The organism is Limisphaera ngatamarikiensis (assembly GCF_011044775.1).
Classification (GTDB): Bacteria; Verrucomicrobiota; Verrucomicrobiia; order Limisphaerales; family Limisphaeraceae; genus Limisphaera; species Limisphaera ngatamarikiensis.
The window spans coordinates 1-57,671 of the sequence record NZ_JAAKYA010000071.1 but is presented as its reverse complement, the minus strand read 5'-3'; the positions used below and the strand labels follow the sequence as shown (position 1 = coordinate 57,671).

Annotated in this window: 38 protein-coding genes (1 of these 38 running past the window's edge); 17 read left to right on the top strand and 21 right to left on the bottom strand. The window is 65.5% G+C overall.

Annotation, left to right across the window (positions count from 1 at the left end):
• On the bottom strand, window positions 1–1,750 hold the 5' portion of the coding sequence (gene glnD, locus G4L39_RS10240; RefSeq protein ID WP_165107992.1) for a [protein-PII] uridylyltransferase. It extends 1,025 nt beyond the left edge of the window; only the first 1,750 of its 2,775 coding nucleotides appear in the window; it begins with the start codon at window positions 1,748–1,750; its stop codon lies beyond the left edge, outside the window.
• 212 nt (window positions 1,751–1,962) lie between these two features.
• Between glnD and G4L39_RS10235 the strand changes: the two genes are divergently transcribed.
• Complete coding sequence (locus G4L39_RS10235) at window positions 1,963–3,198, top strand: TlpA family protein disulfide reductase (protein WP_165107991.1); 1,236 nt, start codon at window positions 1,963–1,965, stop codon at window positions 3,196–3,198.
• 145 nt (window positions 3,199–3,343) lie between these two features.
• Here G4L39_RS10235 and G4L39_RS10230 read toward each other — a convergent pair whose 3' ends face one another.
• Complete coding sequence (locus G4L39_RS10230; RefSeq protein WP_165107989.1) at window positions 3,344–5,143, bottom strand: SLC13 family permease; 1,800 nt, start codon at window positions 5,141–5,143, stop codon at window positions 3,344–3,346.
• A 393-nt stretch (window positions 5,144–5,536) separates the two neighbouring features.
• Between G4L39_RS10230 and G4L39_RS10225 the strand changes: the two genes are divergently transcribed.
• The 5 genes from G4L39_RS10225 to G4L39_RS10205 all read left to right on the top strand — a co-directional run bounded on the left by G4L39_RS10225 (window position 5,537) and on the right by G4L39_RS10205 (window position 12,917).
• Window positions 5,537–6,040: an RrF2 family transcriptional regulator gene (locus G4L39_RS10225; protein ID WP_165107988.1), complete on the top strand. Its 504-nt coding sequence runs from the start codon at window positions 5,537–5,539 to the stop codon at window positions 6,038–6,040.
• A gap of 65 nt (window positions 6,041–6,105) precedes the next feature.
• Window positions 6,106–7,440, top strand: coding sequence for a putative porin (locus G4L39_RS10220; protein ID WP_165107986.1), 1,335 nt, complete (start codon window positions 6,106–6,108; stop codon window positions 7,438–7,440).
• A 6-nt stretch (window positions 7,441–7,446) separates the two neighbouring features.
• Window positions 7,447–8,364 (top strand): 4Fe-4S dicluster domain-containing protein, encoded by a 918-nt coding sequence (locus tag G4L39_RS10215; RefSeq protein WP_165107985.1) that lies wholly within the window; start codon window positions 7,447–7,449, stop codon window positions 8,362–8,364.
• 11 nt (window positions 8,365–8,375) lie between these two features.
• Window positions 8,376–9,620 (top strand): NrfD/PsrC family molybdoenzyme membrane anchor subunit, encoded by a 1,245-nt coding sequence (gene nrfD, locus G4L39_RS10210; protein ID WP_165107983.1) that lies wholly within the window; start codon window positions 8,376–8,378, stop codon window positions 9,618–9,620.
• Between the two features lie 9 nt (window positions 9,621–9,629).
• On the top strand, window positions 9,630–12,917 hold the full coding sequence (locus G4L39_RS10205) for a molybdopterin-dependent oxidoreductase (RefSeq protein ID WP_165107982.1): 3,288 nt from the start codon (window positions 9,630–9,632) through the stop codon (window positions 12,915–12,917).
• Window positions 12,918–14,945: 2,028 nt separating this feature from the next.
• On the opposite strand, the gene G4L39_RS10200 is transcribed toward G4L39_RS10205, so the two are convergent.
• Window positions 14,946–16,691 carry a TIGR03790 family protein gene (locus G4L39_RS10200; protein WP_165107981.1) on the bottom strand — a complete coding sequence of 582 codons (1,746 nt, stop codon included), beginning with the start codon at window positions 16,689–16,691 and terminating at the stop codon, window positions 14,946–14,948.
• Window positions 16,672–17,511, bottom strand: coding sequence for an MBL fold metallo-hydrolase (locus G4L39_RS10195; protein WP_165107979.1), 840 nt, complete (start codon window positions 17,509–17,511; stop codon window positions 16,672–16,674). Before G4L39_RS10195 ends, G4L39_RS10200 begins: the two co-directional genes overlap by 20 nt.
• A gap of 104 nt (window positions 17,512–17,615) precedes the next feature.
• Here G4L39_RS10195 and recN point away from each other — a divergent pair, with 104 nt between their 5' ends.
• Window positions 17,616–19,343: a DNA repair protein RecN gene (gene recN / locus G4L39_RS10190; protein WP_165107977.1), complete on the top strand. Its 1,728-nt coding sequence runs from the start codon at window positions 17,616–17,618 to the stop codon at window positions 19,341–19,343.
• Window positions 19,344–19,351: 8 nt separating this feature from the next.
• Here the strand turns inward: recN and G4L39_RS10185 are convergent, their stop codons facing one another.
• The 9 genes from G4L39_RS10185 to G4L39_RS10145 all read right to left on the bottom strand — a co-directional run bounded on the left by G4L39_RS10185 (window position 19,352) and on the right by G4L39_RS10145 (window position 36,227).
• Entirely contained in the window at window positions 19,352–20,761 is a 1,410-nt protein-coding gene (locus G4L39_RS10185) for a mandelate racemase/muconate lactonizing enzyme family protein (protein WP_165107975.1), read from the bottom strand.
• Between the two features lie 75 nt (window positions 20,762–20,836).
• Entirely contained in the window at window positions 20,837–22,672 is a 1,836-nt protein-coding gene (locus G4L39_RS10180) for a c-type cytochrome domain-containing protein (RefSeq protein ID WP_165107973.1), read from the bottom strand.
• Window positions 22,673–22,682: 10 nt separating this feature from the next.
• Window positions 22,683–24,152: a DUF1501 domain-containing protein gene (locus tag G4L39_RS10175; protein WP_165107971.1), complete on the bottom strand. Its 1,470-nt coding sequence runs from the start codon at window positions 24,150–24,152 to the stop codon at window positions 22,683–22,685.
• 36 nt (window positions 24,153–24,188) lie between these two features.
• Entirely contained in the window at window positions 24,189–27,317 is a 3,129-nt protein-coding gene (locus tag G4L39_RS15140) for a DUF1553 domain-containing protein (protein ID WP_165107969.1), read from the bottom strand.
• Window positions 27,318–27,551: 234 nt separating this feature from the next.
• Window positions 27,552–29,039 (bottom strand): nucleoside hydrolase, encoded by a 1,488-nt coding sequence (locus G4L39_RS10165; protein ID WP_165107968.1) that lies wholly within the window; start codon window positions 29,037–29,039, stop codon window positions 27,552–27,554.
• A 131-nt stretch (window positions 29,040–29,170) separates the two neighbouring features.
• Window positions 29,171–29,869: a type II secretion system protein gene (locus tag G4L39_RS10160; RefSeq protein ID WP_165107966.1), complete on the bottom strand. Its 699-nt coding sequence runs from the start codon at window positions 29,867–29,869 to the stop codon at window positions 29,171–29,173.
• 52 nt (window positions 29,870–29,921) lie between these two features.
• Window positions 29,922–31,049: a hypothetical protein gene (locus tag G4L39_RS10155; protein ID WP_165107964.1), complete on the bottom strand. Its 1,128-nt coding sequence runs from the start codon at window positions 31,047–31,049 to the stop codon at window positions 29,922–29,924.
• 613 nt (window positions 31,050–31,662) lie between these two features.
• The gene (locus G4L39_RS10150; RefSeq protein ID WP_165107962.1) at window positions 31,663–33,423 is read right to left on the bottom strand and encodes a GmrSD restriction endonuclease domain-containing protein; all 1,761 of its coding nucleotides are present in this window, start codon (window positions 33,421–33,423) and stop codon (window positions 31,663–31,665) included.
• A gap of 1,706 nt (window positions 33,424–35,129) precedes the next feature.
• The gene (locus G4L39_RS10145; RefSeq protein WP_165107960.1) at window positions 35,130–36,227 is read right to left on the bottom strand and encodes an aminotransferase class I/II-fold pyridoxal phosphate-dependent enzyme; all 1,098 of its coding nucleotides are present in this window, start codon (window positions 36,225–36,227) and stop codon (window positions 35,130–35,132) included.
• 271 nt (window positions 36,228–36,498) lie between these two features.
• Here G4L39_RS10145 and G4L39_RS10140 point away from each other — a divergent pair, with 271 nt between their 5' ends.
• Both G4L39_RS10140 and G4L39_RS10135 read left to right on the top strand, forming a co-directional pair.
• The gene (locus G4L39_RS10140; RefSeq protein ID WP_165107958.1) at window positions 36,499–36,903 is read left to right on the top strand and encodes a YkvA family protein; all 405 of its coding nucleotides are present in this window, start codon (window positions 36,499–36,501) and stop codon (window positions 36,901–36,903) included.
• A gap of 112 nt (window positions 36,904–37,015) precedes the next feature.
• Window positions 37,016–37,450, top strand: a complete 435-nt coding sequence (locus G4L39_RS10135) for a DUF309 domain-containing protein (protein WP_165107956.1) — start codon at window positions 37,016–37,018, stop codon at window positions 37,448–37,450.
• Between the two features lie 54 nt (window positions 37,451–37,504).
• On the opposite strand, the gene G4L39_RS10130 is transcribed toward G4L39_RS10135, so the two are convergent.
• Complete coding sequence (locus G4L39_RS10130; RefSeq protein WP_165107954.1) at window positions 37,505–38,431, bottom strand: lysophospholipid acyltransferase family protein; 927 nt, start codon at window positions 38,429–38,431, stop codon at window positions 37,505–37,507.
• Entirely contained in the window at window positions 38,431–39,603 is a 1,173-nt protein-coding gene (lpxK, locus tag G4L39_RS10125) for a tetraacyldisaccharide 4'-kinase (protein WP_165107952.1), read from the bottom strand. Before lpxK ends, G4L39_RS10130 begins: the two co-directional genes overlap by 1 nt.
• 102 nt (window positions 39,604–39,705) lie before the next feature.
• On the opposite strand from lpxK, the gene G4L39_RS10120 reads away from it, so the two are divergent.
• Complete coding sequence (locus tag G4L39_RS10120) at window positions 39,706–40,677, top strand: peptidyl-prolyl cis-trans isomerase (RefSeq protein ID WP_165107950.1); 972 nt, start codon at window positions 39,706–39,708, stop codon at window positions 40,675–40,677.
• Window positions 40,677–41,741, top strand: a complete 1,065-nt coding sequence (gene pdxA, locus G4L39_RS10115) for a 4-hydroxythreonine-4-phosphate dehydrogenase PdxA (protein WP_165107948.1) — start codon at window positions 40,677–40,679, stop codon at window positions 41,739–41,741. The genes G4L39_RS10120 and pdxA overlap by 1 nt, the downstream gene beginning before the upstream one ends.
• 52 nt (window positions 41,742–41,793) lie before the next feature.
• Here the strand turns inward: pdxA and tadA are convergent, their stop codons facing one another.
• Together tadA and G4L39_RS10105 are read right to left on the bottom strand one after the other, a co-directional pair.
• Window positions 41,794–42,348, bottom strand: coding sequence for a tRNA adenosine(34) deaminase TadA (tadA, locus tag G4L39_RS10110; protein WP_165107946.1), 555 nt, complete (start codon window positions 42,346–42,348; stop codon window positions 41,794–41,796).
• Complete coding sequence (locus tag G4L39_RS10105; protein WP_165107944.1) at window positions 42,341–42,895, bottom strand: NUDIX hydrolase; 555 nt, start codon at window positions 42,893–42,895, stop codon at window positions 42,341–42,343. Before G4L39_RS10105 ends, tadA begins: the two co-directional genes overlap by 8 nt.
• 299 nt (window positions 42,896–43,194) lie before the next feature.
• Between G4L39_RS10105 and G4L39_RS10100 the strand changes: the two genes are divergently transcribed.
• The 4 genes from G4L39_RS10100 to G4L39_RS10085 all read left to right on the top strand — a co-directional run bounded on the left by G4L39_RS10100 (window position 43,195) and on the right by G4L39_RS10085 (window position 50,934).
• Window positions 43,195–45,873, top strand: a complete 2,679-nt coding sequence (locus G4L39_RS10100; protein ID WP_165107942.1) for a glycosyltransferase — start codon at window positions 43,195–43,197, stop codon at window positions 45,871–45,873.
• A 188-nt stretch (window positions 45,874–46,061) separates the two neighbouring features.
• Window positions 46,062–48,278 (top strand): SUMF1/EgtB/PvdO family nonheme iron enzyme, encoded by a 2,217-nt coding sequence (locus G4L39_RS14675; protein WP_205880937.1) that lies wholly within the window; start codon window positions 46,062–46,064, stop codon window positions 48,276–48,278.
• A 92-nt stretch (window positions 48,279–48,370) separates the two neighbouring features.
• Window positions 48,371–49,702: a Gfo/Idh/MocA family protein gene (locus G4L39_RS10090; protein ID WP_165107941.1), complete on the top strand. Its 1,332-nt coding sequence runs from the start codon at window positions 48,371–48,373 to the stop codon at window positions 49,700–49,702.
• Between the two features lie 971 nt (window positions 49,703–50,673).
• Complete coding sequence (locus G4L39_RS10085) at window positions 50,674–50,934, top strand: hypothetical protein (protein WP_165107940.1); 261 nt, start codon at window positions 50,674–50,676, stop codon at window positions 50,932–50,934.
• A gap of 236 nt (window positions 50,935–51,170) precedes the next feature.
• On the opposite strand, the gene G4L39_RS10080 is transcribed toward G4L39_RS10085, so the two are convergent.
• Genes G4L39_RS10080 through G4L39_RS10065 form a run of 4 tightly spaced genes read right to left on the bottom strand, consistent with a single transcriptional unit; the run spans window position 51,171 to window position 55,124 of the window.
• A complete protein-coding gene (locus G4L39_RS10080; RefSeq protein ID WP_165107939.1) occupies window positions 51,171–52,877 on the bottom strand; it encodes an RluA/RlmK domain-containing protein in 1,707 nt (568 codons plus the stop codon).
• A gap of 42 nt (window positions 52,878–52,919) precedes the next feature.
• Window positions 52,920–53,600, bottom strand: a complete 681-nt coding sequence (locus tag G4L39_RS10075; RefSeq protein WP_165107938.1) for a CAAX prenyl protease-related protein — start codon at window positions 53,598–53,600, stop codon at window positions 52,920–52,922.
• A gap of 28 nt (window positions 53,601–53,628) precedes the next feature.
• Window positions 53,629–54,306, bottom strand: coding sequence for a general secretion pathway protein GspB (locus G4L39_RS10070; RefSeq protein WP_165107937.1), 678 nt, complete (start codon window positions 54,304–54,306; stop codon window positions 53,629–53,631).
• Window positions 54,303–55,124, bottom strand: a complete 822-nt coding sequence (locus G4L39_RS10065; RefSeq protein WP_165107936.1) for an AAA family ATPase — start codon at window positions 55,122–55,124, stop codon at window positions 54,303–54,305. The genes G4L39_RS10070 and G4L39_RS10065 overlap by 4 nt, the downstream gene beginning before the upstream one ends.
• A 208-nt stretch (window positions 55,125–55,332) precedes the next feature.
• Between G4L39_RS10065 and G4L39_RS10060 the strand changes: the two genes are divergently transcribed.
• On the top strand, window positions 55,333–55,515 hold the full coding sequence (locus G4L39_RS10060) for a hypothetical protein (RefSeq protein WP_165107935.1): 183 nt from the start codon (window positions 55,333–55,335) through the stop codon (window positions 55,513–55,515).
• A 437-nt stretch (window positions 55,516–55,952) separates the two neighbouring features.
• Window positions 55,953–56,549 carry a CDP-diacylglycerol--glycerol-3-phosphate 3-phosphatidyltransferase gene (gene pgsA, locus G4L39_RS10055; protein ID WP_165107934.1) on the top strand — a complete coding sequence of 199 codons (597 nt, stop codon included), beginning with the start codon at window positions 55,953–55,955 and terminating at the stop codon, window positions 56,547–56,549.
• The last annotated feature ends 1,122 nt before the right edge of the window (window positions 56,550–57,671 follow it).

Below are 57,671 nucleotides of genomic sequence, written 5' to 3'. Positions count from 1 at the left end.
GGCGTTGGGAAAGGGTGGCCATCAGCAGGTGATGCTCGATCAGACGCTGCAGGGCCTCGGTGCTCGGCCGATCCAGCCCCAGCCGTCTTGCCACGCGACCCGCCAACTGCGCGCTGGCCACGGCATGCGGCCCCTGGCTGCCGTGGCGGCCCGTGTCGTGCAAGAGCAGCGCCAGGTACAACAACCAGGGTCGCTCCAGTTGCTGCAGGAGCGGGGCGTACTGCCGATACGGCGGTTCCGTGGCGTGCCAGACCCGGTCGAGTTGTTCGATGCACACCAGGGTGTGCTCGTCGGCGGTGTACTGGTGATAGAACTCATGCTGGACCAGGCACGTGAGACGCCCGAACTCCGGGATGTACTTGCCCAGCAATCCCACCTCGTGCATGGCGCGCAAGGTGGCGCCCACGTTCCCGCGCTGGTCGAGGATGGCCAGGAAGGTCTCGCTCACGTGGGCATCGTGCAGGAACGTCCGGTTCACATAACGCAGGTGCTGGCGGATGAGGCGGATCAGGTCCGGGTGCAGACGACATCCGCGTTGCTGCGCGTGAAGGAACACCCGCATCAGCCGGCGGGGCTGTTCCTGGAACACCCATTCGGAAGTGGCCCGCACGCGCCCGTCTTCGAAGAGGAAACCGTCCACGACACGTTCACGCGGTTCCCGGCGCAGCCAGCGGGTCCGCAACCGCCGCTGCCGCGGCCCCGGCGGTGGCACCAGAGCCCATTGCTCCTCCAACGTGCGGGTGATGAGGTGGATGTTCCGCGTGTGCGTGTAGAGTTCGCGCATGAACCGCTCGATGCGCCGGCTGGGGGACCGGTCCTCGTACCCCAGCGCCAGCGCCACGGCCGGTTGCAGGTTTTTGCCGAGCACGTCCCCGGCCCGATTCAGTTGGTAGTGCAGCTCGGTCCGTACCCGCAGCAGAAAATCATGGGCGCTCTCCAACGCCTTCCGTTCCCCGGGCGTCAGACGCCCCGTGGCCTCCAGTTCGCCCAGGGACCGGACGCCGAATTTGACCCGTGCCATCCAGAGCAGGTTTTGATAGTCGCGCAATCCGCCGCACCCGTTTTTCAGGTTGGGCTCCTGCATGCAGGGGGAGTTGCCGTACCGGGCCCGTCGCGCCGCCTGGTCCTCCAACCTGGCAGCGATGTACTCCCGCTCTTTTCCGCGGATTGCCCGGCTCTGGAGGGCTCGTTGGAAGCGATCAAACAGGCCCAGGTCCCCGACAATCCACCGCGCTTCCAACAGGGCGGTCTTGGATTGCATGTCACTGTTGGCCACCGCCACCGCCTCGTCCAACGTCCGCACCGCGTGTCCCACCTTGACCCCCAAATCCCACAAGGGATAAAGCACGCCGTTCAGCAACTCCTGCATCGGGCCCGAGGGGACGGAATCACCCACAACCGCGCCGTCGTGCAGCAACATGAAGTCCAGGTCGCTGAAAGGGTTCAACTCACCCCGGCCGTACCCGCCCACCGCCACCAGCGTGATCTCCGGCAGGGCCGAAATGCCCCCCGAAAGCAGCCGTTGCACCGACGCCTCCCAAAGCTGACGCAACAGGACATCGTACAGGTGCGCCCGTGCCTGGCAGACCTCCCGTCCCCCACCACCCCGCCGATGCCACATCCGCAACCGCTGGGTCTGCCGCTTCAAAAACGCGCGGAACCGGTCCAGCTCCTCCGCAACCGTCCGGCCCGCGCCGAGCCGCAGCCGCACGGCAGCCTCCGCTTCAATCTGTTCCAACCAGTCTTCCATCCAGGTACTTGCAGCCGGCCCGGCCCCGGCTCATGCCGACCGGGTGTCGCCGGTGCTCTCTCTCCGGCCCGCCGGATGGACTTTGATGCCAAAGAAGCCCTCGGGCAAGCCGGGCACGGGCTCCCGGCCCGCTTGCCTGCCGGGTTTGACATGGCGCCGATCCGGGGGTACCGTCCGGCGCTGCTGAAAACAATCGAATCAACACATTTCCGATGAAAGCCTCTATCCTGGTGGCCGCAGGTGCGGTCTTGTCGTCTTCTCTCCTCACCCTCTGCGCAGCGGAAGGCAAACTGGGCGATCCCGCCCCGGAACTCCAGATCGCCGAGTGGATCAAGGGCGACCCGGTCAAACTGGCCGACCTGAAAGGCAAACAGGTGGCCGTGGTCGAGTTCTGGGCCACGTGGTGCGGCCCCTGCCGCGTCAGCATCCCCCACCTGACCGAGCTCCAGAAGAAATTCAAGGACGTCGTGTTCGTGGGGATCAGCGACGAGGACGCGGCCACGGTCCGGCCCTTCGTCAACCGGATGGGAGACCGGATGGAATATCGGGTGGCCGTGGACAAGGACAACAAGACCGGCGAAGCCTACATGGGCGCCTTCGGCATCAACGGAATCCCGCACGCCTTCGTCGTGGACAAACAGGGGCGCATCGTCTGGCACGGCCATCCCATGGACCGATTGGAAACCGTGCTGGAGGAGTTGCAGTCGGGCAAGTTCGACCTGGAAAAAACGCGCAAACGGGCCGAGGCCGAAAGCAAACTGGACGAGTTCGCCCAGGCCGTGATCGCCGGCGACCAGGACAAGGCCACCGCCCTGGGCAAGGAACTGGAGGCGCTCGACGCCGAGGTGGGGCCCCTCCTGCCCAACCGCAAATTCAACGCCGAGGAAATTCGCAAGTTGATCCAGTTCCGCATCACCCTGAGCCAGTACCAGCAGGCCCTGGCACGCGAAGCCGCCCCGGAGACCCTGGCCAGGCTGGAAAAGGAACTCACCGACCTGGCACCGAAAGATTTTGACCTGGCGACATACAAACAGCGCATGGCCCATGCCCAACTGTTCACCCGCTACGCCCGGGCAGCCGCCGGCATGACCTCCACCAACGAAATGTCCGCACTGGCCCGCCAATTGCGCGAACTCAAGGGCGCCGCCCCCGAGGACCTCAACGAATGGGCCTGGACACTCCTCACCGACGAACGCATCCAACACCGCGACCTCGACCTGGCCCTGCACCTGGCCAGGGCCGCCCTCGACAGCTCCGGCGGCACCAACGCCTCCGTCCTCGATACCTATGCCCGGGCGCTGTTCGACACCGGCAAGGTCCACGAAGCCATCGAGTACCAGAAAAAGGCCATCGCAGCCGCCGACGACGAGGAGCTGCGCAAGATGCTCCGCGAAGTGTTGGATCGCTACGAAGCCGAGGCAAAGAACCGCACCCGCGACAAACAGTAAACCGCCCGGCGCCCCGCAAGGCCCTGCCGAAACCTGCCCTCTGCCGTGCCCGGTTGGGACGACCGCTCCGGGCACACATTCACAGGCCGGTCCCCGGTTGCCAAGCCCCCTGCCCGGTCAACCGCGGCCACAGCCTCACGCTCCCTCAAAAGGGCCAGACCTGCGGGGTTAACCAGGTGGTCAGAAGCCAGGTCAACACCGCCAGCAGCCCGCCCACCTGCAGGTAATGCCGGAACCGATACCGGCCCGGGCCCATGACCAGAATGGTGCTCTCATGCGCAAACGGTGTGCAAAAGGACGCCGAAATGCAGACGGCCATTCCCACCATGAACGGTTTGGGGTCCACCCCCAGAATCACCGCCACGTTGTAGGCCACCGGCGCCAAAATGATGCCCACGGCGGAATTGTCCACAAAATGGGTCAGGACCAGCGCCAACAAACACAACCCCCCCAGCAACGCCATCGGCCCCCATCCCTGCAACCATTGCACCGCCAGCTCCGCCAGGTCACGCGCCGCCCCGGTCTTCTCCACCGCCAAACCGAAGGGGATGAGCCCGGCCGCCGTGACCACGGCCTGCCAGTCCACCACCTGGTAGAGGTCCCGCACCTTCACGCAATCGGTCAACACCACGATCAGGGCCGCACATGGAATGGACACCGCCGGACTCAACCATCCGGTGGCGGCGGTCACCACCACGCCGAGCAGCAGTCCCAGCGTCAGCACGGCCCGAGACCGGTTGAACGGCACGAATTCCTGTTGCGCCAGCACAATCAAATCCGGGTTGGCCGCCAGCCGCGGCAGGGCCGTTACGTGTCCCAGGAGCAGCAGTGAGTCCCCCTCCTGAAGCGGCGTCTGGGCCGGACGCTCCTCCAGGCTCCGACCCCGCCGGGCAATGCCCAGGACGGTAAACCCATAGTCCTGCGTGAACCGGACCTCTTCCAAGGTCCGGCCGACGTAGTTGGACCGGGGCGCCAGAATCGCCTCCACCGTCACGAGGTCCACACTCCGCAACGTCCGGTCATTGAGCGCCAGTTCCTCCTGAAGCTGAAAGTCCCGCGACTTTAACAACCCCCCAATGACCGGCACCGGCCCCTGCAGGATCAACACGTCCCCGGCCTGCAAATGCAACCAATCCGCCGGTGGCAACCGCTCCTGACCCCGCACCAGCCCCATCCACGCAACCTCCGGGCCCAGGGCGGCCACCACCTCCCGGATCGGACGCCCCAGCAGACCCGATCGGGGCGTCACCATCACCTCGGTCAGATAATGCCGGGCCAGCCGGTCCTCAAGGCTCTCGCCCCTTTCCTCCGCCGGCAAAAAACGCCGGCCCACCAGCAACAACGCCGCCCCACATACCACAAATACCGCCGCCGCCACCGGGGTCAGATCGAAAAATCCAAACCCCGCGCCGGTTTGTTGCCGCAAGATGTCGCTGATGATGATGTTGCTGCGCGTGCCAATGAGCGTCCATTGCCCTCCCAACAGCGAACCGTAGGCGGCAATCATCAGGAACCGCGACGGCGACCAGCCGCGCTCGCGACACAGGGTCATAATCAACGGCAGAAACAGGATCACCACGGTGGTGTCGTTGACGAACATGGAGACCAACGTGGTGGAAGCCAGCACGCCCGCCTGCAAACCCAGCTCCGTCCGGGCGCACACCCGCAGAACCCGCAACCCCCATAACTCGGTGGCCCCGGTCCGGGCCAGCGCCGCTCCAAACACAAACATGGCGGCAACCATCACCACCGCCACACTACCGAACCCGGAAAATCCCTCGGCCGGCGTCAACAAGCCGCGCCAATGACCGTCCGGCCGCGGCCAGGGCACAATCAGCGCCAGCATGACCCCCAGGGCCGTAACGTCCATTCGCACCTTCTGCGTCCAAAACAGGTACAGCGCCCCGCCCAGGATCAATACCAGCGCGATGTATTCGGGGTTCATCGCCAATCACATATTGCCGGTCGGCAAGCCCCGGTGTCCAAACGCCCGCCCCAAGGATTCGCACAGCCGGCCCCGCCCACGGCTCGCACCCAAAGTGTGTGCAGGCCCAAACAGGGTTGTCCAGCCGGCGGATCAACCCCCTGCACGGAGCCACCTGCGGCCCTGCCCTGCGAACCGTTCGCACCGCCCGGATCGGCAGGCGGCCTGACCCCTTGCCGCCGCCCCATGGGCCCCTCCGGACGGCCCGGCAAGCGGGATCCATCGGCTCCGGGGCAAGATTGGTAAAGCAACAGCCAAAAAAGGCTTTGGCAAAATGCGGACAACCGTGTCTTTTTTGCGGTGACGTTACGAAACCGTGACGTGTCCGGGTCGAAGTTGCCGGACAGACCGATGATGGGCGAAACAGAAAGAACCCGATACGCGATTCATGCCATGCTGTGCGTGGCCCGGCCGAGCTGTGAGGTGCGTCAGGTGGAAGACATCGCCCGTTGCGCAGGCCTGCCGCGGTTCTACACGGCAAAGGTGGTTCGGAAACTGACCCGGGCCGGGTTGCTAAGTTCCCGTCGCGGGCGGGGAGGCGGTTTCGTCCTGACCCGCTCGCCCGACCAGATCACCCTGTTGGAAATCGTCCAGGCCGTCGAAGGTCGCGATTGGTTGCCCTCGTGTTTGCTGGGACTGAACCCCGACGAGTGCATTCGGCTTTGTCCCTCACACGAGCACTGGGCCAGGGCACGAACCGAGATCCTGGCCCTTTTGGGGGATGTGCACCTTTCCGACCTTCTTGAAAAACAGGTCCAGAGTGCATCTCCCCGGCTCCGTGCGGTTTCCCCCGGAGTTTCCCTGAACGTCATTCCAGTCACAGACACACGTCTCAAACCCAAACGGTCCAAAGTATGAAACATCCAGGCACACCACGATTCGGTCAGGGCTGGGTTGCGGTTGCTGTTTGCGCCCTCTTGGCGATGAAGCCGGAGGTTCCGCAGGGCGCCGAGACACGCTCACCCTCTTCAACGGGCGTGTCCGAGGCCGAGGTACTTCTGAACCTTCTCGAACAAAAAGGCCTGATCACCGCTCGGGAAGCCGATCAAACGCGCCAGGAACTGGCCCGGCGACTGGCCGCTGCCGAACCGGCCCGAACTGAAACCAACCGCATCGGGCTGCGCAGCTGGGTCGAGAATCTCGATCTCTACGGCGACCTGCGGCTGCGCTTCGAACACCGCAGTGGCCAGGATGACAGCTCACCCGGTGGGGACCACATGGACCGCAACCGCTGGCGTTACCGTCTCCGGGCGGGGGCGAATCTGGATCTGACCGAGTCGTGGCGTGCAGGGATCCGGATCGAGACGGGCCCGGGCGGCCGCAGCAGCAACGTCACCTTCGGGGACGACAGCGGCCCCTGGGGCAAGGACTCGGACCGGCTCTACCTCGGCCTCTTGTTCATGCAGTGGACACCCTGCGAGTGGGCCACCTTCACCGCCGGCCGGCAGGAAAATCCTTTTGTGACCACCGTGCTGGCGTGGGACCATGACCTGGCACCCGAAGGCCTCAGCCAGTCGTTCCGTTATCGCACCGGCTCGGTGGAATGGTTCGCCACCTTCGGCCAGTTCCTGTACGACGACGCCAACCCGGACAATCCCTTCGGCAACGGTCCCTCGTGGGCGGATGCCTACCTGTTCGGACAACAGCTCGGGATCCGTTGGACACCCCACAAACATTGGAAACTGACCGTGGCGCCCCTGCTGACGTTCTACACCGGTGCGGGCGATTCCTTCCGCACCGACTTCACGGGGCTGACCGCCGCGGGCAGCACCGGCATCAATGACCTTTGCATCCTGGAGACCCCGGTGGAGGTGGCCTGGTCGGGGTGGGTGGTTCCCGTACGCCTGTTCGGCGATTTTGCCGTCAACCTCAGCGGTTCCGAACGCGCCCGCGCCGCCGGCCAACCGGCCCACGACGATGAGATTTACGCGTGGCTTGCGGGTGTGGAATTGGGCTCCGCCCGAAAAAAGGGCGGTTGGAGCCTTCGGGCCCTTTACATGGAATCCGGCCTGTTCGCCCTGGATCCAAACCTTGTGGATTCCGACCTGTTTGACTCCCGCCTGAACCTGCGCGGCGTGGCGTTGCAGGGCAGCTATGCATTGACCGATTTCCTGAGCCTGTCGCTGACCTATGCCCGCGCAGAACGGAAGGAGAAGGCCCTTCCCACCGGGTTCACCGGCGACTTGCGCGATGCCTCGCGCACGGCCTGGCTGGACCAGTACCAACTCTTTCAAGCGGACCTGAATCTGCGATTCTGACGTTCCATGAAGACCCCAACTTCTCCCCCTCCCACGGCTGCCACGGGTGAGGAGCCCGTGGACCGGGCGACCTTCCTGAAGGCGGCGGCGATCCTGACCGCCTCGGCCGCCGCGGGTGCCGCCGCGCTGGTCTCGGCCAAGCGGACCCGCGTCAGCAACGAACCCCGGGGTGCAGAGTCCGTGCGCCAACTGCCGGAACTGTCCACCATCCCGGTGGACAGGAACAGTGATCCCCTGCTGCGCATGCAGCGGGAGCTGGCCCGGGCCATGAGCAAGCCGGTGGAGCAACGCCACTGGATGATGGTGATCGACACCCGCAAATGCGTCGGATGTCACGCCTGCACCATCGCATGCATCGCCGAAAACAAACTTCCCCCGGGCGTGGTGTACCGGCCGGTGGTCACGGAGGAGATGGGAAGGTTCCCCCATGTGGCCATCCGATTCACGCCCCGGCCCTGCATGCAGTGCAACGAACCCCCTTGCACGCCCGTCTGCCCGGTCAAGGCCACCTGGAAACGACCTGATGGCATCGTTGCGATGGACTATGACAAGTGCATCGGGTGCGGCTATTGCATCACGGCCTGTCCTTACAACGCCCGCACCCGCGACCTCGGGGAGTTCTACACAAAAAACACGCCGGCGCTGCAACCCTACGAGCAGCAACCCAGTTTCGAGTACGGCAAAGCCTGGAAACGGGAGGGCCACAAGTCGCCGGTCGGCAACGCACGCAAATGTCAGTTCTGCCTGCACCGGCTCGAAGTGGGCATGCTGCCGGAGTGTGTAACCTCGTGCATCGGGCGTGCCACCTACTTCGGCGATGCCAATGACCCCGAAAGTCTGGTGAGTGAGTTGGCCGCTCGGCCGAACGCCATCCGACTGCTCGAGGAAAAAGGTGCCAAACCCAACGTCGTCTACCTCATCTGAACGGTCCGACCATGAAACCTGTCACACGCATTCTCCTCTGGCTGCTCTGGTTGATCGCGGCAGGCTTGGGTGTGCACGGTTTGCTGACCCGCCTGTTGGACGGCCATATTCATGCCAACTACGGCAGTTACATCGTTTGGGGTCTGTGGGTCGCGGCCTACATTTACTTCGTCGGCCTTTCGGCGGGGTCGTATCTGTTTTCCTCCATGATCTACGTGTTCGGGGTCAGGCGACTGGAAAAAGTCGGGCGCCTGGCATTGTTCACGGCCATCGTGACCCTGGGAATGGGACTGACGTTCGTCTGGTTCGATCTGGGGCAGATGTTTCGGGCCTGGCGCATCTTCACCAGTCCGAATTTCGGCTCCATGATGGCCTACATGGCGTGGCTGTACTCGTTTTACGCGCTGGTCCTGCTGGTGCAATTGTGGCTGGCCATGCGGGCCGACTTTTGCCGCTGGCAGAGCGAACCCGGGTTCCGGGGCCGCGTGGGACGATGGCTGGCCTTCCAGAAGGGACCGCTCTCGGCCGAGGAGGAGGCCCGGTGTCGCCACTGGCTGAAAGTGTTGGCCATCGTGGGCGTGCCCCTGGCCGTGGCGTTCAGCGGCGGCGTCGGTGCCCTGTTCGGCACCCTGTCGGCCCGCCCCTTCTGGCATACGCCCCTGATGCCCATCCTGTTCCTCACCGGTGCCCTGATTTCCGGCGGAGCCCTCATGGCGTTCGTGGTCGCCGCCTTCTATCCCCACCGGGACGAGGAGTACCGCCAGATGACCCGGTACATCGGGCGGGCAGTGCTCGGCCTTTTGGTGCTCGGCATTGTGATCGAGTGGGCGGAGTTCTCCGTGCCCATGTGGTACGGGGTCGGTCATGAGTATGAACTGCTCATGCGCGTTTTGTTTGGCCCGTTCTGGTGGGTCTTCTGGATCGTGCACGTGGTCCTGGGCTGCGTGATCCCCGGCCTCTTGTTGACCTTCCGCGGCGACCGACCGCGCGCCGTGGGGTGGGCGGGTTTTCTGGTGGCCCTGACCTTCATGGCGGTGCGTCTGAACATCGTGATTCCGGGCCTGCTGGATCCTCACCTGCAGGGCCTCCAAGACGCCTTCACCGACCGCCGGCTGGTTTTCTGGTATGTCCCCAGCTTCTTCGAGTGGCAGGTGGTGTTCTTTGTCGTCGCCATGGGTTGTGCCCTGTTTTATCTGGGTTACCGCTTCCTGCCCCTGCTGCCGAAGGAGCCATCGGTTCAACCCTCTTCCACGTGAGCACCAGCCATGAAACGTCATCCTGTCCACGGTTCGGAAGGTCTGTCACGCCGCACGTTTCTGGAACGGTCGGGCGCCCTGCTGGGCGGATCTCTCCTGACCCGGGCCATGAACGCGAACGCCGCCGAGGGGCGGATTCTCATCAGCAGCCGACCGGATGCCCCGTATGAGCTGGCCAGACCGGAAAACTGTCTCTACTCGGTCTGCCTGAACTGCAACACGGGGTGCGGAATCAAGGTGAAGATCCAAAACGGTGTGGTCACCAAGATTGACGGCAATCCGTACAACCCCTGGACCCTGTTCCCGCATCTGCCCGGGTCGGCCTCGCCCTTCGACGCGGTCTATGTGGACGGCAGCATCTGTCCCAAAGGCCAGGCCGGACTGCAAACCGCTTACGATCCGTATCGCATCCGCAAGGTCCTCAAACGAGCCGGCAAACGGGGTGAAAACCGGTGGATCACCATTGACTTTGATCAGGCCATCCGCGAGATCGTCGAGGGCGGCAAACTCTTTGCGCACGTCCCCGGCGAGGAAAACCGCGAGGTCGAGGGGCTGCGTTCGCTCCTGGCCCTGCGCGATCCGAAGGTGGCCGCGGCCATGGCCTCCGACATCGCGGCGCTCTGGAAGGAAAAGGATCCGCGGAACAAGGCCGAGCTGATGGCCCGCTTCAAACAAAAATACGCCGCTCATTTGAACGCGTTGATCGATCCCGACCACCCCGATCTGGGACCGCGCAACAATCAGTTTGTCATCGCCTGGGGACGGCTCAAGGGCGGTCGCGCCGATTTCATCAGGCGATTCGGCTCGGCTTTCGGCACCCTCAACCTCCACGGCCATACCACCGTCTGCCAGGGCTCGCTCTATTTCGCCTGCAAAGCCATGAGCGAGCAGTACCGTAACGGGGGATTTGACGGCGGCCAGAAATTCTATTGGCAGGCCGACACCGAGAACGCCGAGTTCATCCTTTACGTGGGGGCCAATGTGTTCGAGGGAAATTACGGCCCGCCCAACCAGACCGTGCGGCTCACCGAGAACATCGTCCAGGGCCGGACCCGCATCGCCGTGGTGGACCCGCGTTTTTCCAAGCTGGCCAGCAAGGCGTGGAAATGGTTGCCGATCAAACCCGGGACGGATGGGGCCCTGGCCATGGCTTTCCTGCGCTGGCTCTTCGAACACGGGGCCTACGACGCCCGCTTCCTGTCCGCCGCCAACAAAGCCGCCGCCACCGCCGCCGGCGAAACCACGTGGACCAACGCCACCTGGCTGGTCGAAATCCACGACGGGCGGCCCGGGGCCTTCGCACGCGCGGCCGACCACGGACTGGCCCGGCCCGAAAAACGCACCGTCCAAACCGGCAAAGGCCCCACGGAATACGAGGAGAAGTTCTTCCTTGTGCGTCAGGGTGACCGTTTTGTGCCGTTTGACCCGAACGATGTCTCCCAACCCGTAGTGGGCGACCTGTTCGTGGACGCCGCCCTTCCGGACGGGACCCGGGTCAAATCGGCCCTCCAGATCATACGGGAGGAAGCCTTCAGGCACTCTTTTGAAGAGTGGTGCGCGATTTGTGAGCTGGCCCCTCACGATGTGGAGGCAGTGGTCGCCGAGCTGGCGCGACATGGCAAGCGTGCCGCGGTGGATCTTCACCGGGGGGTGTCGCAGCACACCAACGGCTTCTACAACGTACTGGCCTGGTACACGGTCAACGCCCTGCTCGGCAACTTCGACTGGCAGGGCGGCATGTCCGCTCCCAAGACCTATCCGTATAACGGTAGCCAGGGTGGTCCGTACAATCTGACTTACACCCCCGGAGCCATCCCCACCTTCGGCATCAGCATCATCCGCCACGAGGTCGCTTACGAAGAAACCACCCTGTTCGAGGGTTATCCGGCCCGTCGCAACTGGTACCCCCTGTCCAGCGACATCTACCAGGAAATCATTCCAAGCATCGGTGATGCCTATCCCTATCCGGTCAAGGTGCTGCTGATGTACATGGGAGCACCCACCTACGCCCTGCCGGCCGGTCACACCAACATCGAGATCCTGCAGGACGTCAACAAGCTGCCACTGTTCATCGCCAGCGACATCCTCATCGGCACCACCTCCATGTATGCCGACTACATCTTTCCGGACCTCAGCTACCTGGAACGGTGGGAGTTTCACGGGTCGCATCCGAACATCAACCTGAGCGTGCAGCCCGTGCGACAGCCCGTGATGAGCCCGGTGCCCGAAACCTGCCGGGTTTACGGCCAGGAAATGCCCATCTGCCTCGAATCCCTGCTCATGGCCCTGGCGGAAAAGCTCGCACTGCCGGCCTTCGGCCCGGACGCACTGGGCCCCGGAGAGCCCCTGACTCACTACGACCATTTTTACCTCAAGGCAGTCGCCAACCTTGCCGCCGGGACGCGGCCGGACGGCTCGGAAGCCGTCCCGGACGCGGACGCACGCGAGCTGGAGCTCTTCCTGACCGCCCGTCGTCACCTGCCCCGCTGCGTGTTTGATCCGGACCGGTGGCGCGCAGCCGCAGGGGAACGTTGGTGGGCCAAGGTGGTGCACGTCCTCAACCGTGGCGGCAGGTTCCAGGACGCAGCTGCCATGAAAAAAGCCGCACCGCGTCTGCCCAATCCCTACGGCAAGCTCCTCTGTCTCTACCAGGAGAAAACCGCCAAGTACCGACACAGCGCCACGGGCCAACCCTACATCGCCCATGCTGCCTATGTACCGCTGGCCGACTACCAGGGCCGGCCCCTCGATGGCTTGCGCCAGGGTTACGACCTCCAGCTCATCACCCATCGCGTCATCAACGCCACCAAGAGCCGGACCATCAGCAATTACTGGCTTCACCCCCTCATGCCGGAGAACACCGTGCTCATCAACCCACGAGATGCCCACCGGCTCGGTCTCCGGGACGGCGATGCCGTCAAGGTGGTGAGCGCCACCAACCCTGACGGGGTGTGGCCGGTCGCCCCCGGCCTCCGCAAACCCATGATCGGCCGGGTTCAACTGACCGAAACCATCCGGCCGGGCGTCATCAGTTTCGCGCTGGGCTGGGGACATTGGGCCACGGGCGCCGCGGATGTGGTCATTGACGGCCACCGCGTGCCGGGCGATCCGCGCCGGGCCACGGGCATCCACGCCAATGCGGCCATGTGGACCGATCCGACCCTCAAAAACACCTGCCTGCTCGACCCTGTGGGGGGCAGCGTCAGTTTCTACGACACCGTGGTTCGTCTGGAAAAAATGCCACCGGGTACGCTCCCACCTCTGCGCGGTCGGCTGTTGCGTGAAGCCCACGCATGAGCCGGAGCCCGCAACCCTGTCGGGTCTTCAAACTTCACATTTCGAAAGGCGGTGCCAGCGAGGCGGACCCTTGAAAAACGAGGTCGAGGGCGCCACCCGCCCTGTCCGCCCGGGGATCCATTCCCGCTGACGAACGCCTTTACGCGCATGGCCCCAACCTCTCTCAAAGCTGCAGCCACAGTGAAATTCAACGCTCTCGCACCCTCGGATCGCCCGTGAAACCGCAAGACCTTGCCTGCAGTCCCAAGAGCGGGGGCGGCCCGTGCCAAACCACCTTCTCACAAGCCTGCTTCCAAGGGTGCCCGCAAGGTCTGCAAGGGGCGGCTGGCATCCCTGGATGCCAACACACCCGTGCATCCGGCCGGCCCGGAAGCTTTTCGGAGGTCTTGCCCCATGCCGCCCGACGGCTGCGGGATTCCCGGCCGCCGGAACGGTCGTTTCGATGGAATACGACGCACCGTCCGCTGCGCTGCGGCACCGCTCGAGGGTGCGCGAAAGGTTTGGTGGATCGTTGGCCGGAGCGGGAGGCGCACTTTGGGTCAGAAGAAGTTATCCACACCGGGCCGGCGCGGAACAGACGGGCTCGGTGAATAACTTGCCCTCGGCCGAATCCGCCACTGGCCTGCAACAGGTTGGCCGGCTTTCTGATCTTCGGGTCCCATGCGGCTGGTGAATAACCCGGTGAACAACTTTCCGTGGGCGGTTCGGCCCAACGGGCGTACTGTAGCAGTGGGTTCATTGAAAGAACAAAGGTGATCCATGACCCACTGCGGTGGGTCAGGGTCGCCTTGAGGATAATCCCGGGTCACCGGGGAAAGGTCGTCTCCGGCTGGTGGAGGCGGCCCCTCGAATGCACGTGCACGGGCCGAGGTCCGCGTGGGTGCATCCGAGGCAGGATTCACCGGCTCCTCCGGCAGGGTCGCACCTGTCGGTAGTGCGAACTTGGAGTCGGCGGCCAGGGGTGCACCGGAAGGCGCCCCGAGCCGAGTGAAGTAGTCCGGGTGATTCCGGCCCCGGATGAATCGCAGTGACCCGCGAGGTCCAAGGTTGCTACTGCGTTCCAGCCGACGCCAGACCGTGAACACCGGCCGCGGGTGCGGTCACGCGTGCAGGTTCCGGAAGGAACCAAACCGCACCGTTACAGCGCCAACAGCGTCTGCGTCGTGGGGTCACAACATCAGCCCTTGCACGGGCTGAACGTGAAGCGGCGGTGGTGCCGGTTGCCATCGCCGGCCCCGGATCCAAAGGCAACCTTGCGAGGGTGGATGAGACCCGTGGGGGTGAGGCACGCAAGTGATCATCACTGTGCCCGTCCCGTAGGAGCCGGTACCCGCACGCCCGTCGTGCAGGGCCGGTTCGGGGTCTCCGGTGCGGTCTGTCACAAGGCCGGCCCATGAGTCCGGAGGCTCAGAAGTCCACCCTCCATCGTTAGCGAACCGCAAGGTTCCAAACCGGCCGTCGCCGTGGGGCCGGACAACCCCTCCGAGGAGGGGCACGGCGTCGGGGAGCCGGCAGCCAAACGGGCGCCCAATGCCGGCAGGGACGAGGGCGTGGCGAGCCCCGATCCGAGAGCTGGCCCCCGTGGGGTCGCAAGATCCCACGGGGACCACATTCTTTGAGCCAGGTGGGGTGAGTTCTCCCTTCTTGTTGCCCGCCCCGCCCGTGCCCGGCGGGCCAGCCGGATTTCCATGGCCTGTAACCGTGTGGCTCTTCGGCCATCGGCATCCGCTCGAGCTCCACACAGACGGACCATGAATGGGATTCCCCCGGGGTTGCCCGTGTCCACTGCCAGGTCCGGCTGAGTTGCATCTGCCCTTGCCGCTTTGGCGTTGCCATCCGGGGCGCTTGGTCGCGCCCCACCAACAGGACAAATTCACAGATTCCTGAGCGTCTCTCGCTGCCCCTTCCACCGGGCTGGTTGTGGACAGGACACAACCGGGCGAGCGCAGGAGTCCGCGGCGTGGCAAGATCTCGGGCAGGGTCCGGCCCGGTACCGCGACCCGGCGATGGACCGCCCACGGCACAAATTCAGAGTGCCTTCGCCGCGGGTGGGTTGGTCCCCTGCGGCAGCGCGGTCTCAAGCATCTGTCGATACTGCCGGGCTTCGTCGGGCTTTTCCAATCGCTCGGCCAGCGCGGCCAGTCGGCGATAGGCAACGGGTTTCTCGATCTGGTCCGGATAGTCGCGCAGCAGGGTGCGCCAGGTTTCGTAGGCGTCGTTCCATTGTTCCAGTTTTTCGAACCGATCGGCCAGGAGGAGCAACAGCCGCAGCCGCTGTTGCGGGGAGGGGTCGAGGGTCAACGCGCGCTGCCACATCAGGGCGGCGGAGTGAGGTTTGCCCTGCAGATCGTAGAGCTCGCCAAGTTTTTCGGTGAGTACGGCGCTCTGGCGGGTGACCGGGCATTGTTCAAGGTAGGTCACCATTTCCGCCACGGGTGTGCCCCGGGCCAGGTTGAGATTGACGAGGCGCAGGTGCGACCATGCGACCAGTGGTGACCCGCGGGACTCCAGGTCTGCATGCAGTGCGCTGGGCGAGCGGCCATAAGGGCGGTAGAGGGGATCGCCGACCACGGTGGTTTGCCAGGACAGGACCGGTTGGCACGCCCAGGCGGCCTCGCCAAAACTGAATCCTTCAAGGACGAATCGGGAAATGAAGATCGTCATGTCGGGTGTGCCGCCCAGGTAGGGTTCATACACCGGTCCCATGGTGATGGTGACCCCGCGCTGGAGCAGGGGACCGACCCAGTAACGGTCGGTGCTGCGCAGGTCGGCGGCTGCGAAGGAGTGGAGGTGATAAGCGAAGGCGCCCGGCATGAACTCGACCCGCGCCCGGGCCAGCGCTCCGCCGATGTTCTCGCCGTACCAGCCGATGTAGAGCCCGACCTGGCTGAGGGGAAAGGAAACCGGAAAGAGCGCTTCGTTGGTGTCCAGGACGGTCGGCAGGCCGAGCAGGCGGGCCATTTCGGCCGCCTGCCGCAGCATCTGTTCGCCGGGCTGCAATCCGGGTTCGACGTTGCCGCGGCAGTCGAAATACGCGCGGCCCCACAACCCGTCCCGTTCAGCCTCGAGGGCCTTGTCCACAAGGGCGCGTGCGATGTCCGGCGCGGGACCGTCAAGCCGGCTCACCAGCAACACGCCGTTGGTGGGGTGCAGCAGTGCGGCATTGGTTACGCCATAGAGCGGGTTCACATACGGCCCCACCAATGGATACCCCCCCACGGCCAGCGGCAGACAGGCCAGCTCGGAATCCACAGCGGCTTCGTTCCGGCGAAGCTCCGGCCGGAGCGACTCGGCCTCGGGCTCGTACAGGCCCGGATCGGGTTTGATCCGCCACGGCACGCCGTAGCAAACCACCGCATAGCGGATCCGGGCCCGGACCACGCCGCGGCGCGGGGTCGAACCTGCGCTGCCGGTGGGGGCGGGCACTTCGCCGACCTCCCACAAGCCCCGGTTGGTCAACGCGACCAGCAGCGGTTGCTGCAACAGGTCGCGGTACTCGGCGCGCGACATTTCCGCTCCGGTGGAAAGTTTGAATCCCAGGACCTGCGAAGGCGGCACCTGCCGGCGTTCGGCATAATGAACGGCCACGGTCCGACTTTCCGGCACGGCGCTGTTGTAAATCACAATGACCTGGTCACCCTCACCGGCATGAAGCCGGGCCAATCCGAAGCCGGCCATCAGGGCCGGGATCAGGCGCTGCCAACCGCGCGTGCGGCTTCCCCGGCGCAGAGGGCCGGTTTTTGCGGGCAGAGCGTCAGGAACGGACGGGTTCATGCGAAGCCATCGGGGTTAACGGGTTGTCCGCAGCCGCCCCCAGCGTAATGCGGAGTCCATCGTAGGCCAGCTCCACACCCGGCGGCAGGTCGGCATTGACGCGGTCGTGGTCGTAATCGTGGGTCAGATGGGTCAGGAGGGTCCGTCCCGCACCGATCCTCCGGGCGGCCGCCAGGGCCTCATCCAAACACATGTGGGTGGGATGGGGCCGAAATCGCAGTGCGTCCAGCATCACCACCTCAACGCCGCGGACCTGTTCGATGACCTCGGCGGGCACGGCGTTGCAATCGTTCAGGTAGGCCAGCCGTTTGCGGCCGCCCTGTTCGAACAGGTACCCGGTGGTGACAAACCGCCCGTGCGGCAGCGGAAGCGGCGTGATCCGCAGGTCGCCCAGAGTGAACGGACCTTCAATCACGTGAGGTTCAGGGATGAAATACCCCTTGGGCCACGGGCCGTCGTGAAATGCGTAGGCATAAACCCGGCGCAAATCGGCCATGGTCGCCGCATCGGCATACACCGGCAGGGCGCGGCCCCCGCGCAGGTCGCAAAACCGCCGGCAATCGTCCAATCCCATGATGTGATCGGCGTGACCGTGCGTGAACAACACGGCGTCCAGCCACCGGATGTTCTCCCGGAGCATCTGGAGCCGGAACTCGGGCGGCGTGTCCACCACCAGCTTGACCTCGGGCGTGGCCACGTAAATGGCCGAACGGGTCCGATGGTTCCTGGGGTTGGCAAGGAACTCCGGCGGATAATCCGCTCCAATGACCGGCACACCCTGGGAAGTGCCGGAACCCAGCACGATCAACTCAAACGTCATCGCTGCATTTTTCGTTTGCCAACCGGACGGGCCCTCCTTGAATGAGACCGGGTCCGGTTGCGGGCCGGTCGGCAACCCCGGCCCCGTCGGGACGTCAACTTAGCATGTTGCTCACTCTGCGCATCAAAAACCTTGCCCTGGTGGAGGACCTGACCTGGGAGTTGGGCCCCGGATTCCACGCCGTCACGGGTGAAACCGGCGCGGGCAAGTCGCTCCTGATCGGCGCGCTGGAGCTGGTTTTGGGCGAGCGCGCGGACCGCACCCTGCTCCGCAGCGGCGCCGAAAGCGCGACCGTGGAGGCGGTGTTTGACGTGAGCCGGCTGCCCGAGCCCCTGGACCCGTGGCTGATCGAGCGGGGACTCGAACCTTGCGAGGAAGGTCGGCTGGTCCTCAAACGCACCGTCACCGCCACCGGAACCAACCGGCAATTCGTCAACGGTTCACCCGCCACCCTGGCGGTGCTCAAGGAGCTGGGCGACCGCCTGGTGGACATCCACGGGCCGCACGATCATCAATCGCTGTTGCATCCGGCCCGCCAGTTGGAACTGCTGGACGCCTTCGGCGGATTGCACGAACTGCGCCGCACCTTCGCCGCCACCTGCGCCGAACGCGCCCGAATCGAAAAAGCCAGGGCCGACCTCATCATGGACGAGGCCACCTACGCGCGGCAGCTCGACCTGCTCCGCCATCAGGTGCGGGAAATCGCCGAGGCCCGCCTCCAACCCGACGAGGAGGAAACCCTCCAGGCCACCTACCAAAGGCTCAACAACGCCGCGCGCCTCCTGCAGCTGACCCGCGCAGCCCTCGACCTCCTCACCGAGAGCGAAAACTCGATGCTCAACCAGGCCGGCATCGTCGGACGCACCCTCCAGGAACTCCAACGACTCGACCCCGACACCGCCGAATGGCTGGAATGGCACGCCCGCGCCGTCGAACAATGGCAGGGCCTGGTCCGTGAACTGACGCGCTACGCCGACCAGCTCGATCTCGACCCCCACCGTCTGCAGGAGGTGGAGCAGCGGCTGGACCTGCTCCACAGCCTCAAGCGCAAGTACGGCCGGACCTTGGCCGAAGTGCTGGCCTTCGGCGAGCAGGCGGCGCGTCAACTGGCCGCATTGGAAGGACGCGAAACCGAACTCAACCGGCTGAGGGCCGAACTGGCCGCCCTGGACCACCGCTTGCGCGAGCTGGGCGCCGAACTGACCGCCCACCGCCGCAAAACCATCCCGCGACTCGAACAAGCCGTGCAGGCGCATCTCCGCGACCTGGGATTCCGCCAAAGTCACTTCACCATCCAGCTCGAGTCCCGGCTGCCCGGACCCGAGAACGCCCCACCACCCTCCGTCACGGGATGGGACCGCGTGGAGTTCCTGTTCGCGCCCAATCCCGGCGAGCCGGCGCGGCCCCTGCGCGCCATCGCCTCCTCGGGCGAGCTGGCGCGCGTAATGCTGGCCTTGAAAACCGTTCTGGCGGCCCAGGACCAAATCCCGGTGCTGGTCTTTGACGAAGTGGACGCCAACGTCGGTGGCGAAACCGCGCACGCCGTGGGCGCAAAAATGCGCGAAATCGCCGCCCACCGGCAGGTGCTGTGCGTAACCCACCTGGCACCCGTGGCCGCGCCGGCCCACCACCACTGGCGCGTCCAAAAGGTCGTGCGCCAAGGGCGGACCCTCTCCGAACTGGAACGCCTGGACACCGCCCGCCGCGTGGAGGAGCTGGCACGCATGTTGGGCGGCTGCTCGGAGGAAGCCCTGCAACACGCCCGAAGTTTGCTGGAAGGCGCCGCCCAGGGGCGAAAAAGCAGCAGCGGCACCCGCGCCCGTAGTCGCTGAACGGCCCCTCAAAACCCGTCCACCGCCGCCGGCTCCGGCAACACCCGACGGATCCGCTCCACCCCGTAACCAAAGCCGGGCCCCTGCACGGTGGAAAGGTCCACACAACCGTGCCGCCGGCGATACGCACCCGGGTGGACCTCGGCCTCCGGCACTGAAGCATCCGGATAAAACTGCATGCTGTTGGTCTCCACCCCCATGAGCGTCGGCAGATGCGCCGCCAACAACAAATGGGGAATTTGCGCCAGCATGGGATTGGTCAGATCCTGCACCATCAGGGCCATGCCGTGCGCCCGGGCCCAACAGGCGCTGAGAATGGCGCCCGTCTGGGTCTTGCAGGTCTTGAGCGCCACCCCGTTCCAGCCCAGACGCCGACCCAGCCCCACCAGCTTCCAATCGTGCGCGCTCTCATCCAGAAACAGCGGCTTGCGCGCCGAAACGGAGTGAACGTCCCACGGATGAGCCTCCAGATCATACGGGAACGGTTGCTCCACATACAGCAGCATCCCGTAAATGCGCGGGTACTCATCCCGCAGACGGTCCAGGATATCGTTCACGTAGGCCGGGTCGCGCACGGTGCAGTTGAAATCGGCCGATAACCAGTACACGTCCTGCGCCAGGGCCACCCGACCCACGCGGACCAGTCGTTCGTAATCCCATGCGGCGTCGTCGCCCCGCAATTTCACCTTCAAACACTTCAGCCCGTCCCGCCGAATCCAGTCCGACAACAGCACCGGATGCCCGTCCGAGGGTTCCGACCCCGTCAGGTCCACCCGCTCCAGAGGGTCCGCACCCCCCACCAGATGCCAGGCCACCAGGCGCCGCCGCGCCTCCGGCAGGAAAAAATCCGAGGGGTAAAGACCGCGAAAGTCCACGGGTGCATCCGGCGCGGGCCGGAGGTACCGGGCCAGGTCATGGTTGAGAAACCCACGATGAAGGGTGGCGTACACGGGCAGACCCACCCGCTGACCAAAGGCATCGTAGGTGGCCAGGTCGAAAGCCGAAGCACACACCAGGGCCGCCAACCAGGGCATCGGCTCCCGACCGCGCCGGTGTCGCTGATTGAACCCACGCCAAAACCCGGGCAGGACCGTCTCCAAAAACGCGTGGCCTATCTCCAGCGGATGCCCCTCCACCCGGATGGCCGCCCAAAGTGGCACCAGCTCCCGACAGAACTGCTGCAAAGTCTCCAGCCGCTCCTGATACGGAAGGGCACCCGGCCAGACCCATTGCACACTAAGAGGCGTCTCACCCCAGCCGTCGCCCGTCCGCCCCTGCCGATCCGTCACACGAACCCGCACACGCGCACAAACCACCGACGTCAGAGTCTCGGCCCCGAACTTCAGGGGCACACGGGTGCTCACCGGTAGAAAATAAAGCTCCGCACCAATCGGTCGGACGTCCGTGCTCAAGCCCATGGAGGGCGGTGTACCGGCACAACCCGCACACCCTCAAGCGCAAATCGCACCCTCACCAACCTTGCCGCCCCGGCCTCAACGCCCCGGCCCCCGCCCCGCCGCGAAATCACCGGGCGACGCCACAAACCGCTCACGACATGCTCCACTACAAAACGCCAAAACCCGACCCCTGTGCACCAGCGTAACCTCCAACATCGCCGGCTTGTCGCAGACCGGACAACGCTCATTGTCCGGGCGCCGCCCCAGCGCCGCCGGCGGCGGATTGGCCAGTTGAGCCAGCCGGGACGAAAAACGGGCCGGATCCTTCCGAAACGCCTCGCGGCAGTCCTCGCAACAAAACGCCACCAACCGGTCCTCGTGCCACAGCGTCCGGGTCGGATCCGCCAAACGGTCGGACACGGGACAAATCGTGTTCACAGGAACACCGGGAACGGGCTCGACCGCGCCCGGCGGCGGGCCGGTCTCAATCTGTAACGGCCGTGGACCGGTCGAAGGGCCGCCCCCGGTTTGCACGGCCCCGGCTGAACTCCGGGCAAGCAGCCGCACCGCCGCCTCGGGCTCCACCTGCGTTCGCCACAGATAAAGCCGCTGCAGTCGCGGCAAGGTTAACACTGCGGCCACACCGGTCTCCGTAACCGCCGTGCCGTACAGATTCAGCGACTCCAGCCCGACCAACTTTTGCAGCTCGGTCAGCCCGGCATCGGTGACCCGGGTGCGATCCAGCCGGAGCCGTTCCAAATGCGGCGCGGCTTGCAAATGCCGGAGACCGGCGTCGGTCACGGCCGTGCCCCCCAAATCCAACCACCGGATCCGGTCCCCGCAAAGGGCCACCAACCGCGCCAGCGCCTCATCGTCGAAGTTCCGACCCGCGCCCACGGCACTGACCTGCAACCACGGCTCCCCCGACGCCAGCGCCGTCACCGAAACACCGGACAACCCCAGCCGCGCGTGAATCGTCTCCGGATCGGGCCCCGCATCCGCACCGGCCGCACCGGCTTCCGCGGGAGCGGAATCGGGGGTCCGAACGGAAGAACCCGCAGCCCCGGGACGGAAAAGAGTTCGCAGCCGCTCCGCCACCGCCGCCGGCGGCGCCAACTCCGCCAACGTGCCATTGGTGGGCGCGCCACGCCCGATCCACCACGCGAGCACCTCCAGGTCCATCGGTTCGGGTTGCGGCTTGCCCGGGGGCGGCATGTGATCGTCGTGATCCACCGGCAGCCGCATCCGCTTCAGCACGAGACTGGCATCGGGCCGGCCCGGTTCAATGGCCGGGCCCGAATCGCCTCCACGCATCCAACCGTCGGGATGGTCCAGGCGCAAACCTCCCCTGGCCTTTTCGGGCCCGTGACAACTGACGCAGTAATGATCGAAGAACGGCTGGATGCCGTGCGCGTACACCTGGAACTCCGCCGGATCCGACACCGGCGGCGTTGCCGCCACGGGCGCAACACCGGCCGTCCCGCCCAGCAAAGGTTTGAGCCAGGAAGGGGCATACCGCGCCAGATAATCGCGACCGTGCGTGAGCGCCCCGCCGTAGTGCGCGGCCGGGACCAGCACCACGGCACATGCGATCAGGAAAAACCGGTACCACCCCGAGCGCCGGAAAACGTGGGCCACCGCCATCAAGACCGTCAGAGCCGCCACCACCAGCCCGCCCACCCGATGCAAACGCAGCAGATGCGCATCGTACCCGCCCGGGGCGGCCAGCAACCAGCCACACAACGCGGCCGCCAGGGCGGAAGGCACCAGCAAGATCAACAACGGCCCCGCCGCGGCGCGCACCACGGCTTTGCGCGGACGCAGCGCGGCCACAAGCTCCAAAAAGACCAGACCCAGGACCAGCCCGATGGGCAGATGCACCAACACCGGGTGCCATCGGCCCAGAAAGAGCGTCCAATCCGACGTCCCCATGGCCCCATTCTTAACTCAAAATGCCGTGAATGACACGGGCTTCCTCCGTGCCGGTGAGACGCTGGTCCAGGCCCTGGAACCGGTAGGTCAGTCGCTTGTGGTCAATGCCCATGCAGTGCAGGATGGTCGCGTTGAGGTCGCGGATGTGGACCGGGTCGCGCACGATGTTGTAGCTGAAATCGTCCGTTTCGCCGTACACCATCCCGCCGCGAACCCCGCCGCCGGCCATCCACATGGTGAAACAGCGCGGGTGATGGTCGCGCCCGTAGTTGGTGCGGGTCAGTTCGCCCTGGCAATACACGGTGCGTCCGAATTCGCCGCCCCAGACCACGAGCGTGTCCTCCAGCAAACCGCGTTGTTTCAGGTCCATGATCAGGCCGTAGCAGGCGCGGTCGATGTCCCGGCATTGCAACGAAAGATCGCGCGGCAGATTCTCGTGCGTGTCCCATTCCCGATGCAGGATCTGCACCACACGCACCCCCCGTTCCACCAGCCGCCGCGCCAGCAGACAACTGGCCGCAAAGGTCCCGGGCACGGTCACCTCGGGCCCGTACAGATCCAACACCGATTGGGGCTCGCCCGACAAATCGGTCAGTTCCGGGATCGAGCTCTGGAGCCGGAAGGCCATCTCATATTGCGCGATGCGCGTTTGGATCTCGGGGTCGCCCTGTCGCTCGTAGGCCATCTGATTCAACTGCGCCAGGCCATCGAGCATGTGCCGGCGCACCTCGGCATCCACACCGGCAGGGTTGTTCAGAAACAGCACCGGATCGCCCACGGAACGCAGGGCCACGCCCTGAAACCTGGCCGGCAGGAAACCCGCGCCCCAGAGCCGCTGGTACAGAGCCTGCGCATCCCGCTTCGAGGACCATCGGGGCGTCATCACAACAAAGGCCGGTAGATCCTCCGCCTCACTCCCCAGACCGTACGAAATCCAGGCGCCCAGGCTGGGCCGACCCGGAATCTGGCTGCCGGTGAGCAGATACGTGGCGGCCGGGTCGTGGTTGATGGCTTCGGTGTGAACGGTCTTGATGACGCACAGTTCATCCACCACCCGGGCCGTCCAGGGCAACAACTCGCTCACCCAAATGCCACTTTTGCCGTGCCGCTCAAACTTGAAAATGGAGGGCGCCACGGGAAAACGTTTCTGTCCGGAGGTCATGGTGGTCAGCCGCTGCCCCTGACGCACCGAATCCGGCAGGTCCGTGTCGTACAGCTCGCGCAGGCCGGGTTTGTAATCCCACAGGTCAAGTTGCGAGGGCGCGCCGTTCATGAACAGGTAGATGAGCCGCCGGGCGCGGGGCCGGAAATGCGGCAGGCCCGGCAGCCCTGGATGGGCCCGGCCGCGCGGTTGCAGGGCGCCGCGCAACAGCTCCGGCAGCATCAGCGTGGCCAGCGCAATTCGACCCGCGGCCAGGCCCGTGCTCTTGAAAAAGGCGCGCCGCGTCATCCGCCGGGTGAATTCTTCGAGAGGGTTCATGGTTCAGGGTCCGCCAGGGTTGGGGTGGTTTTCGGTTCAGTTCTTGGTGAGAAATTCGTCCAGGTTCAGCAGCAGGTTGGCCACCAGCGTGTAGGCCGCCAGTTCCCCGGGCGGGATATCCTCCGGCGCGGGCGATTCGCCCACCGCCAGCAGAGCCCGAGCGGATTCGAGGTCGTTCTGGTACCGGGCCCGCTGCCGCTTCAGATTCTCCAGCAAAACAAGCTCCTCCTCCGGCTCGGGTGCCCGGCCGGTGACCAGACGAAACCCGCGCCTCAGCCGGGCTCGATCGTCCGTCCCACCCTCGCGCCACATCCGCGCCCCCAGGTGACGCGACGCCTCCACCACCTGCACGTCGTTCATGAGCGCCAGAGCCTGCAACGGCGTGGTGGTGCGTTCCCGGCGCACGGTGCATTGCTCGCGCGAGGGCGCGTCAAACAGCACCATGAACGGTGGCGGCGCGGTCCGTTTCCAAAATGTGTAAAGGCTCCGCCGGTACAGGGCCGGACCGTGATCCTGCTCATACCGCGCCGTGTTGCTGGTGGTGTAACCCACCGCCTCCCAGATGCCGGGCGGTTGATAGGGCCGCACGCCGCGCCCGCCCATCTCCAGGTTCAACAGACCACTGACAAACAACACGCTGTCCCGCACCACCTCGGCGTCCAGCCGATGCCGCGGACCTCGCGCCAACAGGCGATTCTCGGGATCGCGCTCCAGCAGCTCGGGCGTCACCCGGGAACTCTGGCGATAGGTCGCCGACGTCACCAGCAACCGCATCAACCGTTTGACGTCCCATCCGCTCTCCCGGAATTCCACGGCCAGCCAGTCCAACAGCTCCGGATGCGAGGGCCACTCGCCCCGCAACCCGAAATCCTCGCTGGTCCGCACCAGACCGATCCCAAAGAGCTGTTGCCAGAACCGGTTCACCGTCACCCGCGCCGTCAACGGATGCTCCGGACTGACCAGCCACAGGGCAAACGTCAATCGGTTGGTCCGCTCGGCCGGGGGCAGGGGCGGAAGAATCGCCGGCACCCCCGGCCCGACCGGTTCACCCGGCTTGTCATACTGACCCCGAATCAACACATGCGCCGGCCGGGGCTGCTCCAGCTCCCGAGAAATCAACGTGCCCGGGATCTGCCGTTCCAGATCGGCCTTCTGCGCCCGTACCTTCTCCCGCTGCGTTCGCAGTTCAACCAGCTCGGCATCCCCGGTATACACGTGCCGAAGATAATGGAACCGAACGTCGTCGCGCTCGCCCGGCGTCAGTTCCGTCCAGGAGCGATCCAACAGCCTGCGCAAACTTTCGGGCAACCCGGACTCACGAGCACGGGAGCGTTCTCGATCCCACCAGGCCGTCAGGGATTGCTCCGGATCCCGCCCGGGATCCCGCACCGTCACCAGCCCCGCGTGATCCCACCAGGCACGCCCGCCAAACAGGGTGAAGGCCATTCCGGTAATCCGCGTCCCCGGCGCCAGGCCGAGCGCGGCCGTCGACACCTCCAACCTTACCCACCGTCCCACCGGCGGCAACGGACCCATCTGAAGTTTTTCCGGCGTGCCGGGTCGGCCGTAGGGAATGGCATCCGGATCGCCCCAATTGGCCCGCCGCGACCACTGCCCATCCACATGATACTGCAGCATCACCGCCGTGGGCGGTGCCTCCGGATCAAGAAACACATGCGCGAACAACACATCGTCGGTCCCCACCACGAGCGGTTGATCGCAACTGGAAAAGAAGGTCTGATGCACGCCCTGACCGGAGCGTTCCAGACTGCGCCGACCCTTCTGAACCGGCCCTTCCTCCACCATGACCCAGCGATGGGCCGGATTGCCCTCGTTCCGCCGGGGTTCGGCCCCCGGCGGAAAATCGTCGTCCACCCAGCTCACCTCCACCGGCTGCGGCCGGGCACGATCCTCCTGTTCCGCCGGGTCACGGTACGCCACCTGCGCCACCCGCGCCGTCAGCGCCGATTCCAGCTCCTGCAGCCGCCGCTCCAGAGCGGCCAGTTCCCGTTCCTGTTCGGGCGTCGGCAGCGACAACGACGGCGGCGGCAACAACGCGTTCCCGTCCATGGCATTTTCCGCCAGGTTGTTGAAAATGGCGAACAGCTGGTAGAACTCCTTCTGCGTAATGGGGTCGATCTTGTGATCGTGACAGGCAGCGCATCCCAGGGTCAGGCCCATCCAAACCGTGCCCACCGTCTCCACCCGATCCACCGCGTAGCGCACGCGAAATTCCTCTTCAATGGCACCGCCCTCACTGGTGGTGACGTTGCAACGATTAAACCCGCTGGCGATGAGCTGATCCCGCGTCGGGTTGGGCAGCAAATCGCCCGCCAGTTGTTCCACGGTGAACCGGTCAAAGGGCAGGTTCCGATTGAAAGCCGATACCACCCAGTCCCGGTACGCCCACATGGACCGTTCATTGTCCAGGTGCAGCCCGTGCGTGTCCCCGTACCGGGCCGCGTCCAGCCAGTAATGAGCCATGTGCTCACCGTACCGGGGCGAATCCAGCAGCCGGTCCACCAACCGCTCATAAGCGTCGGGGCGGTTGTCCTTCAGAAATGCCTCCACCTCCTCCGGCGTCGGCGGCAAACCCGTCAGATCCAGCGTCACCCGCCGAATCAACGTAACCCGATCCGCCTCCGGTGAGGGGGCCAACCCTTCCCTTTCCAACCGGGCAAGTATGAAACGATCGACCGCGTTCCGCGGCCAATCGGTCCGCCGCACCTCCGGCAGCGGCGGCCGCTGCGGCGGTTCAAACGACCAGTGCTTCTCGTACGGCGCGCCCTCGGCAATCCATCGCCGCACCCGCTCAATCTGTTCCGGCGTCAGCACATGCCCGGAATCCGGCGGCGGCATGCGATCGGCAGGATCCGCCGCCGTGATCCGGTGCCACAACTCGCTGGCTTCCGGATCGCCGGGCACCACCGCCGGACGCCCCTTCCGGGGCGCCGTGGCTCCCTCCCTCGTGTCCAGGCGCAGATCGGCCTTCCGATGGTTCGCATCGAAACCGTGACAGTGGAAACAATGATCCGAAAGAATCGGCCGGATGTCGCGATTGAACCGCAGCGGCTCCGCGGCGCCGGCGTGCACCAGCACCCACACCCAGGCAATAACGGCCGGCACCAGCCCCGCCGGCCATCGGGCTGTCGGTTGAGGACTCACGGCATGGTCGCGCCGGGTCAGCTTGCCGCCCGACGCTCGGCCCGACCCGTCAGGCCCGCTGTTCCGCCGGAGACCCGACCCCGGACACCGAACCGCGGCCGCCCAACAGGCATCCTGATGCCCAAGATAAGCGCCCCACCCGCCCCGTCAAGGGTTATGCCCGATGGCATTCCACGCCCCCCGGGCCCGGGCCCCGACCGGCGCCGCGAACCGAAGAGAGAGCCCGCCCGACTCTCAAGGGTGGTCCCCACCGGCGGTGTCGGGGACCACTTCAAAAAGGGTTTTGCGATCCAGCTCCAGCCAGTGCCGCAGCGCCGCGGCCCGCACCGCTTCGAAATAAGCCGGGGTCAGCCCGCCGTGCTCCTTCACCAATCGCGCCAGTTCGTCTTCAATGGCCCTGGCATGTTCGGACCGCAACCGCAGCCGCAGGCGGCGGTCGCCATGAATGAACAGTGCTTCGCACCGGGGGGCTGCGGTCTCCACCACCCGGATGGTCCCCCGACCCAGGCTCGCACCCGTGGCCACCTGCAGGCCGTCGTTGAGGCAGCTGAGCGGCGGCCGCAGCCCGGCATAACTTTCCACCCGCAGGGCATCCAGGCCCACGCGCAATTGTTCGCGCGCGTACAGGCCCATCTTGGCACCAACGATGGACCAGGTGCCCAGGTGCCGATGCAGTTCCGAAGTCAGCACCGCCAGTTTCCATTCCTCCCAGCCGTGACGTTCCTGGATGGCCCGGGCCCAGGGCCTGACATCCTCGCGCAGGGCGGCCTCGTCCGTGGGAAACCGGTTCAACACCACCGTCTGCCGCAGCGCACCCTCGACAATCCAGCCCAGCAGGTCGACCGGAACGGACTCAACCGACCGCGGCGTCGCCCGTCGCCACGAACCCACCCCCGCAACCGGTGTCACGGTAAACTTCCCCGGCTCCAGAAGCCACAGCGCCACCAGATCGTCCCAGAAACGAAGATGACGCGCCTGCACCAGCTCCGCACCCCGGCCCTGACCGAACAACCCGCGGATCAGGCGCGCGGCTGCGTCCGTGCCCCTGCCGGCCTGTTCCACCCACACGGGTTCCAACACCGGCGCCCCGGTCCCCCGCGGATAACCCACCACGGTCACCGGCAACCCGGCCCGCTGAACCTCCCGCACCGCCTCGGGATCCAACCGCGTGTTCCAATCCGGGTCCGGATCCTCCGGCGCTGAGCCGTACCAGATCACCGACTCAATCTGTCGGGCGGCGGCCGGTTCGGCCCTCAACAAATGCGCCAGGGTGGTCAACGGCCCCGTGCACACGTACTGCACCGGTTCGGCGTTGGTGCGCCGCAACGCCCGCCAAAAGGCAAGGAAATCGGGCCAACCTCCCGGCGCTTCGGGGCCGGGCCCCAACGCATCCCAATCCAGAGAGGTCGCATGGGCACGAAAGGGCGGCGGCGGTTGCGGCACCGGCCGCCCCATGACGACACGGACCTCGGAACGTTGAAACAGTTGCAGCACACGCGCGGCATGAGCGGCGCCCACACCGGGTGGACAGGCCCCTTCAGTGGCCACCACCGCCAGAACTTCATGGTCGGGGTCACTCAGAATCAACGCCAGGGCACGGGCATCGTCACCGGCCCAATCCCCGTCAAAAATGATGGGCCGCTCCGTGTCCGCCAGCGCAGCCAGGGCCCATAGCAACAGTCCCGCACCGGACCGGACCCAAAACGTCAGCTTCCCTCTCATGGTGTCTGCTCCCTGCCTTCCCCCAACAGCTCGTTCAATCCGGAAACCGATCTCGCCCGCGGGGCCCGGCGCAGCCGCCGTACCTGCCGTTCCTTCCCCCACCGCCAGAGCACATCTTTCACCGGCTCCGTTCACGGTGACTTGTACTGTCGGCCCTCGCGGTCGGCATACCGCACCAACACACCCCCGCCCCCGGTCTTGCGGTACCAACTGGCCGCCGCCAGCGGCGCATGCGAATGCTGGGACTCCGGACTCTGCGGTCGGGGCCCCAAACTCCAAATGGCCCATCGAACCGGCGAAGCAACCGGATCGGACACATACCGTCCCGTGGACGCCCGATTCACCGGGAAATCCTCCGGAACCCACATCGCGTATGCGCCACCCGGACTGCCGTTGAGAAGCTGCGGACCGGGCGCGGCATACTTGTACGTATGCCCGCGATGGAACGGATCCTCCATGTAAGCCTCCATGCCGGGACGATCACTCCGCGGCAGGTACCCGTCCCGGGCCAGCTCAATCGGGAACTGGCACCAGTGCTCCGCCAGGTCCGAATTGCAGTTGACCCGCACCGGCGGCACGCGCCCGTCGTGATCCTGCGCATACATCTCCAGCGCCAAACCCAGCGCCTGAAGCTCCCCATGCACCCGCGTCACCATCGCCTTCTCGCGCGCCCGCGCCAGGGCCGGCAGCATCCAGGCCGCCAACAGTCCCACAATCCCGATCACCACCAGAAGCTCAACCAATGTGAAGGCGCGGTAGCCCCCGGTCCCGGGGCTGTTCTTCGCCACCCGGGTCCGTCCGGCTCCCGTGATGATGGCACTGGGCCTCATGACTCAAACTTTGCCCGGCCCACAGCCACGGACCATGAGCCGGGCGCCACCCTCAGGGCATCCGAAGCCGGAAATACCGTTGGGCTTCCTGCGGTGGCAGCACCACCATGCACCGACCCTCCGCACGCACCACCGGCAGGGGCACCGGCGACCACACCGGATCGGCCAGTTGCGGCGAAGACTCCAGCATGTACGCGGTCCCGTTGTCCGGCCAGTGCACCACCACGGCCCGCGCGATGTCCACTTCCGGCGGCGGCAACACGATCTGTTGCACGATCAATTCGTACCCGTTGGTCCCCTGAATGCCGGAACCGGATTCCTGATTCAGAATGCCGATTGCATCGAACACACCGGAGGGAACCGGCCCCAGGCTGTAGCGCGGATGCCGCAGCGTGAAATACCGGCCGGCACCATCGGTGACCGTGCACCGCCGTTGGCCCCACGGCAACGCCGGGTTCCAACCGTTGGTGCCATAAAACCGGGCGCCCAGACGGTTGGTCAGCGCCGGGTCGCTGACCAGTTGGAGTCCGGGAATTCGAATCCGCATGCCCTGCCAATGTTCGCATCCCGTGGCCCGGGTGGGATCGAAAATCTCCTCGCTGGTCTCCGGGTTGCCGTCATCCGGACGCACCAGCTCCGACAACGGCACCAGCTCCGGCTCCGGTAATCCGTATCCGGCGCTCAACAGGGTGAACGAAAAATCGTACTGCGGATCAATGCTGTGCCCCTCGTTGATGTTCCGCTTGCCCCCGTAAAACAGCGACTGACGCACGGTCACCTCCACCAGGTCGCCCGCACGAAACCGGTGACCCGTCTCGGGGTCATGCTCGAGCCGCAGAATCTCGCTCACCCACGCCCGGTTGGTGTAGCTCAGCTCGCTGTTCCGCAGCCAGGCAAGGTTCCCGTAATTCTGACCCATCCAGCAGGCCGTGCCCCCGCGGTCCTCGGGATCCACCGCCTGCAGAAACACCTGCCATTCGCCACCCATCCGACCGGCGTTGGCCCCTCCATCCCAGGGCAGGAAGTTCGGCGTGGGATCCAGCAGGTCCTCCGGATTGTTCAGCAGCACGCCGCGCAGCCGGAAGGGAAACGATCCGCTCCATGCACTGGTCCCGTCGGCATTGACGGCCTGAAGATTCCGATGGGTCTCCAGGGGCTGGCCAGCGACCTGCCCCTGCATCCCGGGAAGAAACAGCCACAGGAGCAGGCATCCGAGCCTGACGCCGCCCCGAAGAACGAGTGTTGGGATGGCACCTTTGCACCCGGCGGGGAAGACCCGCCTTGAGCCCGAGCGGAACATCCGGTTGTTCATATGACCCTCACATGTTTTCATACCCCGGCCCCACGTTACGCGAATCTACTGGTATGACGCAAGAGTGAATGCGTGTGAACCGTGTCCCTCCGTTCTGGTGCGACCCTCGAAGGCCCGCCCGCGAAGCCTATACCGCCCGTCATGCCCGCAGCCGGCGGGAACCGTACCCGCAAAACATTCCTTCCCCCCGCGCCTCTACGGACCATGACCCCAACGCCCACCCCGGCCCGGCCGAGCGGTTGGGAAGCGGCCGGATGCGCACCAGGCAAGCCATGACATCTTACCCCTGCGGGGAGAATCCACCACACCAGGGTTGAGTCGCTGCAGCTGTTGCACAAGGACGCTGCGCAGCACGGGGCTGTCCTCGCCGCCGCGAAGCCTCAGCACCTCGTCCGTGGCCAGCTGGGTCCAGCGCGCCTCCACTGCTAATCGGAGCAAGCGGGTTCCACAACGCCGCGTTCACCAGCAACGGTCATGGCCATCAATCCTCCGAAAGTCGTCGAAACCCTTCTCTTATGATCGCCGCGATGCCTTTTCGGCGGGCTTCCAAAAAAGAGCGGTAGTCCATGGTGTACCAGCCACTCGGGAGGGCATGATAGCGATACATTTCTTCCAACACGTGAGCCGGAAAGCGCCGCTCATACTCCGGTGCATAGTCGGCCGGTGAGCGGTCGCTGATCTTGATGTTGTCATGCCATTCCACCAGGGCGTGGTTGGCGACCTGGTTAATGTCTCGACGGTCTGCAGCCCCCTGCCGTTGCAGGAACTTACGCGGGAAAAGGTGATGCCGCTCCAGCGCCTGTTTTCGGGCCTGCCCGGTCGGATCGAGCAGGTCGCGCACTTTCATCGTCGAGTAGAGCACCGGGGCGTCCAGAATGCACAATGCCGCGAAAAAAGCGGACTGTCCGCGACTGCGGCCCGAGGCCGTGGCCAGCTCATTGGGCAGAGTGGTTTCCCAGTAATCCCGGGTGAGCACCGCGTTCATCTCCTGCTCCAGCGCCTGCACGAACTCCTCCGGCCGAGTGCAACCGCGCAGCAGGGCCAGGTCCTGGTCCATGCGGCCTTCGGGCGAGGAGCTGTAGCGCCCTGTCAGGGCGCTCATGAAGAACCAGCGGGCCATCAGATTGCGCAGGGTGTGCTGGTCAAAACCGATGTCGCGCCTGCCGATCAGCCAGAGCGCGTAGGTGTAGACCACGGCCGTCTCCGAGGTGATCATGCTCGGATGGATGTAGCCGGCCCGCTTGAGGACTTTCAAGAAATCATGCCAGTGCTGGACGTTGAGGACATCGGACTGGGCCTCCCGCAGCAAGGCAAACTGGGCGTCGCGACGCTCGGCGGAGAATTCACCGGTCTGCAGATCCTTACCCCGGAGGATGGAATACACATTTTCCAGCTTGGCGCGACGGAAGGCCAAAGCCACGTCCACGCGCAGCAGCTGGTCGGGCGATGGCTGGAAATAGAGATTGTATGGCGAGGGGCGGCCGTCCGGCGGTGGCTGCTTGGCGCGGCGACAGAATTCCTCCAATGCCTTGCGCCCCCCATCCCAGAACACGGACATCAGGGTAAGGATAAAGTCCGCCTGGTTCAGCGTGCGCCCCTGGCTGTTGATGCGCACAAAGATCTCGGAGACCTGTTCCTCCGTGGCAGACGCAGAAATTTCCAGCGCGGTCATGGGATAATTGACGAGGTTGACCAGGCGCTGGATGGCCTGTGGGATTCGTCTGCGCTCGTCCTGGGAAAGCTCCCGGCGCCGGGCCAGGTTCTCAAGAAAGTTGAAGACAAAGGAATACTGGTCGAGGTCGCGTCGCCAGAGCACGCAGATGTCGGGGATCCAAGCCGGATCGAACTCGACCGCAGTGTTGGTGACTTCAAACCGTTCCTCCAGCGGGGTGAAGGCGAGGCGCAAGCGGCGCTGCTGAAACTCATCATCCACAATAGCCACACCCTTGATGACCGCGTAGAGGGCGGTAAGACGCTGTTGACCGTCCACGATAAGCAGGTGCGGCACTTTTTGCTTGCCTTCCACGCCGATGGTGCGGTGCTCGCCGGGATAGCCGTTTTCCCAGAAGAGCAGCGTGCCGATGGGGTAGCCGCGGTACATGGAATCAAACAGGTTACGTACGCGCGTCGTGTCCCAGACGAAGGGCCTCTGGATGTCGGGCAAACCGATTTCGCCCATGGCGATATCTTCCAGCAGTTTGCCGACGGTGTAGTCTACTTTCTTGAACAGCAGGTCACTCATGGGCAGCCTCCCTGCGTGAATTCGTGAACAGAGCCATCATGTGCCGGGCGCCCGTGGTACAGTGGGCAATGAAATCCTCCGGCAGCCGCCGCCGGGCCGTCATCAAATCGTGCAATAACGTTTGGAGCCAGCGCCTCCTCGGCAGCAATCTTGCGATCGACCGTCCGCACGAAATGCGAACTTTCCTACCCCCTCGGCAACGGCCGGGAGAAGCCACAGCGCACGCAAGCCTCGATCGCGAGACATGTGGCAGTGCCGGCCTGTTATCCGACCCTCCGTGACCGCCGACAAAAGCCCGAGCGGTTTGCTGCCAACACATGGAGAAGCCGGGCCACCCACCAGGAGTCCTCTTTGGTCGTAAGCCGAGCAGGTAATCCGGATGAAAGCCGGGGCGCACCTCACTCCTCCAAATAGCCACCCCGCTGATGTCACCTCGCTCGCAAACCTGTGGCTCCCCGGGCCGCAAGGCCAAACGCTGCCCTTCCGTCGGCTCAAAGCGCATTTCGTCATGAACCGTCAGGTCAATCTTGCCCAATAAGGCGTTGGCGGTGCGTAAGAAAGGACGCTTCCAAGTTCCAGAACGCGCTTTGGCTAACAAAGCCTTTCTCTGCTGGCTTTCGATTATCTGTCCCAACCACGCCACCCGCCGCTCTTCGAGGAAGCGGTGGAGTTCTGTCAGGCGATAACCCCCGTGGAGAAGTGCCGCGTCTTGGGTGGATGTTGAATGCTCAGGCATGGCGCCTCCCCTCCTTGCCGGTGGCACGATTGATCGCCCAGCGATCGCCAAAATCGTCAAGCAAACGCCAATAAATCGCCAGGTTTGCCCAGCACATACATCGTCGCCTTTCCCTCACCGAAGGCCCTCACGCAACTTCTCCTCAAGCAAGGCCATGAGTTCTTGCCGAGCCGTTTTGTCCGAAACGCCCATCAAACGCCGGTGGTCGCGGTTCGTGATTTGCCCATGTTCCATGTTCCTTCACATAAAGCACAGCATGCACCTGCCGCTCGCTGAGCCCCATTGCCCGGAGGCGCTCCCGCGTGTAGGGGCACCTGGCGAAGGTCACCCGGACGCCTCCCTGCCATTCGCCAAACTCTGGCTCTGGCAGCCCCTGCTGGCGGCACAGCGCGACGACTCTACGCGTTGCGCCCTCACCGCTGGCGGAGCCAACCGCATCCTCCGGGCGCCTTGGAGGTCAATCGAAGCTCCAATCCCGGTGTTTCGTTTTGCTGAGTCCGGTTCCTGACCTTAATGGCTCTCCGGTCCGGGTCTCAGCAGCTCGTCGAAGTTGTGATCGGCTCGGGAGCGCTTTTCTTGAGCCCCAAACTGCCACTGCTTTTCATCGGGGGCCCCCAATGGGGCTCCGGGGAGTGTTCGTGGGTGCCGTCTGGCAAAGGCCCGGCGGCCCCGGTTCGAGTCCGTCGCGGCTCCTGTGCGAACCACAGCTTGCGGGGCCGAGGTTGAACGTGTCTGACCGGCCGACAATGTTCCGAGGTCGGAAGTGCGTCCGGGGTCAGCCGGGATGCGGAGCTCTCCGGGACTGGCGGCGACGCGGTTTCTTTTCTGAAACCAGCCCCGATGGGGGTGGGTTCGTGGCGTACCAGGGGTGGCGCTCGAGGGGATGGTTGAGCCGGCAGGGACCCAGATTCCGCCTCACCGTAGCGGCGCAGTCGGCTGGGGCCGGACCGGTCGGGCTGCGGTGGGCGGGTCAGTCCCGGCGGACCGACATCAGGGCGCGGCGCAGTCGTTCCAGATGGTCTGCCGTGTGGCTCGGCGCCAGCATGAACCGGAAATAGCCGGCCGCGCGACCCGGATACTCCGTCCAGGGCGGATCAATGCCCTCGGCCAGCAGGGCCCGGCGGAGCCGTGCCGCTTCCAATCGGGAGGCCGGGAACAACGCCACGATGGGCGCGGGCGTGTCCAACACCTCCCATCCCGCGCGTCGGAGGTCCTGCCGCAGTTGTGCCGCTGCGCGCAGTGCACGGTCCCGTTGCGGCAACCTGCGTCGCAGTTCCGCCAGGGCGGTCTCGACTGCCGCCGCCCAGGGCGGTGGCATGGGGGTGCCGCCGCCGAAGCAACCGGACCTGGCCACCAGCCATTGCCGGACCTGGCGCGCGCAGAGCACTGCGCCGCCGTAGAGGCCCAGGGCCTTGCTGAAGGTCACCGTCTGGATGAGGTGTCCCCGGGACAGGCCGGCCGCTTCCACGCTGCCGCGGCCGCGCCGGCCGAGCAGGCCCACCGCGTGCGCATCGTCCACCAGCATCCAAGCGTTGGGGGGCAACACGCGGCGGTATTCGGCCAGGGGAGCCACAGCGCCGTTCCAGCCAAACAAGCCATCGGTCAGCAGGATCACCCGCGCGCCGGGCCCGGCCCGTCGGACCTGGCGCGCCACGGCCGACACGTCGCGGTGGGGGAAGGTCCGGACCGGGCAACCCAGGAACATGGCGGCATCGTGCAGGCAGACGTGGGCTTCCTGGTCGATCAATGCCAGAGTGAAGCGACCGGCCAATGCCTGGGCCACGGCCAACGGGGCGGAGTAACCCGTGGGCATCAAGAGGGCCGCCTCGGCCCCGAAGAACCGGGCCAGTTTCCGTTCCACCTGCGCGTAGAGGGGATGGTTGCCCGTGGTGAGGCGTGAGGCCGCCACGTTCCAACCCTGCGTCCGGACCCATCGGATCAGTGCGCGTCGCAGGGCCGGCGCATGTGCCAGGCGGAAATAGTCGCAACCTCCAAAATCCAGCCACAATCTGCCGTTGCGGCGTACGTGCACGCCGTCCACCCGTTCCAGGGGTGCACCCTCTTTCATCCGGGTTCAGCCTACCGTGGTTCCACGGCCGGCTCAGCAAGGAAAATCGAGTGGGCGCCGTGGGGTCGTTCGGCCGGTGTGGTTCGGCGTGGGTGCGCTTCCCGGGGCTGAATCGGGCGGGCCGACGTCCATGCGGCTGCCCGGGGAGAACTTAACCGGCGGGACGCGGTCCTGCCGAAGGGAGGGCCACTGTGCCGGCTCGCTGCGGGGCGTGGAGAACGCCGGTGCTTTGGCCTTGGAAATCCGCCGTGACCCGGTACACTCGCGGCCGATGGGTGAAATCGCCGCCTTCGTCAACCGCGGGGCCAGTTCCATCACGCCGGCCGTGGTGGAAAAGGTCCTGCGCCACCTGCCGCAGTGGAAGCTGGAATTCACACAAATCCGCGAACCGCAATTCCCTCATTTGGTGGATCAACTGGAGTTTCTGGCCGACGCGGTGGAGGACGTGGCCGAGGGGGTGTACAAGGATCTGCCCTACTATGCACTGGCGCAGGCCACCTTCGCCCTCATCTACGCGCACAAACGGGTCGGGATCATCCCTGACAGCATTCTGAACCTGGGCCGTGCCGACGATTCGGCCGTGGTGCGTGCGGTGCTGATTCAGAACGAAAAGGCCTTTGCGCTGTACGCCGCCTCGCGCAACCTGGACTGGTCACGCATCACCAGCGAGCCGTAAGACCTGCGTGGGCGGGCGCACGGCGCCCCCGGCCGTTGCGTCCCGCCGGTTTTCCTGCATGGTTACCGCGGGCCGGCCGGCAAGGGTGCGGCCCCGTCCAAACCAACGCCGAATGAACCCAAAGAAGGACAAGATCCGTGCGCTGACGCGGGCCTGGACCGGTCACGGATGGGATGCGCGTTACCTGGGGTATTTTGAGTGTTTCAACCAGGGCCGGTTCTATGAGGCTCACGATGTGCTGGAGGATCTCTGGCTGGAGGCACGGGGGACCGGGCGGGGCGATTTTTACAAGGCGCTGATCCAGCTGGCGGGGGCGTTTGTGCATTTGCAGAAGGACCGGTTGCCGCCTGCGGCCGCGCTGCTGCGCCGGGCCGTGGACCATTTGCGTGGTTATCCGGCCGCATTTGAGGGGGTTCATGTGCCCGGGCTGCTGGCCTTGGCCGAGGAATGGATTCGGGCGCTGGAAGGGGGCGGGTTGGGTGTGAATCCGCTCCGACACCGGTCTCCGCCGCGGCTGGCGTGGCCGGTGGGATCGGGCCCGGGTTGACCGGTTGATGGGAATGGGGGCCAGGTCCGGGCCGCTGCGCCGGTGAACACCGGGTCAGGGCGCCGCCGTGGGTGTGCCGGTTCGAATCCGTTCCGGTCGGCCGGGATGTTTCCAGCGGTCATGTACCCAGAACCAGTTGGCCGGGTCGCGTCGGATTGCTGCCTCAAACTGGGCGTGCATGTCGCGGAGGATGTCGGTGAGGGGTCGCGGGCGGCCGTGGACGCGGGTGGGAATTTCGGGGCCCAGTTCGATGGTCCACCGGGCCGGGGCCGTGCGGTAGCAGACGGCCACGTGCAACGGGCATCGGTAGCGGAGGGCAAAAAGGGCCGGAGCGGGCGAGGTGGAGCAGTTTCGGCCGAACAACGGCACGGCCAGGCCGCGTCCCCCGGCCCGTTGATCCGCCAGCAAACCCAACAACACCCCCGTGGGCCGCATCGCCCTGCGCAGGGCCGCCGCCTCGGTGCGGCGTTCGAAAAACAGGCATCCGGAGCGTTCGCGCAGGGACATCAGCAGCCGGTTCAATCTCGGCTGTCGGAGCGCCCGGTAGGTGGTGAGGCACTGGAACTCCGGCGCAAATTGTCCGAACCGGGCGTACAGCTCGAAGTTACCGAAGTGTCCCAGGGCGATGACGCGGCTGGGCGGGGGTTGACCCGGGACCGGCGACCGCAGGATCTCCGTGCCCACAAATTGCAGGTGGGCCCGGAGTTCGTCCGGTGTCATGGCGGCCGTTTTGACCGCGCAACAGTAATTCTCGCCCAGGCGCCGGAAATGTTCGCGTGCCAGGGCCCGGATTTGCGCGGGGCTTTGCTCTGCACCGAAGACCAGGGTCAGGTTGCGCAGTGCGACGCGGCGGTGCCGCGCGTCCAGCCACCAGGCGCAAGTCCCGCCCCAACGGCCCACCCGGGCCACTGCGCGCAGGGGCAACGCCTGTAACAGCGTCACCACTGCGCGGACCAGCCCGTAAAGGATCCACTCGCCCATCAGAGGAAACAGATCCGGCGCACGCAGTCGCGGAAGTCCTCGGCGCCCGAGATGATTTCGATTTCCACCCGCATGAAGTAGATCGGCAGGTCGCGCCGGTCCAGCTTCGGGAACCGCACGGCGTCCTTCTGGGTGGTGATGATGGCGTTGGCCCCGCGGCGTTTGGCCCGGTTGATGACGTTGAGGATTTCCTGGACGGTGAACCGGTGATGGTCGGCAAACCGCTTGGAATAGACCAATCGGGCGCCCAGGCCGGTGAGGCTCTGTTCGAAGCTTTCGGGTTGGGCGATGCCGCTCAGGGCCGCCACGGGCTGGCCGCGCAGGAACTCCAGCGGCTCCCGTTGCCCGGTGAAGACGTCCTCCAGATACAGCGGCCGATGCACGCACTCGATGATGGGTGCGCGGGGGTTGAGCTGGCTGAGGATGCGGCGCAGTTCCTCGTTTTTGCCGTTGCTTTTGGTGATGAACACGGTGCTGGCGCGGGCCAGGTGCGAGGGCGGTTCGCGGAGGGTGCCGCGCGGCAGCAGGTGCCCGTTTCCGAACGGCTGTTGGCCGTCCACCAGGACCACGTCATGTCGTCGCCCCTGCAGTTCCCAATACTGAAAGCCATCGTCCAGCAACAGGGTGTCGCACCCGAACTTTTCGACGGCGTACCGGCCGGCCTTGACACGGTTTTTGTCCACCAGCACCACCACGTCCCGCAGGTTGGACGCCAGCATATACGGTTCGTCGCCGGCCATCTCACTGTCCAGCAGCAGGGACTTACCGTCCGACACGACGCGTGGCGGCGTGGTATCTTCGCGGAACAACAACTTGTCCAGGAGCCATTGGTGGAAGGGCCGGGGTTTGGACCGGTAACCCCGCGACAGGATGGCCACGTTGCGACCGGCGTCCCGCAGTTCGCGGGCAAACTTTTCCACCACGGGTGTTTTGCCCGTGCCGCCCACGGTCAGGTTCCCGATGGCAATGACCTGGACGCCGATGGTGGTGTCCCGGAGGATGCGTGCGTCGTAGAGGAACCGGCGGACCTTGACCGCCAGGCCGAACAGTTTTGAGCAGGCCAGCAGGAACCCCCGCATCAGACGGGCGCGCCAGTCGTGTCGCTGCTCGAAAATGACCTCGAGCACGAACGTTTCCAGCGCTTCCGTCCAAATGCGAAACCGTTCCCGCACAAAGGGCGATTCTGCCAGTGTGGCTTCCGCGGTTCAAGATGCGCCCCGGCAGCCGCGCCCGCGCTTGAATCGTCGGGTCCCGCCGCCTACCCTCCGGCCGCAGTGAAGAACAAAGTGCCAGCCATCCCGGTCGCGGGCTTGTTGGTGTGGGCGGCTGCGGGCCTGCTGCAGGGGGCCGAGCTGGTCAACGGCATCCGCGTGGTGGTCCACGATGCGGTGATCACCCTCGAGGAGGTCAACGCCTCGGTGATGCCCGCCCTTGGCCTGCTCCAGCGGCAGTACCGCAGCGATCCGGACACGTTCCGCCAGAAGCTCAACCAACTGGTTGAGGAGAACACCGAACAACTGGTGCAACGGCAGCTCATTCTGCGGGACTGGGAACAGTCCGGCTACCAACTGCCGGAAGCCATCGTGGACGAGGCCCTGCAGGAGCGCCTGCGCGAACAGTTCGGCGGGGACCGTCTCCGGATGATCCGCACCCTCCAGGCCGAGGGGCTCACCCTGGAACGCTTCCGCCGCCAGATCCGCGAGCAGATCATCGTGGAGGTCCTGCGCAACCGGAACATCTCGCGCGAAATGATCATCTCGCCGCACAAGATCGAGTCCTATTACCGCGCCCATCAGGAAAAGTTCCGCGCCGAGCCGGAGGTCAAACTCCGCATGATCACGCTCAACAAACGGGGTCCGGCCGACGCCGAGCGGGTGCGACGCCTGGCCGAGGAGATCCGGTCGCGCATCCTCGAGGGCGCCGACTTCGCCGAGATGGCCAGCATTTACTCGGAGGGGGCCCAACGCAGCCAGGGCGGCGACTGGGGCTGGGTCTCGCAATCCGTCCTCCGCCGCGAACTGGCCGAGGTGGCCTTTGCCCTCCAACCCCGGACTTGCAGCCAGGTGGTGGACCTGCCGGAGGCCTGTTACCTGCTCTGGGTGGACGAAGCCCGGCCCGAACGCATCCGGCCGCTCAGTGAGGTCAGGGACGAAATCGAGCGGACGCTGATGGTTGAGGAACGCGCCCGGCTGCAAAAGCGGTACGTGGACAAACTCCGGGCCAAGACGTTCATCCGGTATTTCTGATGGCACCCGACACGGCCCCAGCGCCGGTTCCGGCCGGTTCCCGTCCCCTGCGGATCGGGATCACCCTGGGCGATGTCACCGGTGTGGGTCCCGAGGTCACCGCGGCCGCTTTGTTCCAAATGGCAGCGGCGGCTGGCGGGTCGTCCCTGTCTGCGCCCGCCGAGTTCGTGGTGTATGGTGACCCGGTCTGGTGGGGGCGCGCCCTCCGGATCCATCGCCCACAAGGGATGTCGACCGGAGGTGCCGGTCCGGACCCGCTCTCCGTTCGGTTGATCCAGCCCCTGGCCGAGCCGCTACCGGAATCCATGCCGGCCGGCGACCCCCGGGCGGCCCGGGCGGCCGTGGTTTGGCTGGAGGCAGCCGGCCGCGCCTGCCTTCGGGGCGAGCTCGACGCCATGGTCACCGGGCCGGTCAGCAAGGCCGCGATCCAACGGGCCGGCATTCCCTTTGTGGGTCAAACGGAGTTCCTCGCCGCCCTGGCCGGTGAACCGGAGCCGGTCATGATGCTGTTGGGACCCGACGAACGCGGCCGCTGGTTGCGTGTCGCGCTGGCCACGGTGCACGTGGCCCTCCGAACGGTCCCGGAGCGGCTCTCCCTGCCGCGGCTGCTGCGCACCATTGCCTGTGCCCGCGAGGCCTGCCTCCAACTGCGCCTGTCCCGGGCCCGCGTGGCGGTGTGCGGTCTGAACCCGCACTGCGGCGAGGAGGGCGCCTTTGGCGACGAGGAGGCCACCCTCATTGAACCCGCCGTTCGCGAGGCCCGGCAACGCGGTTGGGACGTCGTCGGGCCGTTGAGCGGCGACACGGTGTTTCATCACGCGCTTCAGGGTCGGTTTGATGCCGTGGTGGCCATGTACCATGACCAGGGCCTGGCGCCGTTGAAGGCGGTGGCCTTCGACCGCGGCGTCAACTGGTCGCTGGGACTGCCGTTCATTCGCACTTCACCCGATCACGGGACCGCCTACGACATTGCCGGGCGTGGATTGGCCAATCCGAGCAGCATGCGCGCAGCCATCGAACTGGCCCTGCAACTGGCCGCCGCGCGGAGGGCCGACCGCGGCTGAGCTGCGGCCGCGCCGTCGCCGGGGCCGTCAACTGCTCGCGGGGGCGGTCGGGCTAACCGTTGGGGCTGACATCCGATGGTGGCCGGCCGTTCCCGTCTTCCTCAATCGGGGCGCCCGGACTGCCGCCCCTGGCCTCGCGCCGTTTTTGTCGGAAGAAGTCCTGGAGCAGGGCACGACACTCATCCAACCGCACCCCGCCGGTCACGGCGCAACGGTGATTGAATGTGGGGAATTGCAGGAGATTCAGCACGCTGCCGGCCGCTCCCGCCTTGTTGTCCGGAGCTCCAAACACCACCCGGGCCACCCGCGCATGCACGATGGCCCCTGCACACATCGGACACGGTTCCTTGGTCACGTAGAGGGTGCAATCGGACAGGCGCCAATCGCCCACCGCAGCTGCTGCCTGGGTCAGGGCCAGCATTTCGGCGTGCGCCGTGGCATCCCGTAAAAGCTCCACCTGGTTGTGCGCCCGTGCGATGACCCGCCCCTGACGCACCACCACGGCTCCGACGGGCACTTCGTCGGCGGCCAGCGCGCGGCGCGCCATCCGCAGCGCCTCGCCCATGAACCAGTCATCGCTCTGCAGGTCCAGGATCGGTTCACTCATGACGCGAGGTCCCCCGGCATTCGTCCGCTGCGGGCGTCGCCCCGGGTCCCGCCGCGGGGCGGGACTCTTCCAGCACCCATTCGTTCCGGCCGTCCGGGTGGCAATGACAATGGGCGGCAAAAAATCCGCCACGGTGCTGGCGAAACCACGGCCAGATGCTCTGCCGGTCCGTCTCCGGCAGCGGCAAGCGCAGCAGGTCCTCCCACGTGAAAAAGGCAAACCGACCCTCTTCATGCGGCGGCGGCAGGCGGTTCACGCGCGGTTTCACCTCGAATAAAAACATCAGCCAGTGGGCGGTGCCCTGGTAACCGTGCTCACTGACGAGGCCGGTCAGGTGCAGGTCCGAGGGCTTCAGCCGCAGACCCAGTTCCTCCCATGCCTCCCGGCACGCGCAGGCATAGGGAGATTCACCGATCTCCGTCCGCAGTTTCCCTCCGCACGGGCTCCACAAACCGCGGTTCGGCTCGCGCGTCCGTTCCATCAGCAACAACTCGTCCCGGTCATTGAAACAGTACAACAACGTGGAGATGCGATACGGCAACGCCATGCCCCTTCAACTGGCCCCAAGCGGTTCCGCCCGGTCAATGCAAAAACCGCCGTACCCGGCGGGGCTGCGCCCCGTACCGCCGCGCCGCGTCCGCCCCTCGGCGGCCCCATCCGACCTCATCATCCTCCGGCGTCGCCCGATCCGGACGGTACGGCTGTTGGCCGGATCCGTCGGGACCGGGTCATGGCCCGTGGAGATTCCCTGGAAGCCGGCTTCCCCTTGCTTGCCGTGGGCCGGGCCGGCTTGTTATCCCGAGTTCCGTTGACGAGACGCATTGCGGGATGCGTCCAAGCAGGAGCATGAACAGCGCCAATGCCAGCACCGCGCGGATTCGACCGGACGGAAAGTTCTTCCGGAAGGGGCGCGAGAAGTTTTTCGTTCGCGGCGTCACCTACGGTCCGCTGGCCCCGGACGAGGAGGGTCGGCCTTTTGCCTCCCGCGATGTCACCGCCCGGGACCTGCACCAGATCACCGCGCTGGGCGCCAATGTGGTCCGGCTTTACACACCGCCGCCCGAGTGGTTGCCCGACCTTGCCGGCGAGTTTGGCCTGGCGCTGTGGGTGGACCTGGTGTGGCCTCACCACCTCTGCTTTGACACGCGCGAGACACGGGCAGCCATCCGGCGCCAATTGCGGGAGACCGTCCGGCCCCTGGCCGGTCACCCCGCCATCTTTGCCTGGAACATCGCCAACGAAATTCCGCCGGACATTGTGCGATGGATCGGCCCCGCCCGCGTGCGCCGGTTTCTGGAGGAATTGGTGGAGACGGTGAAGGACGTGGACCCGCAGGCGCTCTGCAGCTATGCCAACTTCCCGCCCACCGAATATCTGCAGCCCCGGAACCTCGATTTTGTCGCCTTCAACGTGTATCTCCACGACCGGCGCGCCTTCCGCAATTACCTGGCCCGGCTCCAGATCCTGGCCGAGGACCGTCCGCTGGTGCTGGCCGAGTGCGGCGTGGACGCCCTGCGGGAAGGCCCGCAACGGCAGGCCGAACTGCTGGAGTGGCAAATCGAAGAGGCGTTTCGCGCCGGGCTGGCCGGCATCACCATCTTCAGTTTCACCGATGACTGGCACCGCGGCGGTGCGCCCGTGCTGGACTGGGCCATGGGGCTGACCACCGCGGATCGGACGCCCAAGCCCGCCTGGCACACGGTCCAACGGCAGTTCCATCGCGCCCCCAGGTTCCCCCTGCCGCGATACCCGCGGGTCTCCGTGGTCGTGGCCGGCTACAATGGCGGGCGCACCCTGCCGGACTGCCTGGAATCCCTCCAGCAACTCCGGTACCCGGACTACGAGGTCATCCTCGTGGACGACGGCTCCACCGACGACACACCGGCCATTGCCGCGCGCTTTCCAGCGGTGCGGCTGCTGCGGCATGAACAAAACCTTGGCCTCTCCGCCGCCCGCAACACCGGGATCGCTGCCGCCACCGGCGAAATCGTGGCCTTCACCGACGCCGATTGTCGCGCCGACGAAGACTGGCTTTACCATCTGGTGTCCGCCCTGTTGGAGAGCGAGGCCGTGGGCGTGGGCGGACCGAACCTGCTGCCGCCCGATGATTCCCCGCTGGCCGCTGCTGTCATGGCCTCCCCCGGCGGCCCGGCCGCGGTCCTTCTCACCGACCGGCTCGCCGAGCACATCCCCGGCTGCAACATGGCCTTCTACAAGTGGGCCCTCGAATCCGTGGGCGGTTTCGATCCCGTGTTTCGCAAGGCCGGCGACGACGTGGACATCTGCTGGCGCCTGTTACAGGCCGGTCACACCCTCGTGTACGCTCCCGCCGCCGTGGTGTGGCATTACCGCCGATCCACCGCGGCCGCCTACCTTCGCCAGCAGGCCGGGTATGGGGAGGCCGAGGCGCTGCTTTTCCGCAAACATCCCGAACAGTTCAATCGCTGGGGCGGCAGCCGCTGGCGCGGTCGGATCTACGGCGCCGGTTACCCGCCGCTGCACCTGGCGCCGCCCATCATCTATCACGGGCCGTTTGGGACGGGTTGGTTCCAGACCCTCTACACGCCGCCGCCGGCCGGCTGGCTGCTGCTCACCACCGCCCTGGAGTTCCATGTGTTGGTCACGCTACCTCTCGGGTTGCTGGGCATCCCCTACCCCGGCCTGCGCTGGTTGGCGGCAGCGGCCCTGGCCACATCCCTGGGCACCTGTGTCCTGGCCGCCAGCCGTGCGCCGCTCCCGGCGGCCCGGGCACGCTGGTGGTCGCGCCCCTTGATCGCACTGCTGTACCTGTTGCAGCCCATCGCACGCGGCCGGGCCCGGTACCGCGGTCGGCTGCCGGGCCGGGTTCGCACGGCCGCAGCTGCGGACTCCCTGGAGGCGGTGGGACTGCGTCGCAGCCCCGTTCGTTTGGACCGCATCGATCTGTGGTCCGAACGGCCGGTGGACCGACCCGGGCTCCTGCAGTCGTTGATGGCCTGGCTACAGGCCCGCGGCTGGTCGCCGCGGCCGGACACCGGTTGGTGCCCGTTCGACTTTGAAGTGGCCCGGCCGCCATGGGTACTCATCCGCGTTGTCTCCGCGCTCGAGGTGTACCCCGGGGGGAAACGGAGGTTCCTGCTCAAACTGAACGCGGTCCCTTCATTGGGTGCCTGGCTCAGCGCCGGTTTCATGGTTCTCGTGGGCGCGGTGTTAGCCGGCCTGGTCCGCGCTCCGGGCGTGGTCACGGCGGCCATGTGTCTTTTGGTGGCCCTGCTGGCGTGGGGAGGTTTTCGCGTACAGGCGCGTCGCGCCCGGAGTCAACTGGCGGTGGCCGTGGACGAGTTTGCCCGCGCTCACGGGTTGGTCCGGCTGCCGTGGATCGGGCAGCGCCGTTGGTTTCAGGGGCTGGTCAGCTTGATCCGGCGACTGTGGAGCCCGAACCCCACCCGCACCGCTGTGCCGGCGGATTCACCCTTCGCACCGCCGGGCCGGTCGGCGGACCGCGCTTCCTCTGATGGACCCGTCGAACCAAACAAGAGCGGATGAATGAATCGTTCCACACACCCGAGCAGGCGTCGCCGGCAGATGCCCGGCGCGTTTGCCGTGGCGGACCACGCCACCGGGCCGTCCGCCCCGTGGCCGGACCGCAGCTGCCCACCCGCACGAACGCCGTCCTGTTGGTCCGGAGGTTTTTTGCTGACTTTTACCAGCACGCCGGTACTTTCATTTGGGTTATGAGTGACCGGATTGGCCGCTTCGTTACGGAAAGCCGCTGCATCCATCGTTTGCCCGCCGGGATTGTTTGCCTGCTTGCCGTTGTGCCATGGCTCCTCAGCCTTGCGGCGCCCCCGAACAGCCGGGCCGCAGAACTCCCGTGGGTATACGAAACCCCGGTGGAGTTCCTCGCGTCCGGCGATTTCGACGGAGACGGGCGCACCGACCTTGTGATCGTGGACAAGTCGAGCGGCAAATGCCGGTTTGCCTACCAGCTCGAGCCCGACCGTTACATCTGGATCGAAGACAACCGGCCCAGCGGGGTCCGCGGTGTCACCGGGGTGACCGTGGGCCGCCTTACCCATACCAACTACGACGCGCTGGCCATCACCTCCGCCGATGCCAACCTGCTGGTGCTGCTCGAGTCGCCTTCACCGCAAATGGGCACCCAACCCCGGGAAATCGTCGTCGAAGTGATGGGCCCCAACGTGGTCCTCGCCTGCGATGTGGGCGGACCGGACAACACCCCGCTGGCCGACCTCCTCCTCGGCAGCATCTACAACAGTCCGGATCCCTACCTTCTGACGGTGCTCCGCAACGATGGACGCAAGCTCAAGACGATTGCCCAGATCACGCTGGAGCAACCGGCTTCCCAACCGAACCGGCTCGCCCTGGGCCCCGACCTGCCCGAAGTGGCCATTGGCATGATGGGCGACCCGCCCACCGAACTGGTCATCGGGCGGTTTGACTCCAATCAACCGGAGCAGATCGGGAACCTTTCCGGCCTGCCTCCGCAGTCGGTCTATCTGGTGGCTCGTCTTCAAACCCGGCCCCTGCCCCACCTCATCCTGTTTCAACCCGGTCAACCGGGCCTTTCCCTGCGGCCGATCACCCATGCCGATCGGTACGCCGTGCAGTTCGGCGCCGAGACCCGGCTGGACTGGACCCGGCCGGTGGACCAGGTCTTCGCCCTGCCCGGACCCGCGCCGCAGAAGCTGCTCATCTTGTCCGGGAAAGGCGAACACGCCGCCCTGGTGCAATTGGACCAGGGCAACACTCTGAAAGTCCTGAAGGAACTCGATCCGGGAAGCGAACGATTCAGCGGGGCGCTGCCGGTTCCCACCGGCGTCTACCTGCTGCTGGCGCCCACCAACGACAAGCCCAGCTGGCGCTACCGTTTCTGCACCGCAACCGGCGAAACCGAGGGCCAGCCCGCCGGCCTGCTGCCCTCCCTGGACGATAGCGACGTCAACACCATCCCCGCCATTTACCAGGCCATCATGGCCAACCTCGACGTCCACACCGAAGCCGAAATGAAACCCTACACCAACACCATCCCGGGCACCCAGGTCCGCTACGTCATGGTCCCCGTGCCCGGCGGCGAGTTCATCATGGGCAGCCGGGATGACGATCCCATGGGCCGGCCCGACGAGCGCCCTGCCCACCGCGTGAAGATTGACCCCTTCTGGATCGGGATGTTCGAAGTCACCTGGAACGAGTTCGAACTCTTCATGTACCCCGAAGACGAGAAACGACTCCGTCAGGAACTCGGGGTGCAAAACCCCACCGATCCCCTGGCCGACGCCGTCGCGCGCCCCTCCAAACCCTATACCGAAATGACCTTCGGCATGGGCAAGGACGGGTACCCGGCCATCAGCATGACTCATCACGCCGCCAACAAGTATTGCCAGTGGCTGAGCGCCAAGACCGGGCATTTTTATCGCCTGCCCACCGAGGCCGAGTGGGAATATGCCTGCCGCGCCGGGACCACCAACCAATGGTCGTTCGGCGATGACCCCAACCTGTTGGACCAGTACGCCTGGTACGAGGACAACAGCGATTTCCGCTACCACAAGGTCGGCACCAAGAAACCCAATCCCTGGGGTCTTTACGACATGCATGGGAACGTGGCCGAATGGTGCCTGGACCAATACGAACCCTACGAAAAACTCCTCGCGCCCGGGACCGACGTCCTGGTCAATCCCTGGAACCGGGCCACCCGACCCTACCCGCATGTCACCCGCGGCGGTTCGTATGACGATCCGGCCTGGCGGTTGCGCAGTGCGGCCCGACGCCCCTCGGATCGGTCCTGGAAAATGCGCGATCCGCAACTGCCCAAATCCATCTGGTGGCTGACCGACGCGCCGTTCGTCGGATTCCGCATCGTGCGACCGCTCAAGGTGCCCCCGCCGGAGGAGATGAAAAAGTACTGGATCAGCGGGACCGAACGCGACTAAACCACGGCCCGGCCATGAAGTGCCCGACCCTTTCCACCGTCCATCCAACAATAGAAACCGCCTCAATGGGCAATCAACCGCAGAAAAGCACTATGAACGAACAACGGTCGCAACCCAACACCCCGGCCGTCAGCCGCCGGGAATTCCTCAAGCAATCCTCACTGGCTGCTGCCGCAGCCGCAGCCACGGTCTCCTTCCCGCACGTGTTGCGGGCGCAGGCCAAACCCACCCTCAATGCCGTCATCATCGGCATGGGGGGCCGCGGCGGCGGCGCCGGCAACGATTTCCTCGAAGCTGCTAAAATCACGGGCGTGCAAGCCCGGATCGTCGCGGTTGCCGACCTGTTCCCGGAACAGGCCCGGCGTGGCCGTGATGCATTCGGATTGCCGGCTGAAAAGTGTTTCAGCGGGTTTGACGCCTACATCAAGGCCCTGGAACAACCCGGCGTCAACTACGCCATCCTCGCGGCCCCGCCCGGCTTCCGGCCCACCCACTTCAAGGCCTGCATCGAACGGGGCGTGCACGTCTTTATGGAGAAGCCCGTGGCGGTGGACGTCCCCGGCTGCCATCTGATGTACAGGATGGGCGAGGAAGCCGACCGCAAAGGGCTCAGGGTCGCCGCCGGCACGCAGCGCCGTCATGAAGCCCCCTACATTGAAACCATCCAGCGCATCTGGGACGGAGTCATCGGTGAAATTACCGCCCTGCGCGCCTACTGGGTCAACGGCGGCCCCATCTGGCACCGGGGCGATCACGGGGCGACCGACCTGGAACGCCAGATCCGCAACTGGTACCACTACATCTGGCTCAGTGGCGACCACATCGTCGAACAACACATGCACAACATCGACGTGTGCAACTGGATCATGAGAGATCACCCCGTGCGCGCCTGGGGCATGGGCGCCCGCCAACAGCTCGGCGACAAATCCGGCGAAATCTGGGACAACTTTGCCGTCGAATTCGAATACGCCAACGGCGTGCGCATGCACAGCTACTGCGGCCAGATCAAACGTTCCTGGAGTTCCGTCAGCGAAGCCGTCGTCGGTACCAGGGGAACCGCCAACCCGGCCGGTTCCATCCGGGTGCATGGCGAACGCCCAATCCGCATCCGACCCGAAAACGCGCGGAATCCCTACGTGCAGGAGCACGTGGACCTCATCCAGGCCATCGTCAACGGCACCGAACTCAACGAAACCAAGAACGTCACCGACAGCACCCTCACCGCCATCATGGGCCGTGAAGCCGCCTACAGCGGCGGGATGGTGCAGTGGGAGGACCTTCTCAAGTCCGAATTCAAGTACGGACCCGACCTCATGTACGAGGATTCTTCGAAGATGACCTTCGGGCCATGGCGCACCCTCAAACCACCCATGCCCAGCATTCACGACATCTTCAAGAATCCGCCGTCGGTCCCCACGGCCTGAAGCCCCGGGGCTGACCTTTCCGACCGGCCCGGCTCGCATCGCTGAGCCGGGCCGTTCTGTTTCAGGGCGCCCCAGCGCTGTCCCCGGTGCTGGCCTACGGCCGGGGCCGAAACCCTGTCCCGATTCTCGACAGCAGGCGACCTGCCGTTGGGCAACCGACCAACGGTTTCCGCCCCCGATCGGGGCGGGCTCTCCGAAAGAAATGATTCACATCCGGCGTTGGCACAGGCTGTGCTGCCTACCGCAAACGTGAAAACGACATTGCACCAAGACAAATCGGTTGCGATGTCCCACGCCGTCCCGGACATTCGAGCTCCGGGACACAACCCCCTCCATACAAGTCCCTCTGCGTGAGGGTGCACGCCCTCCCGCGCGCTTCTGAACTTGGGTTTGGTCGCTGGCGGCCGGCATCAGCCGGCCGCCAGTGATTTTGGGGCCTCCACGGCGCAATCCTGCACAGAACCCCGAGTCCAGATTTGCACATAACGGCAAATTTTTACCACCCATTGCGACCGCACCGGCATATTTTGCACACAGAAAACCTCTCCTACGCCTGGCGCCCACGAGCAGCAAGGGTGCTGCACTATTACCCGGCAATACGCAGGCTTGCCCACTGGCGCGCAGATAACCACCACCCACCCTACTGGTGTCCGACTTCTGACAAGGAATCCGATGCCGACCGCCCGGGGTGCTCCAACCGGGGAGCGGTTAGCAGCCACGAAGGCCCACGCCGTTTTGCGTTCCGACCGATCCGGTCGGGCCCGGGTGGGAATATGGCTCCGCGGTTGTTGCGCTTGCTTGTTCCGGTAGCCTTTTCAGAGCGATTGCCCCTTGGACCGACTGATGTCCGTATGGGAGCAGATTGCCCGGCCCGCTACCGCCGCGGCAGGCCCGGCGGAGTGCGAATCTCCGTACGACCCGTGGTTTTCGGGGTTGCCAAATCGCCTGTTGCGGCGGATGCTGAAACTGCCATGCCGAAAAAGTCGCACAAAGCGATGCTGCTGGGGATCGGCCTGGACAGTGACGGTCATCGTCGCCTGACGGCCGGTCCGAACTTCCTGCTGGCTGGCGGGTCTGCGGAAACGCACGAAGCCATGACCGAGAAGGTGGTGAAGATCATGGAAAAACTCGCTGCCAAGGGAAAGACGTTGGAAAACGTCAGTCGGCAGGAGTTTGACGACATCGCGCACGATGTGGGATTGAAACGAATCCCGCCTCCGGACGCGAATTGAGCAGGTTCCATGCTCGCCAGCAAGGCCGCTTCCTCCCCGAGGATCGGGGGCGTGGCCTTCAATGCGTTTGTATCCCGCTTGACGCATCGGAGAGCAGCGTCCGCAGCAAAGGGACCGTTCTCTCGGGCAGGGCTCATGGGTGCCCGAGGCCTCCGGCTCCACCCAAACCGCCCGGGCCGGGAGCGTCCGGCCATTACCCGACCGTTAATCCCCCGCCGTTGGCTGGAAACGTCCCATCACTCCACCCTGCACCACAGTGTTTTTAGATAACCGGGCTCGTCCCGGTGGATGGGGAAATCCGGCGGTTGAGGAACATACAGGTGTTGGAGGAGGTTCCGCCCGGCGGCCCGGACGGATTCGAACATGACCCGGGTGAAATCCGCCGGCGACCAGTCCTCCTTGTTCGAGGAAACGAACAGCACACCGCCGGGCCGCAACAACGTCACGGCCGCGGTCACCAGTCCTGGCAGATCCTTCTCAACCTGAAAGACACCGGCCGATTTGGAGCGGGAAAAGGTGGGTGGATCGAGCAGGATCAGATCGAACGTGCGTCCCTGGCGTTGCCAGCGGCGGAACCAATCGCGGACATCGCCTTGAAGGAAGTCGTGCGCGGCGGGGTCGAGTCCGTTGTGCAGGAAGTTGCGTCGGCCCCAGTCGAGATACTTTCGGGAAAGGTCCACGCTGGTGACCCGGGCACCGGCCCGGGCCGCGGCGACGGAGAATCCGCAGGTATAGGCGAAGGTGTTCAGAACGGTCCACGGCCCGGTCTGCGGCGTACGGGCGGGATCGCGCAGCCAGAAACCGCGGCCGACGTAGCCGGTAAGGAGCCGGCGCCGGTTGTCGCGTTGGTCCAGGAAAAGTCCCACGGAACCCCCTTCCCGCAGACTCAGTTCAAAGTGCAGTCCATTCTCACGAATCAGGAAGGGTTCTGAAACCGGGACACCATGGACCGGGCCGGGCGCGACCTGGTCCGGCGGCAAATGGGCGGGCCGGCGAGGGTGAGGTTTGTAGTACAGGGCGCGTGCGGGGAATTGGTGCAGGATCCAGGCCCGCGCGGGTTCGGTGAGGGGCCGGTCCGCCGTTGCGAGCAAACAAGGGCCAAGGCGGTCCAAATAAAGGCCGGGCCAACCGTCGGCGGCGCCGTGGACGCATCGGTGGGCGTCCGTAAGATCCGGTTCGATCACGGCCTTGCGCAACCAATGACCGGGCCAGGTCAAAAAGTCAGCGGGCGCGGTGAACCGGATGGGCCGGCCTGTGGCGGGGTGAACCAGTTCCAATTCCTCGGCGTGGAGACAAAGGCGGGCCCAGGGCGTGCCATGGTAGAGGGAGTCGCCGAGGATGGGGATTCCCTCGGCGGCTGCGTGGGTGCGGATCTGGTGGGTCTTGCCGGTTACAGGCCAGGCCCGGCCCTGCCAAATGCGCAGGCTGGCCGGCCAGGCAGTACCCACGGCCCAGGGAACGGTAATCGCCACGGGTTCCGGGTCCATCTCGAAGCGGGTGATGGCGTCGGAGGGGTGCGCCGTCGGGGTGCGGCTGATGCGCCGGGGTCCGGCCCGGTCGAGCGCCGAACGCGTGGTCCAGGCCCGGCGCGGGGCGGGTCGGTCGGTCCAAAACACGTAGCGTTTTTGCACCCTGTGCTGAGTGAACTGTTCGGTGAGGGACCGGTTGGCCAGCTCGGTCTTGCTGAAGACCAGGATGCCACTGGTTTCTTTGTCGAGGCGTTGGACGATGGCCAGCCGGGCCCAGCGCGGTTCGCGGTTGCGGAGCCAGTCGTAAATCCCCTCCCCGGCCCAGGGCGAAGGCGCGTGGGTGTTCCAACCGGCCGGTTTATGGACCACCAACAAATGCTCGTCTTCGTACAGGACACAGGGCGGGCACGCACCGCCGGAGCCGGGTGCGGGGTTGCTTGCCTGCCCATGGTTCTCCGCGGCTGACGTACTCATGGGGCGGGTGTTGCGTGCTGCCGGCGCCGGGGTGAACGGGCTTCACCAGAAGGTCCAGGCGCCGCGCAGCACAATGTAAAGGCCGAGGAGAAAGTTGGTGATGGCGTGGGCGGTCATGGCATCGCCCAGCCGGTTCTTGCGCAGTACAAGCCACTGGTAGAGCAGCCCGCACAGGATCCCGGCAAGCCATTCGTAATGCACAAGGCCGAAGATGAGGGAGGTGACCCCCCACGAGAGCGCGTGGCGATGGTTCAATGGCAGGTTCCAGAAATCGACGCGGATGAACCACCGGTAGAGAAACGACCGGTAGAAGACCTCCTCCAGGGGCGGCACCACAAGACTGGAACCCAGAATGCGCCCAAGAATGAACACCCAGGCCAGGGCGGAATTCTGACCGAAGGTTTCGTGCGGGTTCCACCCCCCTTCGCTGGGTTTGAAAAAGAGGTGGTTCTTTGGGACAAAGGGATCCAGGCCAACCCAGAGCACAAAGACCAACACGCCCACCCCGACGGCTTCCCAACTGAAGGCCCACCGCATCTCCGGCACAAACGGCCGCATTTCCCAAATCAGCCATGCGCCCACGGCCGTTTTGAACAGGTAAATCCAGAACCGGCCCGCGTCACCGAAGAAGTCCTGCGCCGCCGTCAGAATCAAAAACACAAAGAACGGCAGGGCCCGGGCGGTGACGGGCGACCGTTCCAAATGGCGACCCAAAAACCTCATGCGCCCCAGAGTGCCGACCCGGTCCGCTTCATGGAAGTTCCAACACGTTGGTGCGACCGTACCCCGTCACAATCACGCAGCGGGGCTCAATCCGAACGACCGTCCAACCCTGGACGGTTTCCCCCGGCCCCACGCTCCTGTGATTGAGCACGGCCACCGGTCGCTCCGGGTGATAGATAAGCCCCTGGAGTTTCAGGTCCGGTACAGCCAATGGGACAGGCCCCGTGAGTGGGTCCGCCGGCGATGGTTCTGGCTGCCCGGTGGGTGGGGAGGCCGGGGTGGGGGTGGGGGATGGGGCTTCGGGCGCCGCCGACCGGTCCGAGGACGCAGCTGCAACGGGGCCTGGCGGGTTGGCCAGCCCGACCGGTTTATCGGCCCGGGCCGGAACAACGCCCACTCCGGACGCCTCGGTTTGGGGAAGGGCGGGCGCAGGGTTGGACTGCAGTGCAAGCCCGTGGATCACCGCCGCGGCGCCGGCCGTGGCCGCCGCGGCAGGGGTTTGTTCCCGGGCATGCTCACGCCACCAGAAGCCCACCAGAATGAGGCCGGCGCCGAGGCACATGCCCGAGGCGAGCAGGATCCACGGAGCGGGACCCGACCGCGGCACCGGAGCCGGCTGCCAGTCGACCCCGGTTGGGTGGTCTGAGTTCTCACGGGCCCGTTGGACAGCCTGCACGCGTTGAAGGGCGTCGTTGATGAGACTCATACGCGGATGTCTCCCTCAAGTTCGCGGATGGCCCGTCCCACCAGCTTGAAGTCGATCCGATGGGTTTGGTGGACGAAACCGGCAAGCAGGGCCTTGTCGCAGACGGCGTTGACTAGGCGCGGGATGCCGCGGCTGTAACGGTAGACGCGCCAGAGGGCGGGCAGGGTGAAATACGGCGTGCCCCTGGCCCCGGATACGGCCAACCGATGCTGGACGTAACGGATCAATTCGGCGCGGGTCAATGGCCGGAGATGAAAACGGACGGTGATCCGCTGTCGCAACTGGCGCAGGTGAGGTCGGTCGAGGCGATCCCGGAGTTCGGGTTGGCCCATTAACACGATCTGCAGCAGTTTCCGGTCGTGTGTCTCGAGGTTGGACAGCAGACGCACCTGTTCGAGCAACTCATCGGTGAGGTCCTGGGCCTCGTCAATGATGAGGACGGCTTCCCGGCCCTGCGCGGCCAGTTCGAGCAGGTGGCGGTTCAGGGCAGCCAGGGCTTCCAACCGGTCCGCCCCGGGCGGCGTCTCGAGGCCGAACTCGCGGGCCACGGCCCGCATGAGCTGATCCGCGTTCAGCGCCGGATTGAGAATCAGCGCGGTGGCGTAGTGGTCACCATTCAGTTGATCCAGCAGCGCGCGGCAAAGGGTGGTTTTGCCCGCGCCGACTTCGCCGGTCAACTGGACAAAGCCCTTGCGCTCGCGGATGCCGTAGAGCAGGTGGTTGAACGCCTCGCGGTGTTTTGCGCTGAAGAACAGGAACCGCGGGTTCGGCGTCAACTCAAACGGCGGTTCTGTCAGTCCGTAAAACCCGAGATACACACCCTGCGCAGAGCAGCCGCCGTTCCGAGCGGACCCGGCCGATCCCGCACCCGGACCGGATCCCCCGGGGTAACCTGTCCGGACATGTCCAGGAACAGGACAGAGGCTGTCTCGGAACTGGACAACCAGAACGCGGTTGGGCCTTGAAAACGCGCGAAAAACGGCTTCACGGGCCCGTGGCATCGCATGTGCTGACTCCTAAGCCGTGATGGAAATCCTGACCATCTACGCAGGGCTGAGCGGGCTGGCGTGTTTGGTGAGCCTGGTGGCGGCTCACTTTGCGCCAGTCGGCTACGAGGACGAAACCGGATTCCACTACGGCGTTGCGGATCGGCCGTTGTCGCCGGCACAAGGGGCGAATACTGGGCAGGTTTTGCCGCTGCCGGCGTGAATATTTTGCCGGGTTGAAATCCGGCCGGTGTTGTTGGGTTCAGGTTTCGTTCGTTCGCTCGGTTTTCTGGTCCGCCCTCACGGGGGTGGGAAGGCGGGAAACCAGGTAACCCCTGTCGGGTTCGATTCCTTCTGAATCGCCGCTGATTATCCGCGTGTCTCAGCGGGCCGTCTGCACCCGACAGGGGTTTTCTTTTTCAGGGGTCGCGGGGGAACCGGGCAGTGGAGGTGCGAAGTCTCCCGGGGTCAACTGCCCTGGCGGCGGATTCAATACGGCCCCGGGCTTCCGTGGAACCGGTCGCTCCGGGCGGGTTTGACCGGAGCGGGTCTCGCTTCGGGATGGGTTTGAAACGGTCGCGCCCGAGGCTGGACCCGGGTTTCTCCAAGTGCAGGTTCCGGGCTTGCCCCCGGGGGCGGAGTTGCGAACCATCCGGTGCGATGAATCTGGCGAACAGGCTCACCGCGTCGCGTCTGGCCCTGACGGTGTTGCTGGTGGTGTTGTTGCTGGGGCGACCGCCGTTCGGGGACACGGCGGCGCTGGTGCTGTTTATCGCCGCGGCGGTGACGGATTTCTTTGACGGCCGGATCGCCCGCGACCGCGGTCAGATCACGGCGTTTGGCGTTCTGATGGACCCGCTCGTGGACAAGGTGCTGGTGTGTGCGGTGTTCATTGCCCTGGTGGAACGGGGTCGGCTGGATACGCAATGGCCGGTGCAGGTGCATGCATGGATGGCCATTGTGGTGGTGGTGCGGGAGCTGGCGATTACGGGACTGCGGCTTCTGGCGGCGTCGCGACAACTCGTGTTGGCGGCAGAACGGTACGGCAAACACAAGACCTCCAGCCAGATGGTGGCGGTGGTGGCGTTGCTGTTGTTGCTGGCCACGCGGGAATGGCCCGAGGGTTTGGCCGGGTTGTTCCGGCCGTGGCTGCCGGTGGTGGCGTGGGGACTGTTGTGGGTGGCGGTGGTGCTGACGTTGTGGAGCGGCGCGTTGTACCTCTGGCGGAACCGGCAACTGTATCTGGAACAAATCTGACCCGTTACGGACCGCATGGGCGCACGCCGCCCCTGCAGGCTCGGACCCGGGAGGCAGACCCGGGTTGAGCCCCACCATCAGGGCCTCTGGAACCCGGCACGGATGCGCCGGAAGTCCGTTGATGTGGGCGCGTGAGGCGGGTCCGGTCACCCGGCACGGGACAGGGCCCGTTTTGGGCGGGGGCTTCCCGGTTGTTTGGGGGCTCGAGGGCCCTTGTGCGCCAAAAAGTAACTTTTACCCGGCGCGGGGCGGGCGGGAAGCCCGTTGCGCCAAAATAGCTGTTACCCTGTTGATCCCCACATTGGAAACCAAGGAAGCCAACGCTCGCGGGCGCTCGGCCCGGCTTTGCTCCCGCTGTCGGCGCAGTTTTTTTGATCCCAGTTTCCCGCGCCTTCAAGCCGCTCCATGTCGCCGGGCTTCGATCGCCCTCTTCTGCGGCTCCATGTCCCGAGCCAGTTGGAAGGGGTTGAGCGTGGCATGCAGGGCTTGCAAGGGGGGCCCTGGCTTGCGGGCTGACTTCCGCCGCCGCCAGCACCCGCGCATTGGGCGTCTGCGCCGCCCCCGTCGTCGCTTCGGCTCCAGCTTGAGGGTCGGCAGGCAGTGGTGGATCAGGTGCCCCGGCGCGCCGGCGCACACGGCGTTGATCAGCGGGGTGACCGCTGGCGGCCTTGCGGTGGTGGCCCAACAAGCTGACCGCTGGGTCGAGCAGTTGACGTTTGTAGAGGCTGCCGGCCCGGGCGTGGGCACGCCGCAGTTTGGCCAGCACTTCGCGTTTGGTTTGTTGGCTCATTTCGGTGTTGATGGCGGGTAACAGTTACTTTTGGCGCAACGACCCGTTTCGACAAAGGCGTCCTCTCCGCCCGGGTAACAATCTTTCTCGCTCAGATTGCCCCGATCGGAAAACGAACACCGCTTGTCCTCGTCCGGTCAGAGTCGCCAGCTCAAAGTGCCGCCAGCCCAGGTCCCCTGCCAACGAAGCAAACCGAAACGCCCAAGGGATTTTTGTTGACGTTATTGCCTCCGGCAGTCACAGTACGGAAGGCCATGACGCGCGGACGCCAAATCTCTGGCTTTGGCCATCCCGCTTTGACCCAGCATTGCCTGCATGACCGGGCCAAGGTC

What these genes read in the sequence shown, in the direction of transcription:
- G4L39_RS10235 (WP_165107991.1), top strand. Translation starts at nt 1,963, where the DNA reads ATGAAAGCCTCTATCCTGGTGGCCGCAGGTGCGGTCTTGTCGTCTTCT.
- G4L39_RS10230 (WP_165107989.1), bottom strand. Translation starts at nt 5,143, where the DNA reads ATGAACCCCGAATACATCGCGCTGGTATTGATCCTGGGCGGGGCGCTG.
- G4L39_RS10225 (WP_165107988.1), top strand. Translation starts at nt 5,537, where the DNA reads ATGGGCGAAACAGAAAGAACCCGATACGCGATTCATGCCATGCTGTGC.
- G4L39_RS10220 (WP_165107986.1), top strand. Translation starts at nt 6,106, where the DNA reads ATGAAGCCGGAGGTTCCGCAGGGCGCCGAGACACGCTCACCCTCTTCA.
- G4L39_RS10215 (WP_165107985.1), top strand. Translation starts at nt 7,447, where the DNA reads ATGAAGACCCCAACTTCTCCCCCTCCCACGGCTGCCACGGGTGAGGAG.
- nrfD (WP_165107983.1), top strand. Translation starts at nt 8,376, where the DNA reads ATGAAACCTGTCACACGCATTCTCCTCTGGCTGCTCTGGTTGATCGCG.
- G4L39_RS10205 (WP_165107982.1), top strand. Translation starts at nt 9,630, where the DNA reads ATGAAACGTCATCCTGTCCACGGTTCGGAAGGTCTGTCACGCCGCACG.
- G4L39_RS10200 (WP_165107981.1), bottom strand. Translation starts at nt 16,691, where the DNA reads ATGAACCCGTCCGTTCCTGACGCTCTGCCCGCAAAAACCGGCCCTCTG.
- G4L39_RS10195 (WP_165107979.1), bottom strand. Translation starts at nt 17,511, where the DNA reads ATGACGTTTGAGTTGATCGTGCTGGGTTCCGGCACTTCCCAGGGTGTG.
- recN (WP_165107977.1), top strand. Translation starts at nt 17,616, where the DNA reads ATGTTGCTCACTCTGCGCATCAAAAACCTTGCCCTGGTGGAGGACCTG.
- G4L39_RS10185 (WP_165107975.1), bottom strand. Translation starts at nt 20,761, where the DNA reads ATGGGCTTGAGCACGGACGTCCGACCGATTGGTGCGGAGCTTTATTTT.
- G4L39_RS10180 (WP_165107973.1), bottom strand. Translation starts at nt 22,672, where the DNA reads ATGGGGACGTCGGATTGGACGCTCTTTCTGGGCCGATGGCACCCGGTG.
- G4L39_RS10175 (WP_165107971.1), bottom strand. Translation starts at nt 24,152, where the DNA reads ATGAACCCTCTCGAAGAATTCACCCGGCGGATGACGCGGCGCGCCTTT.
- G4L39_RS10165 (WP_165107968.1), bottom strand. Translation starts at nt 29,039, where the DNA reads ATGAGAGGGAAGCTGACGTTTTGGGTCCGGTCCGGTGCGGGACTGTTG.
- G4L39_RS10160 (WP_165107966.1), bottom strand. Translation starts at nt 29,869, where the DNA reads ATGAGGCCCAGTGCCATCATCACGGGAGCCGGACGGACCCGGGTGGCG.
- G4L39_RS10155 (WP_165107964.1), bottom strand. Translation starts at nt 31,049, where the DNA reads ATGCAGGGGCAGGTCGCTGGCCAGCCCCTGGAGACCCATCGGAATCTT.
- G4L39_RS10150 (WP_165107962.1), bottom strand. Translation starts at nt 33,423, where the DNA reads ATGAGTGACCTGCTGTTCAAGAAAGTAGACTACACCGTCGGCAAACTG.
- G4L39_RS10145 (WP_165107960.1), bottom strand. Translation starts at nt 36,227, where the DNA reads ATGAAAGAGGGTGCACCCCTGGAACGGGTGGACGGCGTGCACGTACGC.
- G4L39_RS10140 (WP_165107958.1), top strand. Translation starts at nt 36,499, where the DNA reads ATGGGTGAAATCGCCGCCTTCGTCAACCGCGGGGCCAGTTCCATCACG.
- G4L39_RS10135 (WP_165107956.1), top strand. Translation starts at nt 37,016, where the DNA reads ATGAACCCAAAGAAGGACAAGATCCGTGCGCTGACGCGGGCCTGGACC.
- G4L39_RS10130 (WP_165107954.1), bottom strand. Translation starts at nt 38,431, where the DNA reads ATGGGCGAGTGGATCCTTTACGGGCTGGTCCGCGCAGTGGTGACGCTG.
- pdxA (WP_165107948.1), top strand. Translation starts at nt 40,677, where the DNA reads ATGGCACCCGACACGGCCCCAGCGCCGGTTCCGGCCGGTTCCCGTCCC.
- tadA (WP_165107946.1), bottom strand. Translation starts at nt 42,348, where the DNA reads ATGAGTGAACCGATCCTGGACCTGCAGAGCGATGACTGGTTCATGGGC.
- G4L39_RS10105 (WP_165107944.1), bottom strand. Translation starts at nt 42,895, where the DNA reads ATGGCGTTGCCGTATCGCATCTCCACGTTGTTGTACTGTTTCAATGAC.
- G4L39_RS10100 (WP_165107942.1), top strand. Translation starts at nt 43,195, where the DNA reads ATGAACAGCGCCAATGCCAGCACCGCGCGGATTCGACCGGACGGAAAG.
- G4L39_RS14675 (WP_205880937.1), top strand. Translation starts at nt 46,062, where the DNA reads ATGAGTGACCGGATTGGCCGCTTCGTTACGGAAAGCCGCTGCATCCAT.
- G4L39_RS10090 (WP_165107941.1), top strand. Translation starts at nt 48,371, where the DNA reads ATGAACGAACAACGGTCGCAACCCAACACCCCGGCCGTCAGCCGCCGG.
- G4L39_RS10085 (WP_165107940.1), top strand. Translation starts at nt 50,674, where the DNA reads ATGCCGAAAAAGTCGCACAAAGCGATGCTGCTGGGGATCGGCCTGGAC.
- G4L39_RS10080 (WP_165107939.1), bottom strand. Translation starts at nt 52,877, where the DNA reads ATGAGTACGTCAGCCGCGGAGAACCATGGGCAGGCAAGCAACCCCGCA.
- G4L39_RS10075 (WP_165107938.1), bottom strand. Translation starts at nt 53,600, where the DNA reads ATGAGGTTTTTGGGTCGCCATTTGGAACGGTCGCCCGTCACCGCCCGG.
- G4L39_RS10070 (WP_165107937.1), bottom strand. Translation starts at nt 54,306, where the DNA reads ATGAGTCTCATCAACGACGCCCTTCAACGCGTGCAGGCTGTCCAACGG.
- G4L39_RS10060 (WP_165107935.1), top strand. Translation starts at nt 55,333, where the DNA reads ATGGAAATCCTGACCATCTACGCAGGGCTGAGCGGGCTGGCGTGTTTG.
- pgsA (WP_165107934.1), top strand. Translation starts at nt 55,953, where the DNA reads ATGAATCTGGCGAACAGGCTCACCGCGTCGCGTCTGGCCCTGACGGTG.